The sequence below is a fragment of the Methylomonas sp. LWB genome, from assembly GCF_001856095.1.
Classification (GTDB): domain Bacteria; phylum Pseudomonadota; class Gammaproteobacteria; order Methylococcales; family Methylomonadaceae; genus Methylomonas; species Methylomonas koyamae_A.
Genome location: NZ_MKMC01000100.1, coordinates 1 through 57,671, shown reverse-complemented (window position 1 = coordinate 57,671; position 57,671 = coordinate 1). Strand labels below are relative to the sequence as shown.

Below are 57,671 nucleotides of genomic sequence, written 5' to 3'. Positions count from 1 at the left end.
CCGTCGGCCTTGGCATTGGCTTCCTGGCGTTCGATACGGGTTTGTTGATGTTCCAGACGATTGGCTTCGCGGGTGGTCAGCGCGCCGGAGGCTTCGCCTTGTTCGATACGACGTTCTTGATCGATTTGGCGCTGATCGATGCGTGGCGTGCCGGCCACGCCCGGTTGGCAGAACCCGATCGCCGCCAACAGGGCGGTCGTGCTAACAATCTTGGCGATGTTGTTCATCGGTGGTTTTCCTCGTGAGTTGAGTGAGCTCGGCCTATCGGCCGGGCGCCGGCTTGCTTCAAGCCGGCGGGCCCATTTTAGTCGCTACCATTAAACCTTTCTTAACCCTGCCGGCTAACCGGGAAATCGATTCGGTTTCAACTGCGCACGCTAACTCCTTGAACTGAAAAGGCTGCGCGTTTTTCCTCGGGCGTAGCGTAAAAAGTTCTGCCGGCATCACAATATATTGTGCTAACATTTTTCAAATGGCACTACATGCAGTGGCGCAAGCCCGCACAGTGTCTTCGCGTTAATTCGTAATAAACATCAATATCTTACAAGCACAAACGTCGCCGAGTTCGCCGGTTCGGACACTATCGGTTCGCGGCGGCGCGTTTGTCGGCTTGTGAAACTCGCTCCGACGAGCGGGTTCGTCCAGTAACCATCAGACCAAAAGGGAATCCGCGCATGACCGCAAAACTTTCCGTTGTACCGTCCACCGATACCGATATTCCGCTGCAAAGCGCTTCCCTGGACATCTGGGACAGCAAATATCGTTTGAAGACCAAGGACGGCAAGGCCATCGACGCCAGTATCGACGACACATACAAGCGGGTTGCCCGCGCGTTGGCCGATGTCGAGAAAACCAAGGCCTTGCGCGAACAGCATTACAAGGAATTCCTGTGGGCCTTGCGCCAGGGCGCGATTCCGGCCGGGCGGATTGTGTCGAATGCCGGCGCGTTGGAGCACAAGCCCGCTACCTCGACCATCAATTGCACCGTGTCCGGCATCATCGAAGATTCGATGGACGACATTCTGCATAAGGTCCACGAGGCCGGTTTGACCCTGAAAGCCGGCTGCGGCATCGGCTACGAATTCTCGACCTTGCGGCCGCGCGACGCCTACGTGTCCGGTGCCGGCGCCTATACTTCCGGCCCGCTGTCGTTCATGGACATCTACGACAAGATGTGTTTCACGGTATCGTCGGCCGGTGGCCGGCGCGGCGCGCAAATGGCGACCTTCGACGTCGCCCATCCGGACGTGGTGGACTTCATCCGCGCCAAGCGCGAGGACGGCCGACTGCGCCAATTCAACCTGTCGTTATTGATTACCAGCGAATTCGTCGAAGCGGTCAAAAACAACGGCCCGTGGTCGCTGTCTTTCCCGATTACCGAGCGCGAACAGATCGCCGACCAGTTGGATTTGAACGATGGCGCCAAAGTGATCTGGCGCGATTTGCCCAATAAGAAAGGTTACGTGGTCAACGAGGCCGGTCTGGTGGCCTGCCGGATCAGCAAAGTCATGCCGGCCCGCCGCCTGTGGGACATCATCATGTCCTCGACCTACGATTACGCCGAACCCGGCTTCATCCTGATCGACAAGGTCAACGAGATGAACAACAACTGGTTCTGCGAGCACATCCGCGCCACCAACCCCTGCGGCGAACAACCGCTACCGCCTTACGGCTCCTGCCTGTTGGGCTCGATCAACCTGACCCGCTTCGTCGAACAACCGTTCACCGAGCAAGCCCGCTTCAATTGGGACGACTACCGCAAGACCGTGCGCATCTTTACCCGCATGCTGGACAACGTCGTCGAGATCAACGGCCTGCCGCTGCAAAAACAGCGCGACGAAATCACCGGCAAGCGCCGCCACGGCATGGGCTATCTCGGTCTGGGTTCGACGATCACGATGCTGGGCCTGAAATACGGCAACGCCGAGTCGCTGGACTTCACCGAGGAAGTCACCAAAGTCATGGCCGTGGAGGGCTGGAAAACCGGCCTGGAACTGGCGAAGGAAAAAGGCCCGGCGCCGATCATGGACCAGTTGTTCGAAGTGACCGGCGAAATGCTGCACAAACGCCCGGAAATGAAAGCCGACGGCTACAAGCTCGGCGACCAGGTGCCCGGCAAGGTGTTGCACGCCAAATACAGCCGCTACATGCAAAAGCTGGCGCAAGTCGAGCCGGAACTGGTGGCGCAACTGGCCGAAACCGGCTGCCGCTTTACCCATCACAGTTCGATCGCGCCGACCGGCACCATCTCGCTATCCCTGGCCAACAACGCCAGCAACGGCATCGAACCCAGCTTTGCCCATCATTATTCGCGCAACGTGATCCGCGAGGGCAAGAAGTCCAAGGAAAAAATCGACGTGTTCTCGTTCGAACTCCTGGCCTACCGCCACTTGGTCAACCCGGACGCGATGCCCTACAGCGACGATCCGAAACAGCAATTACCGGACTACTTTATCGCCGCCGACGACATCACGCCGAAACAGCACGTCGATATTCAAGCCGCCGCGCAACGCTGGATCGACTCGTCGATTTCCAAGACCGCCAACGTGCCGACCGACTACCCCTACGAAGACTTCAAGTCGATCTACGAATACGCCTACGAACAAGGCCTGAAAGGTTGCACCACCTTCCGCTTCAACCCGGAAGTATTCCAGGGCGTGTTGGTGAAAGAGTCCGACCTGGAAAACACCACCTACCAGTTCACATTGGAAGACGGTCATGTGGTGGAATTCAAAGGCAACGAGGAAGTGGAATACGACGGCGAAATCCACACCGCCGCCAATCTGTTCGATGCGTTGAAGGAAGGCTATTACGGCAAGTTTTGATAAAAAATGTAGGTTGGGTTAGCCCTGAGCAAAGCCGAAGGGCGTAACCCAACACGACGGCATTTAATGTTGGGTTACGCTACGCTAACCCAACCTACAGATTACGGAATACCCATGACCCTACACAAAATCAGCAAAAAAATCGTCGGCTACAAAGTGCTGACCAAAGAAAACCTGGAAGCGACGGCCCAGGCCGAAGCCGAAGCGGCAAAGCCTTCGCGGGAAGAAATGCACGAAAATCTGGCGCGCCCGGAGATGCTGCTGGGTTCCACCTATAAGATCAAAACCCCGCAGTCCGAGCACGCCTTGTACATCACCATCAACGACATCATCCTGAACGAAGGTACGGTGCATCAGGAACGCCGGCCTTACGAAATCTTCATCAACTCAAAAAATATGGAGCATTTTCAATGGGTGCTGGCGCTGACCCGCTTGATTTCGGCGGTGTTCCGTAAAGGCGGCGACGCCACCTTTTTGGTGGAAGAAATGAAGGCGGTATTCGACCCGCAGGGCGGCTATTTCAAAAAAGGTGGCGTGTTCATGCCGTCGCTGGTCGCCGAAATCGGCCACGCCATCGAATCGCACATGAAACACATCGGCATGATCAAGCCCGATAAACTCAGCGACCATCACCAGCAGTTGTTGGACGAGAAGCGCCGGGAATTCGAGGCTTTGCATGGTTCCAGCGAGGGGCAGGCGTTTCCGGAAAAGGCCGTGCTGTGTAATAAGTGTTCGACCAAGGCGATGGTGTTGATGGATGGGTGTATGACTTGTTTGAATTGTGGGGAGAGTAAGTGTGGGTGATTTGTAGGACACATGTTAATAGGTAAACAACCTGAAAGTTGTTTTTAGCTAAAGTCTATTAAATTTTAGAGATAAAATGTCTAATAATTTAACAAACGATCAAAAGAAGCAGTTATCTGAACTTGAGCCAAAATTACGAGAAGCATTAAAAGCTGTTGACTATAAAGAGGCTGAGAAAATAACGGCAGAAATACAGGCTTTGTTAAGACCGACTGGCCATGAAACTAGATTGATGCAAGCCAAAAATATTCTTTTTGAAACAGCTATGGAGGCCAGCAAACTTGAAACAGCAATTTTAGGATTTATAGGTGTTAGGAAAAAAGTTTCAAAAACATCAAGGCTTTATTTAGAGGCCACTGCCTTGTTAGCTATTTGTTATCTTAGAAAAGTCGATTTTTCTTCCGCCAAACCATTTATGGAGGAAGCTCTACTATGTGAAAAAAATATAAAATCTGATGATTCTAGGGCTAAATTTAAACTCGGTTTAGCCAAAAGGTTTGATGATGAAGCTTTATTGGCGAGTCTTGCTTTTCAAGAAAATAGTTCGCCGCTCACTGATATAGAAATGATTCAAGCAGATGCTGGAAATCTTGTTTATTCGAAAAATGAAGATGAATTATATTCTTTATTGGGTTCGTCAGTATCAGATTATGCATTGGGTTTTATTTCTAATGTCAGAGAAACTTCTTTAAGGTGCTTGACATATGAAGAGAGAAAAAAGCTCCCGCCTCCATCTAAAGAGAGAAGAGAAATTGGTAAATCTGTTTTTTCTGCTGTGAATAGAGTTATTTGGCGGTCATTATGTGACAAAAAAAGTGACGTTTATAAAATGTGGTTTACTAATGGATTTCAAGCTGTTCTTGATAAAAAATATTTGACTACAGCTATTGTGGCAGCATTAAATGAGTTCAAGGCTGGAGTTTATGCTATTGCTGTTTATGTGACCGCATTGGTTATAAAACTTGGGATTGAAGTTTTTTGTGAAATTTATAAACCACAATCATTGATGTCACTTAGAAGATAAGCAATTTCGGCATTCTCACGTTCCAACAAGGACCGTATATACTGTTATCGAAGTCAAGCGGGTAGATACCGTCTTAATCCTGCTCATGCAAGCGAAAAATCGGGATCAAAAGGTTTGCCGGATTTCAAGATGGCGAAAGCCAGGTGAATGAGGGCCGTAGGATGTGCTGAACAAAGTGAAGCGCATCGGTCGCGTAATCGGACGCATGATTTAATTGAAATACTTTTTATTTTAATGCCTCACTATCGCGAGGCTCAATTTAACGCCGGTTCGCGGACCGGCAACCGCGATACTTTTCTTTGCTTGTCCAAAGAAAAGTATCCAAAATAAACGACACCCCATGCCGCTTTGATCCTGCGCTCCTGCGGGTTTGTGCGGGGTTTTCGGAAGGGCTATCCATAGCCCTCCGAAAACGCGCGGCATCCCTGCCGCGCCCCTGTCTGGCAACTCCGCCCAAACCCTGCGGTGCTCGGCGCGGCATCAGGGGACAAAACCCGCTGTTGGAGAATAAAGTCGAATGAAATTAAGTTACGAACCGACGACCGATTCGCTATATATCCATTTGCAAGATCAACCGGCTATTGATTCCAGAGAGATTGTCGATGGCGTTGTATTAGACTTCGATGCGGCCGGTGCTTTGGTGGGTATTGACCTGCAACATGCTGGAAAAATAGTGGATATTAGCTCGCTGATAGCAATAAATATTCCCTACGGTCTTGAATAGCAGGGTAGGGTGGGCACGGTTTTTTTGCCCACGCGGAATTAAAACGGCGGGATATTGTTTCGCTATCGCTAAGATCAATTGAATGCCGGTTCGCCGACAGGCTGCCGCGATGCTTTATTTCGAATGGTAATCACGCTTGAGCTTGGTTACCCGATTTTGGAAGCGTCAGATTTCCGGTCAAATCAATGAAAGCTGGAGTTATCAAGGCGTGATTCCCAAACTGGCGTTTGGGAATCGCCGCTCTCTGAGTTTATTGCTCGGAGGTTTGCGTAAAGATGCCTGAATATTCCTTAACGCACTTCGAGAGAAATCGATCGTAAAAAGTTTGCTTCGTTAAGACAGGGTCGGCCTTGTCTAGCAGGCCGCCGGACTAGACAGGATACGCGGTGACGCCGCCGGACGTGAAGCCGTTGGCGTCCTGTACCAAAATTTCCCATCCGTGTGCGGCCGTTGTGCTCCGCCGAATGATTGCGCTACCGGCCAGTGCGGGCAATGCTCGGACCAACACCTGATTGCCGTCGGGGTAAACGGGTAAGTTATTCCACGCGGCCTTGGTGGGTTCGTGATAAAAATAAATGCCTTTGGGTCCGCGATCGACCGCGACGATGGTGCAGCCGCCCAAGCCCACCGTGAAGATATATTGAACGGTTCCCGGCACGCTGTTGGCCGGTATGTAACCGAATTTGCTGGCGTCGTTGGTGTCTTCGTTGATGAAGGGTATCCAACCCGCGATTATCGGCGCGCCCTTGCGCGACGTTTGCGCGTACGCACCTTGTGCGCCAAGTATTTTTAAATCGACGACGGCCGGATACTTGGCGATGGGTACTAAGTCGAACTCCAATGGAATCCGGCATTTTCGTTTACTATCGCTAAATTGACTAGCCAAATGTTTGGCATTAATGGTTTCGTTTAAGCTGTCTTTACCATCCATGGTTTTTCCGGCGTTATAACTGTAAATGAGTTTTTGGCCCATATAGGTTGCCGGGTTGAGACGAAATGCCGCGTTATTGCCTTTCATGGAACACCTCGGGTTTGATAGTGGAAAGTCGCTACTTTCGTAAAAACACTAGCTGACTTTAATTTTCGGTGGCGAAGCCAAAATATTCATCATAATCAGCTGTTAAAATAAAGCCGCCCCTCGTGTTTTCTCTCATTGCGGAGAGTCGAGGGGCGATCCGGGTATTATGGGTTAATTGGTTTTTTTCAGAAGCACTTCGTTCATTGCAATAATGTTGTTCACCAAACTTCTACCCGGGAAGTCCATCATGACAATACCCATCCGTTTGGTCAGTTTGAGATTGATATTCAAGTTTTTATACAACTGATTGATGGATTGGTAATTAAGCGCCAAATCCGCCAGGAATTTGCTGCTGAGTTGATTGGTGCCCAGGAAAGCGATGGAGCACAATTTACCCAGGCAGCCGACTCTAGGAAAATCCGGATAGGTGTTCGGGCTGGTTAGCGTGGTTAAACCGGTCAATAATTGCGCTGCATTGGTTTCATGCGAGCTGTGGCCGCTGGCGACAAAATAAGGGAATGAGCCGTTGCCGCCATCCAGGAAGTTAATATAAATTTTATTGGCATCGCCGGTTGAGGCGGCCATGAAATGCGCTTTGACTTGTTCCCATTTGCCGTACAAATCCCAGTTTGTTTTCAATTTGTAATTGTCCTGTACGGTACCTTGCTTGTAGATTTCGGAATAGTTAATACCAATGGGCGAACCGGAATAATTTTGTAACAATACCGCCTTACCCCGCATCTCGCCTAGCGTGGGATTAGTAGTACCTTGCAGATCCAAAAACAGGCCGGGGAACTTGCCGACGATGTAATTATAGGTATCGGAGAAACTGCGGGTATTATTCACGCCGACAACATCTTCAGTAACTCGCATAATCACGGTCTCGCTGGGATTAGTCGCCAAAAAGTCATCCACAGCGTTCAATACGTCCTGGTAGGTGGCATTTTGGGTAACCCCTGCGCGAGAAATAATTAAATTATCGTTTTTATGCCAGCAGCGTATATCCAGCACGCGGATTCCGGAGTTTAACTGATCGGCGACGCTCATTGATTGGGTTTGTATATCGTCGTCACCGTAACGAGCCATGGAATCGTGTGTCCCCGGCAGCGAAAGTTCGCTGAGTTTTAACGTATCCGGTAGCGTCTTCATCCACTGCTCGTTATTGTAAACGCCAATATAGGCATCGTGAGAATAGGCCGCCGTATCGATACCCGAAAATACGTTGCCGCTGAAGCAAGCTATACCGGCAAATGTTAAAGCAGCGAAAGTGGATTTTAGTTTCATGGTTGGATCCTCATATTGATGTTTTAAAAAAGATATTTAAGTGAAACGATCGATATATGAGGGGCAAACGCTGTGCCAGTTTGGCGAGATTATTTTAAATAACTGATTTACCTTGGAATAGTTAAGTTCACTGTTGAACAAAATCGATATTATTGCGGATTCTGGCTACGATATTCAGTAGTGATGACGAAATATCGTAGCTGGGGTAGGTCAGCGAGTGGAATTGAAGCGAATGATTCAGTTCACTCAAAAAGGCGTTGGGCAAAGTCCGGTCGTCATCGAATCGCAATGCCATCGATCGCGGTTAAAGCCTTGCCAGCCCCGCTGTTTCATTCTTCGAGGCGAAGCAGTGGTTTCATGATCGTGCGATCCATTGAGCGATTCGACTTACCGACATCACCGATGCTCCTGCTTCAGTGCGCGGTCGTGTAATAGGCAATGATTTTGTCGGCGACGGCCTTGGCGCCGGCGTCGCCGGTCAGCACCGCGTAGTAATAGAACGACAGCGCGATGTTCACGTAGGAAATGCCTTTTTCGACACCGAGAAATTTGTCGCCGCCGGGATAGACCCGGCTATTGCCGTCGGACAGGATTTCGCCGCTGGGCTTGACGCGGGTCTGTTCCCAAGCGATTCCCGAGCTTATCGCATCCCACAGCCTTTGCCTGATCACCACATCCGTCGGATCGGCATTCAGATACAGAATAAACAAACGAAACAAGCTTACGCCCTGATAGCTGCTGTCATAGCCATCCAGTTCCGGCAACACGCCGTTCGGCCATTGGGCGTTCAAGCCCAGTTCGGTAAACGCGATACCGACATCGATCGCGTCCTGGCGGTTCAGAGCGCGGCCCACCAAATAGAAGCCGGCGCCGTCGTAATACAGGTGATTGGAGAGCGGCGTATCGTAGTCGATCAACAAGTCCTGCTGAGTTAACAACCAATCGATAGAGCGGTCCGCCTGTTCCTTGATGATGCCTACCCGGCGACGCAGGTCGGCCGTGTCGGCGCTGGTTTGAAACCACGCGTTGCCGTCCAGCAAAATCAGCGAGCGGCCGAGCTCGCTGAAAAAGAAGGTCGTCGCGTCGGCGTAGTCTTGAGGATAAGGTATCAGGTTGGCCGGCAACGTCGGCGGAACCATGATCGGAAACGAACCGTCGGGATTTTGATGGCCGAAGGCGTATTCCAGCGCTTTGATGCCGGATTCCAGTACGGCGGCGTTACGCAGATACAAGCCGCGAACGATGGTCCAGGTGACGCCGTCCTGAAAGCGCACCGAAAAATAGCCCGGACGATTTCGCTGCAGCGCGCCTTGCGCATCCGGCACCGCCAGTCCGGCCAGACGATTGATCAGCGTCGCGTTGAAGGATTTGAGCAGCGACCATTCGCTCGCGGAGGGCATGGAGTAAATGCCCATCGGGATAGCCGGATTATTGAGCGCTTGTGTATCCGGCGCGGGATCGCTTGCCGCGACCGCGCAACTGAAAAGCGACGTTGCGGCAAACAGGATGCAAACCAACGGATTTTGGGGCATGTGGTCTCCTTGTCATCGAATGACTTTGGGTTGAATAAAGCGAGGAGCCTGGCCGATGAACGGCGAGTTCGGCTAGCGGTTAGAGTATAGCGGCTTACACCAGGATGGCCGAAAGTCGCCGAACAGTCGCGTTATGAAATGACCGGCGTTGAACCGGACTAAGCATTCGGCAAAGCCTATCCGGTCGGCCCCAGTCGGACGGATGTGTCGGTGTATTGAATCCGCTACTCGCCAGCACCCGCTTTTGAGGGCATCGTGAGCCCGAGCCTGATGTTGCAAAGTGTTTGAGCCTCGACCGGCTCGGTTAAACAATGGTCCGTAGCCGTCTACGATGTACTTCTATGGCGTGACTGGAAGCTCTGATGGCGTTACCTACGAATGCGGGTGTTATATTGTTGCATTCGCATTCGTTATAATATAACATTTTTGCCGACTCCCTTTTCCTGTTCCACCGATGAATAAAACTGCTTTTTTCTTGTTGATGCTGCCCGCGAGTTTGCTTCACGCGGAAACCCAAACCGACATCTCGCTGGACGAGGTTATTGTCACCGCGCCGTTGCCGGTGACAAAAGCCGAGGCCGGATCGCCGGTCACTGTGCTTAGCGACGACGAGTTGAGGATGAAAACCGGCCACAGCATAGGGGATACCTTGAAAAACGAACTGGGCATTTCCAGTCAGTCTTTCGGCCCCGGCGTCGGCACGCCGGTAATACGCGGCCAAGCCGGCCCGAGGGTCAGGGTGTTGAGCAACGGCATCGGTAGCAATGATGTATCCGCGATTAGTCCGGACCACGCCACCAGCGTCGAGCCGCTGTTGGCCGAGCGCATCGAAGTGTTGCGCGGCCCGGCAACGCTGTTGTACGGCAGCGGTGCGATGGGCGGCGTGGTCAATGTGATCGACAACCGGATTCCCGGCAAGGCCTTCGACAAAGCCTTGAACGCGGCGCTGGAGCAACGCTTCGATTCGACCAGCGACGAAACCAGCACCACGATGAAAGTCGAAGGCAGCAAGGATCACATTGCCTATCACTTGGACGGCTTTTATCGGCATCGCAATAATCTGGACATCGGCGGCAGCGGCATCGATACCGCCAAGGTGGCGATCACCGATCCTTCATTGGAAGTCGTGGACAACCCGAGCGGCTATTTGAACAACACCGGTGCCGAGGCGATCAGCGGTTCGGCCGGCTTGTCCTGGGTCGGCGACAACGGCTTCGCCGGCGCGTCGATCAACAACTTGAACAATAGCTACGGCATTGCCCCGGACGGCACCGGCACGGAAACGGTGCGCATCGCAATGCGCCAGAACAAATACGATTTCAAGAGCGAACTGACTAATCCGCTGCCGTTCGCGAAAACCTTGCGCACCCGGCTGGGCTACACCGATTACCAACACACCGAAATCGCCAACGGTGAACCCGGCGCTTTTTTCACGAATAAAAGCTACGAAGGCCGCGTCGAACTCAACCATCAAGACATTGGCCCGTTGCGCGGCGCGGTCGGCTTTCAAGCTCAGGTCAGCGATTTCGACGCCGTCGAGAAACTGACCGGCGCCAGCATCGTACCGCGCTCGGACACTTACAGCTACGGCGTGTTCGGCGTCGAAGCCTTCGATTTGGGCCCGGTCACCTACCAACTCGGCACCCGCGTCGAGCAAACCGACATACATCCTGACGGCTTCGCCCCATTAAGTTACACGCCGGTTAGCGCCTCGGTGTCGGCACTGTGGAAGCTGGACGGCCGCAACAGCCTGAATTTGGCAATCACCCGCTCGTCGCGGGCGCCCAATGTCCAGGAACTGCTGGCCAACGGTTATCACGATGCCACCCGCAGCTTCGAGCTGGGCAGCTTGAGCTTGAAGGAAGAAACCGCTTATAACCTGGACCTGGGCTACCGTTTTAAAAGCGACTGGCTGCGCGCCGAATTGGACTTGTTCCACAACTGGGCCGGCGATTACATTTACCAGCACCGCACCGGCGCCTTCGTCGACGAAGAGGGCAACCCTTGCGCCGTGGACTGTAAACCGGTGGTGCAAAGCAGCCAGCAGGACGCCATTTTCAAAGGCTACGAAGCCAAGCTGATTTTCCCGGTCGTCGAAAATCACCTGGGTTTGGTGGAACTGACCTTGTTCAGCGATTACACCCGGGGCGAATTCAAAACCGGCGGCGACGTGCCGCGCATGCCGCCGCTACGCTACGGCCTGCAACTGGATTACAACAAAGACCAACTATCCAGCTATCTGCGCCTGACCCGCGCCGACGATCAGACCCACGTCGGCGAGTTCGAGACTTCGACGGCCGGTTATTACTTGCTGAACGTCGGCGTCAATTACCAAATCAAAGCCGCCGGCGACGCCAAGCTGTTGGTGTTCGCCAAGGGCAACAACTTGCTCGATCAAAACATCCGCAACGCCACGTCGTATTTGCGCAATTTCGCGCCGGAGGCCGGTCGCGGCGCGGAAGTCGGATTTAGACTGAGCTATTAATACGCAAGGGCGCCGCGATTCGCTGGCGCCCTTTTTTTGGACTGCAATTGTTATAGTATAACATCGGCATGACTACACTAATTCCATCCAAGCTGCCCGTCACGGTCTTGTCCGGCTTTCTCGGCGCCGGTAAAACCACGCTACTTAACCATATTCTCGGTAACCGGGAAAACCGGCGAGTGGCGGTGATCGTCAACGACATGAGCGAGGTAAATATCGACGCCGCGCTGGTCAAGAACGAGGTGCAACTGAATCGCGGCCAGGAAAAGCTGGTCGAAATGAGCAACGGGTGTATTTGCTGCACCCTGCGAGAGGACTTGCTGATCGAGGTCGGCAAACTGGCCAAGGACGGCCGCTTTGATTATTTGGTGATCGAGTCCACCGGCATTGCCGAACCGCTGCCGATTGCCGAGACCTTCACCTTTCGCGACGACAGCGGCATCAGCCTGTCCGACATCGCCAAGCTGGATACGCTGGTGACCGTGGTCGATGCCGTGAATTTCCTGCGCCAATACCAGGAAGCCTTGAGTTTGAAGGAAGCCGGCGAAGCCTTGGGCGAAGACGACGAGCGCAATGTCGCCGACCTGCTGGTCGACCAGATCGAATTCGCCAACGTCATTTTGATTTCCAAGATCGACTTGATCGCCGGCGACGAAATCGCCAATCTGCGAGCGATTTTGCGCAGTCTGAATCCCGATGCCGAAATCGTGCCGATGGTTATGGGCCAAGTCGATCTCGGCCAGGTGCTGGACACCGGTCTGTTCGACTTCGAAAAAGCCGAGCAAGCGCCCGGTTGGCTGAAGGAGTTACGCGGCGAGCACGTTCCCGAGACCGAGGAGTACGGCATCTCCAGCTTCGTTTACCGCGCCCGCCGGCCGTTTCATACCGAACGCTTTTACCGCCACTTGCACGAAGGCGAATGGGACAACGGCACCTTGCTGCGTTCCAAGGGCTTTTTCTGGTTGGCTTCGCGCCCTGAATACGCCGGCAACTGGTCGCAAGCCGGCGGCATCATGCGCCACGGCTTGGCCGGGCGCTGGTGGGCCTCGGCACCCGAGGAGCAATGGCCGGCCGAGTATTTGGACGACATCCGCGAACAATGGGTCGAGCCCTACGGCGATTGCCGCCAGGAACTGGTCTTCATCGGTCAGAACGTGGATGCCGAAAAGGTCCGTCGCGAACTGGACGCTTGCCTGCTGACCGACGCCGAATTAGCGGCGGGGCCGGATGCGTGGCGCAAACTCCGGGACGATTTCCCACGGTGGTTTAGCGATGGCGGACACTGATGGCTTTCCGCCGTTGACCGGTGGCGAACTGCCGTCGATGCTCGGAGTCGTGCTGAGCTTGCGCGACCAAGCCTCGCGGCGAGACACCTTGATCTCCGCCTATCCGCCGATACTGGGTTGCACCGTCGCAGGGGTGCTGTTTCACGCGCCGTCCAGGCGTATCGCCGAATTTAGCGGCCACTCGCACCGCCAACACTTTTCGCTTCCACATCGGGGGTAGCGCCGCCATGAATACTTATTTAGCCACCATCGCCGCCAGTCTCGCGGTCAGCCTGTGCTCGCTATCCAGCGCGTTTGCATTGTGGCTGCCGGCGGCAAGTTTGAAGCGCATCGTGCCGTTCCTGGTGGCACTGGCGGTCGGGGTTTTACTGGGCGACGCCTTCATTCACTTGATTCCGGACGCGGTCGCCCGCCAAGGTTCGGTGAGTAAGGTGTGCATGACCGCTTTGATCGGTGTGTTCGGTTTCTTCGTGTTGGAAAAGCTGGTGCGTTGGCGCCACGATCATAACGTCGACACCCGGCCTGCCGGTAGCGAAATCCTGCCGTTGGCAAAAATGAATTTGATCGGCGACGCCATCCACAACTTCGTCGACGGCATTCTGATCGCCGGCAGTTTCCTGGCCGATCCGGCACTGGGCCTGACCACCACGCTGGCCATCGTCGCCCACGAAGTGCCTCAGGAACTCGGCGACGTCGGCGCATTGCTGCGCGGCGGTTATGCGCCTAGGCAGGCGGTGTTGTACAACTTTTATTGCTCGCTGAGCGTCGTGCCCGGCGCCTTGTTTACCTTGCTGCTCAGTCAGGTCGCCGCATCGTCCTTGGTCGTGTTGTTGCCGATCGCCGCCGGCGGTTTCATTTACATCGCTGCTTCAGATCTGATTCCGGTGCTGCACGAACGCTCGACCTTGCGCCATCTCGGCGGCCAAAGCGCGTCTTTCGCGCTCGGCATCGCTTTTATGCAAGGTATCGTCGTTTTCGAACAATCCCTGTTAGCCCACTAAGGAGTGACCCATGTTTGCCCGCGCACCTTTCGCTCAAACGGTCGGATCGCCACGGGTACCGCCCAACAGCTTTCAACCGCTGGAGCGACGCCCCGCGACCAAAACCGTGATGTCCGATCGATTTGCCGATCTGGCCCGAATCTACGAGGAGGACGTCAATCTGTGTTTGATCGACCGACCGTTACCGCTCGAGATCGAAGGCTTCGTCTACGCCGCGCTCAGCAACAAGACCAGAATCGAAATCAGCCAGGCTGTCGATCCCAGCCGTTACGACTTCGGGGCCATTTGGCCGCAAGTTGCCGCTCTGGACGGCTTCCAGGCTTGGCTGGACGACGTGGTCTGGTTGACCTCGGCGTTTTGCGAATTGTTCGGCCAGCGCGAAGCCGGCCTGCGCTTGCGGACTCTGGATAACGCGATGTGCCCGCGTTTTCACGTCGATAGGGTGCCGGCGCGGATGATTTGCAGTTATGGCGGCATCGGCACCGAATGGCTGCCGGAATACGCGGTCGATCGCGACAAACTGGGCATGGGTGGGTGCGGCGTACCGGATCAAGTATCCGGGTTGATCGCCGACGCCACCGCGATTCGGCAAATGCCGGCTTACGCGGTCGGTTTGATGAAGGGCGAGCACTGGGTAGGCAATGAAGGCCGCGGTTTGGTCCACCGTTCGCCAACCCCAACCGCGGTCCAGCCGCGGCGGCTGTTGTTGACCTTGGATATGTTGTGAGCCGCCGGGGCGTTGCCGCTCGCTTTCCGGCCTATCGTCGTCGAAGGTTGCGGCTCGAACGGCGCCAATCACCATCGACCAAGCGGAGCCAATCTCCGGTGGCTGAGCGGAGTCGAAGCCAGCCGTGTTTGGCTATACCCGGCTTTCGGCCATTGATTCGTTGGGAATCTCAAGCTTGGTACGCGGTGCTTACCCTACCATCTTATGTTGATTAAGCTCCACAACGGCGCCATTTACGACCCGGCGCAAAACCTGCACGGCGAGATCGGCGACCTGTTCATCCGCGACGGCATCATCGTCGCCGACCCCGGTCCGAACGCGCGTTTCGATGCGGTTTACGACGCCACCGGCCAGATCGTGATGGCCGGCGCCATCGACATCCACAGCCATATCGCCGGCGGCAACGTCAACACCGCAAGGCTATTGTTGCCGGAGCAGCACCGCAACCGGATGGCGCGGCGGCTCAATCATCCGTTTTCCACCGCCAAATGGTCCAGTACCGACATCGGCTATCGCTACGCCCGGATGGGCTACACCAGCGTGGTCGAACCGGCCATGCTGCCGGTCGGCGCGCTGGACGTGCATCTGCAAATGGCCGACATTCCGATCATCGATACCGCCGCGCTGGCGATACTGGGCAACGACGATCTGTTGTTGCGACTGATGCGCGCCAAGGCCGGGCAGAATCAAATCAACGACTACGTGGCCTGGACTTTAAATGCCACTAGGGCTTTGGGTTTGAAAGTCATCAATGCCGGCGGCGCCAACGCCTTCAAAAGCAACGTCCGCCAGTTCGATCTGGACGACATCGTGCCCGATTACGGCGTCAGTTCCCGACAAATTCTGCAAACCCTGCAACGCGCCGCCTGTGAATTGGGCGTACCGCATCCGGTACACGTGCACTGCAACAATCTGGGCACGCCCGGCAACGTCGAAACCGCCGTCGCCACGATGGAGGCCGCGCAAGGCCTGCCCATGCATCTGGCCCACGTTCAGTTTTACGCTTACGGAGCGGAAGGCGCCAAGGGCTTTTCGTCGGCGGCCGCGCGATTGCTGGAAGCCTTCAACCGCCATCCCAATATCACGATGGACGTGGGCCAAGTCCTGTTCGGCCAAACCGTGACGATCTCCGGCGACGTGATCGCCCAATATAGCCGCCACGCCGACGCCAGCCCGAGCAAATACGTGATGTGGGACGCCGAGAACGAAGGCTCGGGCGGCGTGGTGCCGTATCGTTACCGCGAAGTCAGTTTCGTCAACACTTTGCAATGGGCGATCGGCCTGGAATTGTTCTTACTGGCCGAGGCACCGGAACGTTTGTTCTTCACCACCGACCACCCCAACGGCGCGCCGTTCACCGCCTACCCGGAATTAATCCGCCTGTTGATGGACGCCGATTACCGGCGGGAATGCATGGCGCACCTGAACCAGGAGGCCCTGGCCCTGACTTTGTTGCCGAGTCTGAAACGCGAATTGACGCTGACCGAAATCGCGACGATGACCCGCTCCGCCGCCGCCAAGCTGCTCGGCTTCAACGACCGCGGCCACCTGACGCCCGGCGCTATCGCCGACATCGCCGTTTACGATCCGGGCCGGCGTGCCGGCGCTCGTCCCGACTATCGGGCGATGTTCGCCGATGCCGCATTGGTGTTCAAAAACGGTCGAGTGGTGGTCGAGAACGGCGTGGTGGTCGACCGCCCGGACGGCCAAGCCCAGACTTTCACGCCGGATTACGACGCCGGCATCGCCCGCACCGTCAAGCAGCATTTCGACCGCTTCTACAGCCTGAAACTCAATCAATACGCGGTCAACGACGGCGATTTCGGCGAGCGGCCACGTTTTCATTACCTGTAAACCAAAGCCATGACGCCCATCGAAGACATCCAAGCCCGCGCCGACAGTCGCCGTATCGCCATCGACAAAGTCGGCATCAAGGACATCCTGCATCCGGTGCGGGTTCAGGACAAAAGCGTCGGCGAACAACGCACCGTGGCTCGCTTCGCGATGTACGTGAATCTGCCCCACGACTTCAAGGGCACCCACATGTCGCGCTTCGTCGAAATCCTCAATAGCCACGACCGAGAGATCAGCATCGCCTCGTTTCCGGCCATGCTCCGCGAAATGCTGGACCGCCTGGAAGCCGAATCCGGCTATATCGACATGCGCTTTCCGTACTTCATCGAGAAAGCCGCGCCGGTCAGCGGCGTGCGCAGCCTGCTGGACTATCAGGTCGGCTTCATCGGCGAAATCGACGCCGCCGGCTGCCGCACCAAGGTGCAAGTCGTGGTGCCGGTCACCAGCTTGTGCCCGTGCTCCAAGGAAATTTCCGAGCGCGGCGCCCACAACCAGCGCTCCCACGTCACGGTCACGGTAGTCACCGAAGGCTTTATTTGGGTGGAAGATCTGATTGCATTGGTCGAAACCGAAGCCTCGTCGCCGATCTACGGCTTGCTGAAGCGCCCGGACGAAAAATACGTGACCGAATACGCCTACGACCACCCGAAATTCGTCGAGGACATGGTTCGAGACGTGGCGGCCCGCCTCGACGCCGAAGCGCGTATCAGCGCCTACACCGTGGAATCGGAAAACTTCGAATCGATACATAACCACTCGGCGTATGCGTTGATCGAGCGCGATAAGGCGACAACCGGCTGTCGCGACTAATCTCGGCTTGTCCGAAGATTCCTCTCTACCGTTCAGCCGGAGCTCGCGCCAGGCACGACATTCATCGCTAAACGGACGAAGGCTAAACTATTGACTTGTTTAACAGTTCCGGTTAAACGGCGCTCGGAGAGCCTTAGTTTAGCCTTGAGCGAAATCAGCTCATTCAGTGTTTCTTGTTTACTTCGAACCGGTCCGAATTCGCAAATCCCACACAAACAAAACCGTTGCGGCGAATACGCTAGATGTTATATTGTTGCATTGTGAGTTTGCTCACATTACTCCCGCCAAAAACGTTCGGCGGGTCTGTTTATTTGAGGAGATTAGAAATGCGTAATCCGTGGTTAAAACCTGCTTTGGTATTGGGCCTGGGCCTGAACCTGTCGGCGGCCGTAGCGGCCGAGCAACATGCCGGCGACATTCAACCCTGGCTGGCAAACGGCCAGATCGAACTGAATGCCGGTTTGTTCGAAGCCGACTTCGGCGACCTGTCCGGCGGCGCCTACCGCACCGACGATCCCGGCTACGACGCCGACACGGCACTCGGCGCTTTCGGAGCCGGCAATTGGTTGTGGTTTCAAGCCATCGGCTCGTTGAAATATTGGGACGGCTTCAGTTGGAATGCCAGCGTTCCGAACGGCGAACATGTCGAACTCGAAGACGCGCTCGGCAATACCACCAGTATTTCCGCGTCCGGCGCGTCCAACCCGGCCGGAGTGATCGGCGAATTCGACAGCGCCGGCGATTTGCACGAGCATTTAGACATGACCATCCGCACTGCCGACAACAGCCTGGGCGGTAGCGTCGGCGCCTACTGGATAACCTTGCAATTGTTCGAATCCGCCGCCAATTCGCAGTCCGCGCTGGCCGTTTCGTCCACCTTCGATGTTATCTTCAATCGCGGTCTGCAGATCGCCGCTTACGAAAACGCGGTCGCGGCGGTTAATCCGGCGCCGGTACCGCTGCCGGCCGCGGTTTGGTTGTTCGGCAGCGCCTTGATGGGCGGATTGTGGAGCGTGCGCCGCCGCTCCGCGTTGGATGCCTAAGCATCCCTCGCCGTATTGCTAGCATGGCGTTTCCAATCCGGGGGCGACGCAAGTCGCTCCCGGTGTGGAGCCCACCCAAAACCCAGTCCCGATGATTTTTCGCTCGATATCGCCTCCAATCGGATCGTCTCGCCGTCAGCCGAACATCCCCGCCGACAACGCCCCATGCGCAGCGCGCGGATTATCGCCGCTCGAACCGCCGGCAACCCGCCGCCGCGTGATTCGCTCCGAACTCGGCGCGTCGATTTTGTTGCTGCTGTCGCCGGGTCTCGTATCGGCACTCGCGGCGGAATCCAGCGCCGAATCCGAAGCGCTGGAAATGGAAGCCGTCGAAGTCGTCGAAAAGAAACTTCGTTCCGACTCGGCACCGCAACAAAGCCGAATCAGCGGCGACACCTTGCGGCTACAACAAGCCGATACCTTGGGCAAAACCCTGGAAAATCAGATGGGCTTGGCCAACGCCTCGTTCGGACCCGGCGTCGGCGTGCCGGTGATTCGCGGTCTGACCGGCTCGCGAGTGCGCATCATGCAGGACGGCATCGGCAGCCACGACGCCTCCTTTCTCAGTCCGGACCACGCCGTCGCGATCGAACCGCTGTTCGCCGAGCAGATCGACGTCGTGCGCGGCCCCGACACCATCCGCTACGGCGGCAACGCCATCGGCGGCATTGTCGACGTCAAGGATAACCGGATTCCGGAGCGCGTCCCCGACCGCCTGATCGAAGGCGCCGTCGAAACCCGCTTCGACACCAACGCCGACGGCACCCACTCCGGCTTCAAGCTGGACCTGGGCAAGGATGCGCTGGCGCTGCGCGTCGCGGGTTTTCATCGCAATCGCAACGACACCGAAATTCCCGGCGAAGCCATCGATACCGGCGCGGTCCGCGAACAGTTTGGCCTGAATAACATCGTCAACGCCAGAGGTACGATTCCGAACACCGACAGCGAGAGCGCAGGCGGCTCGCTGGGCTTGTCCTGGCTGGGCGAGTCGGCGATGGCCGGCATGGCGGTCAGCCGGACCGGTAACCGCTACGGCATTCCCAAGGGCACTCACGGCATCGATCCCAGCGATCTGGACGGTCTGGAATTGTTGCTGCCCGACATCGACCCCGCGCTACTCGGCGAGTTCGCCGACATTCTCGGCGCTGAGGCTCTAAACCCCAGCGTGCGCATCGACATGCGCCAGACCCGTTACGATTTCAAAAGCGAATGGTATCCGCCGTTGCCCGGCATCGAAAAACTGACCTTCCGCTATGGCGTCGTCGATTACGCCCATACCGAAATCGAAGGCGGGCTGCCGTTTACTACCTTCACCAACCAAGTCGGCGAAGGCCGTTTCGAAATCCACCACAAACTATTCAAGGCACTGACCGGCAGTTTCGGCGCCCAGTGGCAGGAGCGCGACTTTTCCGCGTTGGGCGTCGAAACCTTCGTGCCGCCGACCAGCGGCGATACGCTAGGTCTATTTACGCTGCAAAAACTGAAGCTGGCCGACTGGACCTTCGAGGCCGGTTTGCGTACCGAGCGCGTACGCATAGACCCAACCGTCGCCTTCCTGCAATTTCCGTCGCCGCCCGGCGTTCCCCCCAGTTTCGCCGACATCGCCCTACCGGACACGCTGACCTTCCGCGCCGACTCGGCCTCGTTGTCCGGCCGCTGGGATCTGAGCGACGACGCGGCCTTGGTTCTGGCGCTCAGCCGCGCCAAACGGGCGCCCGACATCCAGGAACTGTTCGCGATCGGCCCGCATTTGTCCACGCGCAACTTCGAAGTCGGCAACGTCCGACTCGGCAACGAAACCGTCAACCTCGCCGATTTGGGCTTGGACTGGCACTCCGAGCGGCTGGCCGCCAAACTCAACGGTTATTACAATTGGACCGAAAACTACATCTATCAAAAACGTAGCGCCGGTTATTACAGTCACCATCAGGCCCAGTTTTACGCGACTTGCGTCAGTCTGGTGGACTGCCTGCCGATCTATGCCTACGACCAACGCAACGCGCTGTTTTTCGGTTACGAAGCCGAGGCCCAAGCCACACTGGCCGACACCGCTTACGGCCAAGTCAAGCTGACGCTGTTTTCGGACTGGGTGCGGGGCCGGTTTGCCGACGGCGATCGCGCCGACGTGCCGCGCTTGCCGCCGTTGCGCTTCGGCGCCGAACTCGGTTTCGGCGACGTCACTTGGAATGCCGCGATCCGCTATACCCGCGCCGAAGCGCAAGACCGGCCCGGCAGCGGCGAATCGGCAACACCCGGTTATCACCTATTGGCCGCCAGCGCCGACTTTCATTGGAAAAGCCTGGAACCGGTGAATTTTTGGTTGTTCGCCAAGGCCAACAATCTGCTGAACGAAGAAATCCGTAGTTCGGTGTCGTTTTTACGCAATTTCGCGCCGGAGCCTGGACGCAGCGTCGTGATTGGCTTTCGGGCCACGTTTTAGAGCCTCGCGCCCGCGTGCCACGACATGCGCACCGATCTAAACCGATCGCCGATGAACGGCCCGCTACCGACTCGAGCACGCCGAATCCGCCCGGTGCCGCGACTTGCGACTGAATTCCCGACATAAGAGGTCCGCCATGTATTACACCAATTCGTCAAGCCAAACCGCCGCGCCGCGCCGCGCGCCGTCCATTCGATGGTCCGCGCCCGCGAAAGCGCTTGCCTGCTTGCTGACCATCGCCGCCGCCCCGGCCCAAGCCGTGCATCTGGACGTCGAGATTTGGGGCGAGGGCGACGCGATGCGGGCCGGCTTTTGCCGGACGCCCGGCGCGGTCGGCTGCGATCTGACCCAACTGATCGGCAGCCTGAATTTGCCCGCCAACACCTTGCCGGTCGAAGGCGCCAGCGGCCAAATGATTTTTCTGACCGATTTCCGCGACTTTTCCGGCGGTCCCTACAAAACCCCCAATCCCGGCTTTCAGGCCGTGGAAGGCGCGTTGGACGCCGGTGAACTGGTCAGTTATCAGGCGCTGGGCAGCCTGGAATACTGGAACCCCGCCAGCCGGGCTTGGGAAGCCGCCCCAAGCAACGTCAGGGTCAAACTGGCCGGCGCGATCGATCCCGATTTCGTGATTACCGATTACAACCAATGCGGCGGCCAATTGTTTTGCTTTGCCGACGGCTTTGACACTCAAACCGCGGTGACGCTGTTTACCGGCGTCGGCATAGCCGGCAAAGCGCAAATGGTGATCGACGCCACCAACGTTCGCGGCAGTCTGCACACTCATTTGAATTTCTTTCTGGAAAATGCTCAAGGCACGCTGGGCGGGCCGATCGGCGCCTATCTGCTGGAAATGCGGGTACTGTCCAATCGGCGCGGCCAGCCAGCCACACCGATTTACGTGCTGTTCAACGCCGGTTTGACGACCGCCGACTTTTCCGAAGCCCTATTGGCGAGAATCGACACACTACCGCCGCCGCCACCGCCCGTGGTGCCGCCGCTCGCCGACGCCGGCCCCGACCAAACCGGCGAGATCGATCAAGCGGTGACTTTAAACGGCGGTGCCAGCCACGACCCGGAACCGGGACCGGCCGCCTTGACCTATCAATGGCTGCAAACCGCGGGCGCGCCGGTGACCTTAAGCGACGCCGGCAGCGCCACGCCCAGTTTTACCGCAACCCAGGCCGGCGACTACCGCTTCCGGCTGACCGTCACCGACGGCGCCGCCGACGCCAGCGACGAAGTCGGAGTCTCGATCAGCGCCTCGCTGCCGGCGCCGGTATCGCCGGTCGCTAACGCCGGCAGCGACCGGATCGCCGGCCTGAATAGTTTGGTTACGTTGGATGGCAGCGCCAGCGACGATCCGGAACCCGGACCGGCCGCTCTAAGCTATCAATGGCTGCAAACCGCCGGCACGCCGGTGGCGCTAAGCAATGCCGACAGCCCCACACCCAGCTTCACGCCGCTCCAAGCCGGAACTTATGCATTTCGGCTGGCGGTAGACGACGGCCAACTCAGTGCCTACGACGAAGTCGGCATCACCGTTCCGGAACTCCCCAAGGCTGACGCCGGCGCCGATCGGCTAGTACGTCTCGGCGCCGGCGTGGCGCTGAGCGGCGCCGCCAGCAGTGACCCCGACCCCGGCCCCGAGGCCTTGAGCTTCCGCTGGCAACAATCGCAAGGCCCAAGCGTCGCGCTCAGCGGCGCCGATACCGCGACGCCAAACTTCACGCCCACGCAAGCCGGCAATTACTCGTTTAAATTGGCACTCGGCGACGGCGCGGGCACCGCCTACGACGAAGTCACCTTCTCGGTGCCGGCGCTCGGCGACGTGGATTTGGACGGCGACATCGATCGTATCGACGTCGCGTTGATCCTGGTCGCCGTCAAGAAGACACCACGCCCCGACACCGCCAACGACATTCGCGACCTTGACGGCAACGGCATCATCACCAAGGCCGATGCCAAGGCCGCAAAAAAGCACTGCACGCTCAGGCAGTGCCGGCCGACCCGGCGCTAAACCCTGCGGAGCGCCGATGACGCTTGAAAAATCCGGCGGACCTAGGCGCTAACAATGGATTTTTGGCCGGCTACCGGATGACGCGCCCGAACAGCTCACGACTCCGTTTTGATCCATCCACTGGAGATACAATGAACCGCAAACTCAATTACCCGGTCCCGGTCACGATCCTGACCGGTTTCCTCGGCGCCGGCAAAACCACGTTGCTCAACCGCATCCTCACCGAACATCACGGCCGGCGTATAGCGGTCATCGAAAACGAATTCGGCGAGGCCGGCATCGACAACGAGTTGCTGGTGCAAGCCGACGAACAGATCGTCACGATGAACAATGGCTGCATTTGCTGCACGGTGCGCGGCGACCTGGTACGCATTCTCGGCGAGTTGTCCGAGCGCCGGGAAAGCGGCGATCTGTATTTCGAGCGGGTCGTCATCGAAACCACCGGCCTGGCCGATCCGGCGCCGGTAGCGCAAACCTTTTTCATCGATCAGGATATCGCCGAAAACTACAAACTGGACGCCATCGTTACCGTTGTCGATGCCGCGCACGCCCATCAACAATTGGCGGAACACCACGAAGCCCAGGAACAAGTCGGTTTCGCCGACCGAATCTTGCTGTCCAAAACCGACTTGGTCGCAGCCGAAATCGCCGCCGACCTGGAAAGCCGGCTAAGGGCGATGAACCCCAGGGCGCCGATCAAGCGCGTACATTTCGGCGAAACCGAGTTGAGCGACATTCTGGACATCGACGGCTTCAAACTGGACGACATCCTGAAAATCGAGCCGGATTTCTTGGAAGACCTCAGCCACGAACACGACGGCGACATCACTTCCTTCGTGTTCGAAACCGACCGCGCGCTGGACGCCGCCCGGACTCTGGCCTTTCTCGACATCATGGTCCGCGACTACGGTAACGACCTGCTGCGCTACAAAGGCATATTGCATATCGCCGGCTGCGACAAGAAAGTCATCTATCAAGGTGTACACATGCTGTTGACCGAAAGCTTCGGCAATCCCTGGCCCGCCGGCGAAACCCGCGCCTCGCGGCTGGTGTTCATCGGCCGCAACCTGCCCAGGCGGGACATGCTGGAAGCGCTGGCGTCCTGCCAAGTCGCCTGAGCGGGCGAAACCGGGAGTGCAAACCTAGGTTTGTACTCCGAGGTTTGATTGCCTCGGCAAGCCGCGGGGTGGCGCCGCGCGCTTTTGCCAAGGTTCCCTCATTCCCAAGCGCAGCGTGGAAACGTCAAGCGACCGCGCTGCCGTAGGGATCAGGCCGTAAAACGGCCAAGTTCTAGGGTAGCACGCGACACGTGGGAACGTTTGCCCGATCAATTCGGCGTTGCGATTGGTGAGGTAAATGAACGGGATACTAAAGGAATTCGGCGGCTATGCTACAAACTCGGGTCGCTATCCGCTTCGGTTTTAGGGGCGTCATCCCCGATCATCACAGGCCTCCCATCCTGCCAAACCACCGCATAATGGCCCAAGCGCCGTTTGCGCTCCAACGTCTGCTCCGCCGTCTGGCGCAGGCATTCCAATATCGCGAAGGCGTCCGGTGTCGGCGCTAGTTTCTCAGGGTTTTGCATGACTGGCCTGGGTTAGTAGGTGGCTATAGTATTCCAAATGATGAATTCTTACAGGCTGATGCCCGCTTTGCTCGAACACCAACTCGGGAATGCCGCTGATATTCATATAACACGAGGTGGAATCCACAATCGGCGCGAATTCGTAAAGCAAGTTATAAAGACTGCGCGGAAAGCGGCGAACGATGTCTTCGGATGGAATGTCATGACCGCCGTGGCGGACCCGCTCCGCAACGCGCAATCTGGACATTTCGGCGCTGGGCAAGGCCAGATAAATCAATTCGATTCGCCAGCCTTGTACCCGTAATCGGTGTATCAGTTTCAGATAACTCCGGCCCGCCAGCGTCGTTTCCAAAGCGAAATTTTCATGGGCACTAATACTCCGTTCGATTTCCTGTAAAAACAAGCGGCTGGCTTCCAGCAAGTGCTGTTCCGGTGCCAGTGGTGATAAGCCCGCGGCAATCAAATCGGCATTGATGAAACGCCGGCATCCCGCCAAGGCCGGTAAGAAGTTCAAGGCGAAGGTGGTTTTTCCTGCCCCATTCGGGCCGGCTATGATCCAGCAAGTGGGCATGGTGCTAAACACTATCGGTCAAACCGGGAGAACGGCAACATTCGCCTGCCGATGCCGCTGTTGATCCAGCATTGCTTGCAGGACATCGCGGCGGAGTTCCCATTGACTGGCGGGCACACCTTCGAAAATCCGATACAAAAACAGTTCAACCGCTCCACCGGTTAAATTTTGTGCTGCAATAACCTTTAACGCGGAATCGACTGCTTCGTCTTGATATTTGGCTAGTTTTATTATAGCTTCTGCTAATCGAATGGCTTCGTTTTTATCCCAATCAGCCTGTGACATTCGTAAAATCAAGGCAGAATATTGATATCTTTCATCAATAAAGTTGCCTGGAAAGGCTTTAATCTCAACACTAGCTTTATGTCCAACTAAGCAGGCGATGGATAATAATCTTGTCAAGCAGCCATTATTGGGGCTTGCAATCAGCAAAGGTTCCAGCTTGTCTACAAAGTTATTATCAGTTTTGTATTCGCGATAAAAAATGAACGAATCTTTTTCTAAAGCCTCTAGAACTGAATATAATCTCTCAAAAGACCAGGCTGTTTCTGGAAATGATCCAAGCACGTGCCAGGAAAAGTATTTACTGTTGTGATTATTAATTAACTCAAAAATATCATTAATATTAATGTCTTTCATTACTTCATTTTTACCTCCCATTACAGATAACGCGAACAATACATTGCCAGCCATATTAGTTTTTGCCTTAGATGGTTCCAAAGACTTCCAAATATTATATAGCTGTTGCATCGTGAAAAAATTAGAGTTCTGATGCGTTATAGTTGCTCCATACAAGTCGAAAGGATAGCCAATTTTGGCAATTTGGCTGTCGAAAGGAAGGTTTCTTTCTGGAATAAACTTCAGGTCATCTTTGGTTATTCCGGCATTCTCCCAACGAACTTGCGCCAACAGCCAATCTTCTTTGTCGCCTAAATTTCCTTTTTTTATAGCTGCAATCAATTGTGCTTTTTCCTCAGTTGCATGAACAGCTAAAATACAAGCCGAAATAGGCCATGCAAACATGTTCTGCATTTTTCCAATTGACTTCTGCTCGTTTAATGTCCAGCCAAAAAACTCTTGAAGCAACTCCGCTAAGTGTGATTTTGAGCAGCTTAAGCCCAATGAAAATCTCCAGGCCTGTATTAGCCACTTCCATTGCTTATTGGCTTCTACTTTGTTTATTGATTCATCCAGGTCGCTGACTTTACTATCAATAATTGGGATAAAATACATCTCGAAACGACCATCATCAACCCCTTCAATACGAATTTTTGTTTCGTCAATTTTTTCTAATTTCTCATAAAAACCTATCCATTCCTTTGAGTGAAGGATCAAGCCACTACAATCTCTTGCCCAACCTTTTTCATTTCCGTAGTGTGTTTGTAGCGGCGAAGCATTCAAAATAGCCATTGAATACTTATCCGCCAACCAGTTACCCTTATTGACTCCCGATAAAGATTTAATAATTTGAATTGATTCTTCGGCATTGCTGGGCCAGTTGTTTCTCGCCAACTCATTGGCCCAAATTATATTTTGACAGTCCAAATGTAATAACACGCGCCACGCAGCTAAATGGCGCTCGAGTCCGCTAGTTGCCATCCGTTCTTCTATCGCAGATTTAAAACATTCTTCTAACGAAGCAACATATTGGTTTGCCAAACGGACTTGAGCCTCACAAGGAGGCAATTCCAATAAACGCAACGCGAGTTTGGCAAATAGCCTCAGTTGGCCGGGTGCCTTTGCTAATGCGCCGTCTTCGAGTATTTCCAATGCCAATCTCGATCCAGCGAGGGTGGCTTTTTCCAACTCACCGTCATCAACTCCATCCCCCTCGTTCAGCTCGCAACACAAGGTATACAAGGTATCGCGTAAATGTTGCCGCTCGTGAAAACACCGGCCGGCAGCAAATAGAAACACGTTACGCCAATGCGCCGCAGGCGCGATGGCGCGCAAGCGTTGGCTGACGTCTTGATCGCTACCGTTCATCAAGCATTGTGCCGCCATAAATTCCTGTAGTGAACGTATCTCGAAGCCCACTTTATCCGCCTGCGGGGCCACTAGAAACACCAAGCGATCGATCGAGGCGTTGACGATGTCCGCTTGCAAGCGTTCACCATCTACACTGGAATGGCCTTCGCTCGCCAGCCGCTGATTTATCAGCTCCGCGAATTCGGTCTGCGGTAACAAGGCATCGGTTCCGCCGGACTGTTCGGATATGGCTTGCAAGCGCAATCCCACGCGCTGGTGAATTGCATCAATATCGGCTTTATAGGAATTCAAAAGCTCGGCGGCCGGGATGTCGCGCTGTTGCTCGCGTTTGTAGATCACGTCATAGTAGTCGTTGAACAAGCGCCAACGTTCGCGCGGCGGTTGGCCAACATTTTCCACCAGCATGGCCATGATGGTGACTTGTAACGGGCTACGCATCAGCCGGGCGGTGGCTTCTTCCTCTCCGGCGCGCTGCAAGCGTTGCGTTAATGTGTCGATTTTGTCGGGGTCGCCGCCCCAGCGCTGTTCCAACAAGCGGTCGGCGTAATGCAGTGCCCGAGGCACATCCAACGGTAAAAACTCGAAGTGACGGTAATAAGCCGGAGAAAAATCGTTGTTATATCCTTGGGGCCGGGTGGTGGCGACTAATAGCAAGTCGGCATTACAAGCTCGGGCATCGATCAGAAAATTCTGCACCGCGTTAATGACCTGCTCGCGATTCGACGATACCGGCACTTCGTCCAACCCGTCCAGGACGATCAGCCACGGATAAGTCTTGAGCCAGCCGCGCAAATCGTCGGACGACAGGGTTCTTTCCGACAGTTGTGAAATACGCCGTATCAAATAGTCGAACAAAGACGCCGTTTTGCCGGCGGCCAAATCGGCGGCAAAACGGTTCAGCACGATCCGAACCGGAAACCTCGGCATACAGGGTAGTTCCAAACTTTCATGGGCAATTTGCTCGATGATCAGCCTGGATGCGGTTTTGGCTTCGGGGGAAATCAGGTGTTGTTCTTCTAGCCCCAACAGCGCAACCCGATATAGTTGGCATAAAAACTGACTGAGGGTCGTCTTGCCTTGGCCGGGGCCGCCTATGAATACCAAGCGGTCTCTACGAGGTCTTCCGTGACTTTGATAGCGCTGCGATTCGTTTAGCGTGGCTTTCGGGCTAAAGTTCTGCGCCCCATGTTCCAAGAGACTGGCTACGACATTGAATGGCTCACCTTCACCTTTAATCGGCAAATCGACAAAGACTTGCGCCAGTGGAATGCGATCTTTCGGCTGGTGCCCGGCTTGATTGAGATTGACATATTGATCAGCGCACAGCTCTTTTTGCAGGTAACCAGTCATGACCTCACGAAAATCGTGACGTTGCGGCTGCATCATCTTTATCAATTCCGCCAACACGTCGCCTGCGGTGATCCAGGCCGCGTAAGCCGTGCGCACATCGGCGCAGCTATCCAACATGACCCGCAATTGGTCGTAATCCCAAATGCGAAAGTCCTTAAGCCCTAACTCTACTTTATGGCTCTCCAGATAACGAGTTAACCTGTCCTTGCCGCCGACTTCGGCAACCGGTGTCAGTACCACGTTGGTGGCAAAAATGTAATATTCGGGTTTCTTAAGCTTGCTCTCAGCCGAGGTGAATTTTTTGAGTTCGTCTTTGAGTTCTTGTAACGCCCAATCGCCGTCCTTTCCACTACCTTCCGGGCGCTGCTTGAATTTTGCCTGAACAACGCCATAACCGTGCCAACACTCGGCGTTATTGGGAAAGGCTATCTTTCCTTCGAATGTGGCCTCGCGTCCGCCGTCCGGCCCGTCGCCGAAAATAACAATACCGGGGCCGACGACCGAATGCGCCAAGGATTGAATCAGTTGCTCGAAAGTGCGGGTAGAGAGGCGGGATAAGTCGTAGTCCATGATTCTAATAACTTTAGGAATTACGCACCCAGTTTAACAGCACGAAATCATTTTAACGTAAACGAACGGAACACAGTTTGGCACCCCTCCACTGAGATTTTGGCGAACGAGCCTGTATTCGACCGTAGAAACCTGAATTCGCTCTCTCATTTCCAGTCTTCATAGCCATGATTGATCTTCCCGGAAGAAATTTTCCATGGCGCTCAGTATCAATTCTAGGGGTATGCGCCCACTAAGTGGACTCTACGAGGAGTTACCACCAAGCTTAATGAAATAATCAAGATAAAAAAATTCCGCCTTTTGAATCGGCCAATTTCAGCCATTGCGAAGAGCCAGGCGCGGCTCGCGCCGTTTTAAACACGCCAACCGGCATTTTTGCGGTTCCCAGCGGCGAAATAAATGCGAATTACGCCGTCGGAAACGTTCACCACGACTCTGGGAACGCTCCCAGAACTTTTAGCAACGTTCCCAGCGCTCTCGTCAGCATTTTTAGCCATCTTAGGGACTTTCCCAAAAGTCCTGGGGAGGTTCCCGGCCGTTTTTGGGGACACCCCGGCGCCGAAAAAAATGTCCCCGAGCTCGCCAGGAAGGTTCCCGAAGTCGTTGTGAGTGTTTATGGCGCGATGATTGGCGTTTTAAATTCGGCTGTAAACCTCAATTCCGTGTCCGGAAACGCGCTTAATGGCGGCATGAGGCATGCGCTAAACGCAATGGCGGCCACAGTCGACGGCCGCAAACCAATGATTCGGAAAGAGTGGGTAAGTCCAAAAGCGATTCAGTTCGGCAATTCCGCGCAGATTGGCGAATCGACACGAATATCATGGCTGTGAAAAATTACCTCAAAAACCCCATTTAGCCTGATGTAGAATTCAATTCAAATATCGCTGGTATTAAATCGTTTTTCATTGGGTTTATCAGCCGTGAATGAAAGTCCCAAATCAACGGAGATTGCGGATATGGCGAATATAAAATACTTTCTGCCATTTTTGGTTGCCTCGACATTGGCGAACGGCTGTGCCAGTTTTGGAATATATGCTCCCAAGGATCTATCGACTATCAAACTGCCCGCCGCCACCCGTATCGATATTAAAGCAACACCCAGTATCGACCGAAGTTCGGTAAAACTGGACGTCGGCACGGTTCGAGAGATCGATATTACCCATCAAGTCCCTTATATTTCGGACAGCGAACGCACGGGTAGTTTGCAATTGCCGGCCGGCAAACACACCATAACCGCCGAAGCGGATATTCCCTGCTGGTATTGCTCTCCCAACCCGACGCATTTCGTCGACACAGCGAATATCTGCGTCTCCCCGGAAAGCTGGCCCGCCGGACAAAAAAATTACACGTTAATCAACGAAGCGAGCGGTGCGGTGATGGGAAAAACCGCCAACGATGGCTTGGAAATGACCGCCGACTCAGGTTCGCCCGCTAGTCGTTGGGATTTTATGACCGTATACGGTATTCAACAGATCGGTATGATCGCTAGTGTAGATAACCCCTGCTTATGCCTGCATGTGGGAGACGCTAATCAAATTAACCTGGCTATCTGCGATTCGACTGACCGCAACCAGCTTTGGGAAGCCATGCCTGTGCCAAACAACAATGCTTTTATCATTAGAAACGTCAATAATTTTTCTTGCCTGACCGAAGTACCCAATAATTCCTTGGGCTATTTTTCGTGCGATGCGAATCCAAACCAAAACCAGAATTGGAAACCCAGAAACAATAATCTAGGCCGAATAGAACAGCCGTTTTAAAAGACAATCGATTTAAAATCCAATCCGATGAGTAATGACCGTGCCGAATATCAAAAATTATCTAACTGTATTCAGCGTCATGCTGACCAGTCCCATCGCATCGGCGTCCACCAACGCCACGGTCAGTACGACTATTGCCCAAACCAACAAGTACAGCGTTCCCAATCCAGGAACCAACGCGACGAAGAATGTCATCGACAATCACTCTGGCTACACGCCGTCCTCGGCGGTTGCCAGTTATACCTTGTCGGCCGACGGCGAATCGGGTTACGCGCGCTCGACCGCCTCCGCTCATGCCTCGGCCGGCTACCTTGGGGTTTATGCCGCTAGCGATAGCATGTACAGTACCAAACACCAAGATGCTCAAGGCAATCTTAGTGGAGCCGGCGGCGGCAGCGCCGATACCCATGCCAGCGCAAATTGGTACGACTTGTTGACAATCAACGCGTCTGGCATGAACGGCCGTCTTGGCAGTTTCTCGGCGAGTATCGTCGTCTCGGGCAATGCGCTGGTCCACACCGACCCTGGCGTGATGCTTAAGAGCCCGGATGGCGGCCTGCTGTTGGCATCCAATGAAGGCCGGTCGTCGGTTTCATTGGCCGGCAGCGGACTGAATTGGCCCACTCAAACTTGGGACGACGCGTGCGGCGGCGGACAATTGGCATGCGCCAATACCTCTTATGGGTTCAGTCCGATTCCCAATGTCGATTACCATCGCGGCACCGCCTCAATCACAATACCCGTCACGATAAATTTTCGGTTCGGCATCGCCCAAACCATCGGTTACAGTCTATCGGTGTCTAGCCATGCGCTGTCGGACGTTCAGTACTTCAAAACCGCCGGCAGCGGTGGCGTCAATGCCGTGGCCGATCTATCGCACACCTTGTTGTGGGGTGGCATCGACGGCTTTTTCGACGATCAAGGAAATGCCATTTCCAACTTTAGCTTAAGCGCTTCCAGTGGTTTCGATTACAGCCAAGCCGCCATCGTCCCGCTACCGCTGTCGGCATGGCTGATGTTGTCGGCGCTGATGGGCTGGTTGGGCTTGCGGCGCAAACAGTCACGGGTCGCGGCCTGATTCGCGGTCTCCGCCAAATTTAAACCTCAGCGCTCGCTTGGATTCTCCTTCTAGCCTAAGACTCGGCCGAATGCTGCTGATTGGAGTACAAACCTAGGTTTGCACTCCGGCGCGCGATTGGCCGCAGGGACCGGTTGGACTTTGCGATGCGCCGGGCGACGGAGTAGCTTATATCGGGCGCGGATCCGATCGGAACGCCAACGATTCGGTATTAACCAACCAAACTCGGACTAGCGCCATGACTCCAAATCAGCCCAACAACGCCGATCGAACCGAAATAGCCGATCTATGCGCGGTCGCTCAATATGTCGAGCAGATTATCGCCGCGGAGCATCAATGGATATCGAATCGGCTGTCGTGGTTTTACATGTCCCAGACTTTTTGCTTGGCGACGCACGCGGTGCTGGTCACGGCCCAAAGCGCACACGCGCGGCGAGATTTCGAGTTCCTGCTCTGGGCGATGCCGCTGTTCGGACTGGTTTCGAGCGTTATCGTGTTCTTCTCGGCGAAAGCGGCCGAATCGGTCGTCCGTTCGTTGGCGGAAGAACGGGCCAAATTGACCGGGCGAATCAACGCGGTCGCGGGCGCTTCCATTCCGTTGATAGGCGCGAGCCGGCCCAACCGCCAAGCCGATTTGCACTGGACCCATTGGGCCGGCGCGTTGCCGTTGAACATTCTCCCGCCAAGCCTAGCGCTGATTTGGATCGTGCTGTTGATCTTTCGATTTTCCTGCAAAGCCCTGTGCGCCGGTTGAATGCCGGCAGTGCCTAGCCTATGCGAGCGACTGCCTCGCGGGCAGGGGGATTGCGCTGATTGTTCGAGTTATCGCGCTCTACTTCGCTAAAGCACTAATCGGTAAAACCTGGCGCTAAACCTTAAATGCTAGGGGCGTTCAAGCGCCGCAACCGCCCCGCGAGTCTCTCCGATGATCGTCATTGTCTCTGGCGAATACCTGCGCACCTTCGGGAATCGCCCAAAATACGGCATATCCCGCATCAAACGTGAAATGCCGCACTTTGTCTCCGCTAGACAGCAATCACGCCTAGATACTCGTCGAGACCCATCGGTCTAAATAGAAAAATTGCCTAATCAAATCAGTTGCTAACAAATGGCGAACTAAAAATTTCAGAATCTATTCCTAACGGCATGGTTAATGCCTATTGAATTATTAACCCGGCTATTAAATACCGTTCGCCGCGAGCCTGTCTCAGGCCACGCCTGCGGGGGCTGAGACGCGCTCAGCCCGAACGGAATACCCGTGATCAATAGGGCCGGGTTAATACGCTGATGGCAATACCCGTTAGCGATTCACGACTTTTCCTAAAAACGTCTTTACTCGAGCAAACATGATGACAATGCATACTTCACGTATCGGACCGTCGAGCAGGGTCCGGCAACTTTCTCTCTGCGGCTTGGCGGCAATAGCCGTGTCGGCCAACGCCGTGGCGCTGGAGGGCTCCATCGGCGGCACGGCCTATCTCAGTTACGATCAAGCAACCTGGGCGACGCTGAAACCGCTGGAAAGCTATAAAAACATGAACTATCAGGAGCTCTACGGCGGTCAGCGGATACCCACCGCCGACATAGCCGGGCGGCGTTGGGCTTATCCGCAGTTGTTTGTCGACAACAGCGTGCCCGCCAAATTGCAACCCTGGTGGTTGGCCACCAATGCCGCGATTGCCAACGGTACCGCGACTGCGGCGGCTCTTGCCGAATGGCGGGTGCTGGATCCCGCGCAGCAAGTTCCGGCGGCGCAACCGGCTGGCGGTTGGGCCATGGCGGTCGATTCGCTGGACGAGGGCCTGGACCCCGGCTGGGCTGACGGCTATCACCCGACCGATTTCGACCCGACCACCGGGGTCGGCAAGATTGCGCTCGGCGGCTCGCTACGCCTGCATAGCGATTTCAACTCGCCTTCCGGCGTGCTGTGGATGCGGGGCTTGACGTTGGAGCATCGCGGCGAAACCGAGAGTTGGTATATCGGCAACGATGCCGGTCCAGCAAGCGGAGCATTCTTCGAACTGATTGATCCGGTTATCGGCGTAAATCCGGATAACGGCTTGTTGAGTATCGACGCCGATTTAAAATTCGGCGACTCCCTGTACTCGCGAATATTTTTTAATTTAGACGGCGACACCCGCGTCATCGGCCATTTCTCCCTCAACCCCTCACTGACGACGCCGACCAGCCCGGTACCCGTGCCGGCCGCCGCGTGGCTGTTTTCCTCGGCCATGCTGGGTCTAATGGGCATTTCGCGTCGGCAACGCTTAAGTCCGAATGCGTGTTAAATCGCGCGGAACAAGCGCCTCATACCCCCAACATTACCCTCAGGAACCATCGTATGACATTTTTTAGTTTCAAGCCCTTACTGGCTCTCGGCCTGCTTGCGCTAAGCGTAGGCCCGCAAACCGCCGGCGCGACGGTCGTCGCCACCGCTACCGTTCATTGGAACCCGTTAGACGTGGAGATTATCGACTTGTCCGGCGGATTCGATACGCCGCAATTTAGTTGGATTTCGCAGTTTGGCAGTGTGAATAGCAGTGCTTACACGGATCTGGTGGAGGGCAACTCCGACAACCAAAGCGTCGAGGATTTCACGACCCAGCTAAGCTCCGCGAGTAACAGCACACACTCCGGCAGCCACGCCGAACGCGGTGATGGGATCGTGCAAGCCCAGGCCCAAAGCGATGCGCTCGGCAACAATTTCGCGGCGACCCAGGCCAACAACCAAGGTAGCTTCGAGATGCGCGGCAAAGGCGTTGCGCTGATCACGCTGGATTGGACATTGGCGGTCAGCGGCGCCGAGCTCACCGACCATTTGTCGGCATACGGCTATGCCAGCGTCAATCTGTCCGGCAATTATACCGACCAAAACGGCGCCAACGGCGGCGGTAGTAAGAGCGCATCCATCAGTCTCTCTCAGGGTTCTGATAGCCAAAGCGGCAGGTTTCGCTTTGCCGTAACCGGCGATGGCGTCAATGTGGTCATCGGCAATTTTGGCGTCATGGCCGATGTCAATACCAGCACGGTCAGTACGGTGCCGATTCCTTCGGCGTTCTGGCTGTTCGGCGGTACGGTCGTTGCCGCATGGGGCGGCCTGAAGCGCAAATCGCTATCGGCTTCATGTTAGCGCGCGTGCCCCGAAGGCCGGATCACCAACGCATCGACGTGCGATCCGGCGGCCTTGTCCAACCGACTCTTTTATCGTCGCCGGTCGGCGCTGACGATCCCATCGCGGATCGGCCGTTCGGCCGTTGCTTAACCCCATTCGTTATTCAAGGAATATCATTATGAAATGTTTATCTATCCCCGCCGTCGCGGCGCTATACGCATTGTGCGCGGTCGGGAGCCTGCCTAGCGCCAATGCATCGGTCGTCGCCAGTTCGACGATAGACTGGAGCAGTTTCAACATCCAACTTATCGACTTATCGAACGGCACTAACGCGCCGGCGTTTCGCTGGACCGCCCAAAGCGGCGTCGCCAACTCCTGGGCCTTCGTGTGGACCAATCCACCCAGCAACGATTATCCGAACCAAAGTGTTACGGCGGCGGATTTCGGCAGCGCATTGACTACCGACACGGCCACCACGCTTTCGCAAAGCCGCGCGACTCGCAATGCCGACTCGCTGGACAGCCATTCGCAAAGCGCGACCGATTACTATACCAATGGCTTTGCGACTGCCGGCAACAACGGCGACTTCGAATTGAGCGGTAACGGTCTGGCCATACTGACGCTGGACTGGCAACACTCGGTCAGCGGCGGCGGCGAAGGCGATATTTACAATTGGGCGAACGCGACGACCAGTATTTATGCCAACTATTATGGCAGCGACGGCGCGGGCGCCAACAAGTCGGTTCTGGTGTCCACCAACAGCTACGATGCGGTACCGCAAACGCGAAACGGCAGCTTTGTCTTCGTGATTTCCGGCGACGGCGAGCATTTGGTGAGCGGATCTTTCGGGGCCACCGCGTCAGCCCGGACGATGATCAGCCGTCCCGAAGACTCCGGGCCGATTAACCCGGTCCCCGTGCCGGCTTCGGCTTGGCTGTTCGGCACGATGCTGCTGGGCTGGTTGACCGGCCGGCGACGGTTGGCGGCTGGATAGCTGCGCGGTAAGGTGTTCAAGTAAAGCCGGGGCCGGAGTACATTGCCGCCCCGGCTAGCGACGCATTCCCGTTTCGCCGGCTTGCCGAAACGGGAAAGTCATTCCGACTAACACACTGAATCGCCTAAACCCCGCCGCCGTTTGGCCCGGTACATCGCCCGGTCGGCTTGTTTCAACAACTCGGTGCCGTTCAGGCCGTCCCGGCGATACAGCGCCGCGCCTATGCTGGCTTTGACCGAGATTTCCCGCCCGGCCAATTGATACGGCGCCGCCAGGCAAGTGTGAATTTTCTCGATCACCGCATTGACGCCGGCTTCGCCGTCGATGTCGGTCAGCAGCAACAAAAACTCGTCGCCGCCGTAGCGGCAGGCGGTGTCGCCGCAACGGATATCGGCCGACAAACGCCGGCCGACTTCCCGCAACAAACGGTCGCCGGCATCGTGACCAAAGTTATCGTTGATGGTCTTGAAATCGTCGAGATCAATGAATAACACGGCGACCGGTTTTTGCTGGCGATCGGCCTGCGCCAAGGCTTGTTGCAAGCGGTCCAGCAGCAGGCTGCGATTAGCCAAACCGGTCAATTCGTCATGGTGGGCTAGATGCAAGGCTTGCTCGCAACTTTCGGCGATTTGCTGCAATTGCCGGCTTAAATTCGCTTCGGTTTTGGTCAATTCGGCAATGGTCAGCCGCGCGGCGGCCAATTCCTGCTGGCTGATGGCTAGCGCCCGTTTCAGTTCGGCGACTTCGGCGTTGACTTGATGCAAATGCAAACAATCGCCATGCAATGCGCAATTTCGTTCGCCGCCGGCCTGCTCCGCATTGACCACCGACTCGGTACCGGCGCGGTCGTTCCAAGCGATCGGGATGTCGGGGGCGAACACCTGTGTTGCTTCCGGGCGAGTCTGGCGCTCGGCAAACAGATTCGACCGCAAAATCGCGGCCGATTGACGGCTGGACATGGGGACGGCACTGGTCCCTACGGAGTCGATATTCATAGATAAAATCCTGATTAAGCCAAAGTTACAGGAAGCCGCTCGGCGGCTGACGGCATACTTCAGTCAAATTGCGTGCCAATTGGGAAGTCAACCGCTTAGAACCTCACAAAGGATTGATATCAATCAAATTTGCGCGAATAGACGCCTGGCGCTCAAGCCCAAGCGCGGCAAATGCCGGGGAGTTTGGAGACGATATTTCGTCTGGCTTACGAAATATCGTTTTATGTCGTACTCGCTTCCAAGTGGGTTGCCGGTTCGCAAGCGCTCGCTTCAGGCCGCTCGACATTGCCTCCGAGCCAACCTTAACGATGCCGGTCGGCACTGATTTATGGCATCGCGCCGAAGAGCCGGATCGGGGGAAAAATGCCCCGCGATTGGTCTGTCCAACGGGAAGTGCTTGACGATTTTGCGTCCAGCTCCGCTCAGAATCTTGGCGATCCCAGTACGTTTGTACTAGTACGAAATCCCCGTTGCCGGCTGGCGGAACTTCGCCGAGAATATCGGCGCAACCCTTGGGCCGTTGGAGCGCGAATAGCACCCACGCGAGCCCCAAAACATAGCCGGCATGCTCCAGGAGAGATGACAATGAAGAATTACGGCGTATTAAAAGCCAAGGCCATCGACTACCAACGAGATAGCGACGATGATCCGCACTCGGAACTGCTGGTCGGCGTTGGCGGCGTTAAATACCGCATCGCGATCAATGTGCGTTCCAGCCGAGGTCCGGTCGCGCAACGCTTGGTCGAATACCTGATGGTGCATGACTTCAAACATCCGGTGTTGGACCGGGCCCGCGAACTGCCCGAAGGCTGGAGCAATCTGGCGGACGGCGTCGCCGACGGCGCGGCGATCGATTACATCCGCGGCAATCTGTTTCGCGGCCAAGACATGAAGCCCATCCCCCATCTGGCGCCCGGCCCCAACAACGATTTGTTCGAATTCGTCGAAGACTTGGCGCAGCGGGCAATCGCCGATCCGGGCGCGGTGGTTTACGCCTTCGGCGAAAAATGGGGGCCCGAGTCCGGAAAACCGGACCAGTATTTCCATTTCGAACCCGGCAACGGCGTACATTTGATCCACATGAATCAGGGTGGCGCCGGCGAGAGCAACGGCACTTTCCACGATGGTGGCTTGATCTTTGATTTCTCAGGCTCCGGCGGCGCGGTCGGGCTGTTCATCAAATTTCAAAACCAGGTTTGGCATACCGACGACCAGACCGCCGATCCGATCGGCGACGCGCCGTCGGTGCCCGAAGTACCGATTCCCGATACCGGCAGCGTCGATCCCTGGCCGGTGGTCGCGCCGGATTCGCCCTATCATTTGGCCCGTATCGTCGCGGCGATGGTCAATCCGCCCGGCGCCGATCCCGGCCAGGAATTCGTGACGCTGTTGAACGCCTCCGGCCACACACTGGATCTGGCCGGCTGGAAAATTCTGGATCAGCAAGACAAGGCCGAAGCGATTGCCGGCAAAATCGAGCCCGGCCGCGCCTTGACAGTGATGCTGAGCGGCAAGGGCGCGCAATTGTCCAACAAAGGCGGTACCATCACGTTGCTGGACCAGCGCGGTCTAAAGGTGGACGGCGTGGCTTATACTCGCGATGCCGCGAGGACCGAAGGCCAGCCGATCGTGTTCGGCGGCTAAATTCGTCATTGAAGCGTCAACAGGCTGTCGTAAAAGTCAAAACAGAACCCTATCCTCGCGGGACAGGGCAGGGGGAGGGGGTAAAAACAATGCGTTACCTTGCATTTCCCCGCACCCCGACCTCTCTTTCTCTAGGAGAGGGGCATTCCGACACCCTTTCAATTGGGGGGACGTAAAGCGCATGATCGACATTTTAATCGGCTTATGTTTGGTATTCGCGATGTTCGCCGGCTTGGTGAGCAGCGTCAACGAAGTGGTCGCCCAATTGCTGGAAATGCGCGGCAAGGTGTTGTTCGAGGGTGTCGCGTTGTTGATGGGCGAACTGGAAGGCAGCGGCCGCTGGCGGCGCTGGCTGGGACAAGTGGATCGCAAAATCCACGAGGTGCTGAACGATACCGCCGATTTGGCGGCGGTGCCCGGCTTGCCGGCATTGACCCAAAAGCTGTTCGCCCATCCCTTGATCGATACCTTGTCGCAGCCCGGCTCCAAACCGTCCTACATCGAGCCGGCCTGCTTCGCCGAGGTCTTCGTGCAATTTTTGGCCAAGGGCGAGCGCACCCCGGAACGGATTGCCGCCAGCCTGGCCGAACTGAGTCCGCATCTGCAAACCTTGTTCGGGCCGATGCTGGAAACCGCCGGCGGCGATCTCGTGGCTTTCAAGACCAAGGTCGAGCAACATTTTTCGCTGGTGATGGACCGAGTCGGCGGTTGGTACAAACGCCGCAGTCAGGCGGTGATGTTCGCGGTCGGCTTTTTATTGGCCGCCGCCCTGAATGTCGATACTCTGCACATCGCCCACTATTTGCGCTCGAATCCGGCCATGGTCTCGGCGTTGGTCGAAACGGCCCAGCGGGCGGACAATGCGGCCGGGCCGCTGAATCCGGACGGCGCCGACAGCGAAGCGCAAGTCAAACTGCGGCAAAGTATCGAAGCCTTGCGCCGCGACCTCGATCATTTTCGGCAACTGTCGTTACCGATCGGTTGGAACGTCAAATACGACAGCCAGGGCACACCTTGCGCGATCCAACGCTTGGACGACCAAAAAGCTCCCTGGCTAGGCTGGCTAATCACAGCGATGACCGGGACCTTGGGCGCGCCATTTTGGTTCGACGCGATCTCCAAACTGTTTGCGATTCGCGGCTCCGGCCGCAAACCGCCCGCCGCCGACGCGGATAAATAAGCGCTTCCTTCTCCGTTAACTTCAGCCAAATCCAGGACAACTTGCGATGACCGAACAATTTCCTCGACTCATGAAAAATCCTCGCGCCGCCAATCCCGTAGTCGGCGGCATCGCGGCCGGCATCGGCGCCGGCGCGAAAATCGGCTTGTTGGCGTTAGTGTTATTGGCGGCCGGCTGCGAATGTCAGCAAAAGCCGATTTTTCTGCCGGCGGCGATGGCCGGCAAGGTCGAGTTAGTCGAGGACTGCGCCGAAAGCTGCGATAACGACGTTCTCGCCAGCGCGGTTGCCGAACCGGAAAAAGGCGGGATAGCGTCGGGCAAACTGCTCCGCATCACCGACGACGTCGAAGTTTACCGGATGTGGAATGGCCCTGACGGCGGCTTGAACGCCTACGGCGGCAGTAACCGGCTCGGCCCTTGGTGGACCGCGGAACGCCCGTCCGGCACGGACCAGGACTACCGCGCCAAGAATGCGATCTGCCCCGCTTGGAATGAACTCAAATGGGTCGCCAAATGTACCCTGAAGAAAGGCACCCTGATCGCTATCGGCCCCACCCAGTCGGCGCGCTGCCCGAGCGGCGAATTCTATCCGGCCAACAACACTCAACAAATCTACGTGGATAATTATTCGCCCAAGCACGTCAGTTGCGGTAAGTACTTGGAAAGCGATTATCCGGTGGACGGCAAGGATCTGTCGGTCAAAATTCCCTACGTCGAGCCTAAACCCAAGGATTGTTCGGCTAATGCGGAAACCAAGCCGCCCGTCTCCGAACCTCCCGCGCCCGCGCCGGCCAAGAAGGCCAAACGCAAATAAACCTAAAAAATCAGTTCGAACGCGTAAATCCGTTCTCGTCGGGCTTTCCAAAGACTGTGCGGAAGTTAAACCTCCCGCATTTGGCGAGCATTTCCAATCCTGCCCACCCATCGACTGGGCTCGGGGCGAACGGGGTTTGGAATGCTCAACTGATTTTTCTAGGATAAACCGCTAACCCGGCAGGTGAGAAAGTCCCGATTTTTATCGAACGCCCGCCCGTGTCCCGTCTAGCCTATCCCGCTCCCAGAAAGGTCGTTCGGGTTGTCCGAGCTACCGCCATGCCTTTCCTATCGTCCGCAAATCGCGAGAACCGGGCTGGCGTGGGGGGCGGCGGCTTGTATAATCCCGCCTTCCTCGACGAGGATTAGCAAACCATAATAAACAACAGGAGTGTGTATGAGAATCGAGACCCAGGCCGTCCATGCCGGTTACACGCCGGACCCCACCACCAAGGCGGTCGCCGTGCCAATTTACCAAACCGTCGCCTATGCCTTCGATAGCGCCCAGCACGGCGCGGATTTGTTCGACCTGAAAGTGCAAGGTAATATCTACACCCGCATCATGAATCCGACCCAAGACGTGTTGGAACAGCGGGTGGCGGCGATGGAGGGCGGCTTGGCGGCGCTGGCGCTGGCTTCCGGCCAGGCGGCCACCACTTATGCCATCCAAACCATCGCCGAAGCCGGCGATAACATCGTCTCGGCCTCGACTTTGTACGGCGGTACCTACAATTTGTTTGCCCATACTTTTCCGCAACTGGGCATAGAAGTGCGCTTTGCCGATCCGCGTCAGCCGGGCAGTTTCGCGCCGTTGATCGATAGCCGCACCAAGGCTATTTTTTGCGAATCCATCGGCAACCCGCTGGGTAATGTCACCGATTTCGCGGCCTTGGCCGAGGTCGCCCACGCCCACGGCATTCCGCTGATCGTCGACAACACCGTGCCGTCGCCGTATTTGTGCCGGCCGATCGAGCACGGCGCCGACATCGTCGTGCACTCCTTGACCAAATACATGGGCGGCCACGGCAACTCGGTGGCCGGCATCATCGTCGATTCCGGCCAATTTCCGTGGGCTGAACACAAGGCCCGCTTCAAGCGTCTGAACGAGCCGGATGTCAGCTATCACGGCGTGGTCTACACCGAAGCGCTAGGCGCCGCAGCCTACATCGGTCGAGCCAGGGTCGTGCCCTTGCGCAACATGGGCGCGTCGATCGCGCCGATGAATGCGTTCCTGGTATTGCAAGGCATCGAAACGCTGCCGTTGCGGATGGACCGCATCTGCGAGAATGCCTGGGAAATCGCCAAACTGCTGCAAGACCATCCGAAAGTGGCTTGGGTCAATTACGCCGGCCTGCCGGAACATCCCGACCACGCCTTGGTGCAAAAATACATGGGCGGCAGGGCCTCGGGCATTTTGAGTTTCGGTTTGAAACAAGGCGGCCGCGAGGCAGGCGCGCGGGTACTGGACGCCTTCAAATTGTTCACCCGGCTGGTGAACATCGGCGACGCCAAATCGCTGGCCACTCACCCGGCGTCGACCACCCATCGCCAGTTGAATCCGGAAGAACTGGCCAAGGCCGGAGTCAGCGAGGAGATGCTGCGGTTGTCGATCGGTATCGAGCACATCGACGATCTGGTCGAAGATTTGGAGCAAGCGTTGGATGCGGTTTGAGGGCGGTTGCTATCTAGTTACCGTGGGGTAGCTCTTAGCGTTAGCCGGAGTACAAACCTAGGTTTGTACTCCACCGATTCCTCTTTGACTTTCGTCTTCCGCGATCATGCCAGCCAATATGCCTCAACCCATCCCGGTCCTGATCCTCACCGGCTTTCTCGGTAGCGGCAAAACCACCTTGCTGAACCGGCTGCTGGCGGACGGCATCAAAACGGCGGTGATCATCAACGAATTCGGCGGTACGCCGGTTGATCAGGATTTGTTGGAAAACCAAAGCATCCCAATGACGGTACTGTCCGGCGGCTGTTTGTGCTGCCAGATCAAGGGTGCGTTGGCGCCAACTTTGAAAAATTTGCGCATGGCCTGGGACGGTGCGACGGTCAAGCCTTTCGCGCGAGTCATCATCGAAACCAGCGGCATCGCCAGCCCCGAGCCGATTCTGGACACCTTGTTGCGCGAACCGTGGCTGAGCAAACGCTACCGGCTCCGGCAGGTGATCGCGACCTTGGCGATTCCATCGGCCGTCGAGCATTTGCAACGCCATGCCGAAGCCAAAGCCCAGGCGGTCTGGGCCGACACCTTGCTGCTGACCCATGCCGATCTGGCCGAGCCGGCGCAGCTCCGTAGTCTCGAAGCGTACCTGCAAACCCTGGCACCGGCCACGCCGATCCTGACCAGGACATTGGCACAACTTGATACCGGCGACTTGCTGAATGCGCCGTTGCCTCTGTTTCGGCGCCTGCCCGCAAACGCCGATCCGATCGAACATGCATTCCAAAGCGTATCGTTGTACTTCGAACAAACGCCCGACTGGCCGCGATTGCAAAGCGCATTACAGCGACTCATCGTCCAACTCGGTCCGGCGCTGCCGAGAATCAAGGGCGTCGTTTATCCGCCCGATTTCAATGGGCCGATCGCGATCCAGGCCGCTTCCGGTCGGCTTTACCCGGCAACGCCGCTACCGCCCCGCGCCAACGACGATAGACGCGGCCGTTTGATTTTCATTGGCGCCGGTCCGGCGGATGCGCTGGCCGAGACGCTCGGCGCGCTGTTCGCCGATTGCGACCCGCCACCGACGCTTCGGCGGCATTCCAACTGAGCGAGCGGCACCCAGCGTGCTACAATCGCAGCCTTTCCCACAAGCAATTCAAGGAATTTATCATGTCCTATCGCAAACTGGCGGCGCTGGCGCTGTTGACTCTTTCTTTCGGTGCCGGCGCGGCGGAACAGCCATTGACCCAAGCCGAGTTGCTCGGCACCTGGCAGATCGATAAGGAATCCTTGAACGCCGACGGCAGCGGCGCCCGCGGCCTGAACACCACCTGGACGTTCAAAAACGACGGCACCCTGGAAGGCATTACCCAGGACTCCGACTCTCATGCCCGAATCGACCAGTTGAAGGCGATACTGAATTATTCGGTGGAAAACGGCAAACTCAACAAACAAGCCGCACCGGGCCGCTCTAAAATGGAAACCTGTATCGCCGTCGAGAAGGACGGTGCGAAAATGGTCTTGAAATGTCAGTCCATCTACTTTTTCATGACCAAGAAATAAGTACCGCACGGCGCTCGATCCCGCTTCAACGCATGGAACGGGATCGTAACAACCATTCCGGGCACGGCCTAACGCCGTTAACCTATACCGTTCGCCAATCGGCTCGGCTTGGACAATCTCTCGGCGGCGACGCCAAGAGGTCGCGTCAATATGCCGGCAAAATTACTGTAAAACCGCGAATGAACATCAACGATGGTGCGTTCGTCGCGAGGCTACCGAGCGATTTGTCAAAGTGCGGTTATTCACCGATTACCCGGCGGAACGTTTCACGCGACCGCGCGACAAACCAACGAATCCGAAAACCGCCGAACCGAACAACCATGCAGCCGCCGGTAGCGGTATCGGCGATGCGTTGACGGTGAAACCTTTCAGATAAACATCAAACGTGGTGTAGGCGGTGTGCATGTTCGACATCGCCAGTTGAAATTCCCCGGGAATTTCCACTGCGGAGGAAACCGGAGCGTTGTTGATCCTGGGGGTCCGTCCTGTGACGTCGCCGGCACTGTCCTGGATGTATAACTGAGAATAAACCGTGGTGTAATCCAGGAAACCCGACCAAGATACCGAATCGACGCCAAAACTGTCGACTAACTTCCCGGTATAAAGATCCGTCAGTTCCAATCCCCTGTTTGGACCACCAAAGCCGTTCCATACCCCTCCCATGCTAAACGATATTGCCCAGCCGCCCGGTATGATTTGCGTCACCGACGTGCCGCCACCTAGCGGCGCAAACCAAATATCGTTGCTGGATACGACCGGCGTTCCGCTCGATACGTCGATGTAGACGTTTGTCGCTGACGCCGGCAACGGCGAAAGCAGCGATAAGCAGAATCCCGCTTTTACAATGGTCAACGAAGTCTTTTTTTCCATTTTCTGTCCTTGGTGTTGAAGCTAACTCAGGAACATCGAAATGTTAATGTCTTCCCGGCAATTCGACGGCAATTCAGCCCGAATACCGGCAGCGATCAACACGATTTGGCATAAAGCCAACGACAGACTAGCGCGTCCGATACGCGACGTCAGTACGTTGGAGCGCTTAGACACGGAAACACTAAGGGGCTTGCTGGTGATCGCGACAACACCTCGCCGAACGGCGTGGCGGATGATTACCGCCTTCAGGCGCGGCTTAAGGTCGCCAAAAAACGGTCCAATTGATTGGCGAATGCTTGAATATCTCGCGGATGCAAGGGCGCTGGACCGCCGGTGTCGATACCGCTGGCGCGCAGACTGTCCATCATCGAGCGGATTTGCAATCTTTCGCCGATGTTTTCGTTGGAATAGCGCTCGCCGCGCGGATCGATGGCGTGACCGCCCTTGGCGACGACTTCGGCAGCCAACGGAATATCGGCGGTTATCACCAGATCGCCAGGTTCCAGCCGTTTGATGATTTCGTTATCCGCCACGTCGAAGCCGCTGCGGACGCGCAGCATTTTGATGTAGCGCGACGGTGGAACCGGTATCGGTTGGTTGGCCACCAAGGTCGTCCCTAATCGGCAACGCTCGGCCGCTCTAAATAAGATATCCTTGACCGGCTTCGGACAGGCGTCCGCGTCAACCCAAATATGCATAGTGGCTTTAGTATTAATGGATGGCTAAACGATAAAATCCAGTCCGAGCGTGGACTTTCGCGCCAACGTGGATTCAAATCCGACGAGGCTTGGGCGAGAGGATAGCGCTCGCATTGACCTAACAGTGTCCAGGAATCGAATCCCCTCACGGTAAGCCGACCGGGGCGCTGGTCGTTTGAAACGCGCCTTGCCGGTAAAGCTGATCGTAAAGATGGTCGGCTATCCGCTCGAATAGGGTCTGCTCGTTGTGCGCGGCAAACGGCAATGCCAGCCACAAAAACAATTCCATGTACACCTTATTCGCTTCTTCGACCTTTGCGGCGTATGACTTACCGGATTTCGCATCGATCAACGTAAAGCGAATATCGTAATGTTGGGTAACCGTATAAGGGATTATAAACAACGTCAGTCCGCTGACGATTTGCATAGCGATACTAGACTCGCCGTGCTGGCTGCCGGACAAGGTCAATTGATAATCGGCTCTGCCGGTAAATTCGCTTGGCCCCACCGCTTCGTGATCGCGGATATACGCTTTGTCCAGCCAGGCATTCAGCACGTTCTGGTTGATCAACACGCCAGCTAGATGATCAGTCACCAGACCACCGCCATCCATCGTAAACGCGAAGTCGCCGACCGTATGTTCTATCATCGGCCTCATCGCGTTAGCCTGTGGCGTGATCGGCCCCAGTTTGCTGCCTTCGGTGACATAGGCGCATCCGGTCAAGCCGGCAATAAACAGGGCCGCGTAAAATCGGCCAAGCAAGGTCAGGAACGGAATTTTCATGTGGAATTTTTCGTAGCCGGCGGCGTTTCGAAATGGCCGTCAATTGGACAGGCGGTTAAGCGGTCGCAGTATAGGAGCAAGAGGTTGCCGCGTCCAACATTGAACGGTTTAGGGTTGCCTTGTCGTGGCTAACGAATCGGAATAAAAGCGGGATTTCGAATCCGGAACCCCTCCCGCCAGAGCGGGAAACGGGATTCGAGGCAACGGACGATAGAAATACGGGGTTTACATCAACACCGCGTGAGCCTAAAGAACCGAGCCCACGCTTTTCAAACGGGTGCGTTAGAAGGAATCAAGCACCCATGACCAATGTAAAATTATTGGTCACCACCCAACTGTAAAAGGCATCGGCCCAAACCAAGGTGGCCGTACCCCAACGCCCTTTGATCGAGTGACGGTCGAAGAAGATAAAAGCAATCACCAGAAGTATCGCCACTTTCAGCGATGTAATGGCCAGTCCCAAACCCACCAAGCCGGCGAAGTAATTTAAAATGGGATTGACCTCGTCGACATCGGTAAAGCTCAAGCCGAGATAAGTAATCACGCCATCGGCGATGTGCAATAAGCCAAACAAAACCAGCATCGCCGCGTTTAATTTATGTCGCGTCGGTATTCGCCAGATACTCAACGCCCTAAAAAAATCCAGCCCATTCACTTTAACCGTTGCGCGGCCCTTTCGAATTTTCATGTGATACTCCTTACGCGAATTGGCGCCCAACCCGATGATGAAAGACATGGACTTTCACCGCCAGCGCCTTGAGTTGTGTAACTGAAACCATAACGGCCCGATAGCATCACTTAGGTTAGATTGCTGAAAATTGAAGCCGCGCCGAACATCGATGTAGAAATTACGAATTGGCCCGACAGAAAACCGAGCATACCGATAATAAACAATAAACCGGTAGTAATTTCTTTGTAGAGGCTGTTTGAAGCATTCATATTTACATCCCGGACTGAATTCAGTCGCAGAGTTAGTGAAGACGGCTTCACTATAACTCTCAGGTATTAATTTACAATACCATGCTGAATACATTGTTTATTTCCAATTGAGAAATAAAGTTTCGGCAATCCCTACCGCCTTTCAGTCCGTCTCACATAAGAGATGGCTAATATGATAGGGCTTTTTGGGGCCGCGCGGCGAGTTATTCCGCGAAACCGGGGCTTGGTCGCGGTTTAATATGGCAAGGCATTGATTTTGCTGAAAAGCCGTTCGCCACACTGACGTCAATAACCGCGCGTCGGGACGCCGTCAGGGGTGGCTGGCCCGCAGCGATTGGCCACATCAACCGGGCTCCGGCTTCGCTCGATGGCGTGGACGCCTACCCCAATCAGGAACGACCAGAACCTTTCCGAATTCAGGCACGCTGGGAAACATTTGAAAACCCATCGGCGCGATAGCCGATGGGACGAGGTTCGAGAAGAGTTAACGAACGGGTAAACCCATCCGCGATTAAGCCGCAACCGAGTTCGAGCGGGGAGAGCGTCGATTTCCCCATCCGACCAAGCCAAGCAACACCGACCCCATCAACCAAGCGGCGCCGGGCAATGGAACGGCGGCGACTTTAAAGTTCAACGAAAACGTGTCCATGGTTCTGCTTTCACGCAACCAAACCGTGTAGCTGCCCACCCCTAAGGTGGCGGGCAATTGGGTGCCGGTAAAGGCCCCGGTAGCGATCAGACTTGGAAACACATCTTCCCCGACATTCGTGGGAATAACGCCGTTGATCGGGGTTGTTCCGACCGGAGCGCCCAGCAGCGCGTAGCCATCGACAGCGGACGGGTCGACAACGCTGGGCGTGATCGTCGTACCTTGCTTCAAGCCGAAAAACGCCACGCCGGTAGCGGTGGGGTTGCCGCCAATCTGGCTAAACGTGAAAGCCTGTAATTGAATAGAAGTCAGTCGATAGCCAGCTCCGATGTCGAACCTAAAAAAACGCGAATCCGCGCCGGCGCTAGGGTCCAATTTCACGTCGACCACGTTGTCGCCCGCGGAAAAACTGAGCGGAGTAGGATTGGAACCGTCGGTCGACAAATCCAACACCGCGGCACCGACCGCGTTCGATAAACTCGCCAACAGCAACACACCTGCTCTTAAAACATTCTGGTTCATAAAAACTCCCGGTTGATAGGTTTTCCTAGAGGTTTCGCCGAACAACGCAAACGGACCTGGGGCACATTTTTTCGACTCAGGAACACTACTAGAAATTATTCGGGAGATCAAGCGTGGTTCCGACGCCTGTTTGGAGGCGGGCTTGATGCCGCACGCTTGTCGATGAAGTCGGGAAACGAAGCATCCAAAAACCGGTAATCTGGCGTATGGGTCCGGCGATGACCTTGGCTTGGATTGCCTTATTGCTTGCCGACGCCGGAGAGTTCGCGAATATCGGTCTGCAGATCGAGCATGCTTTTCTGGCTCACTTGAATCCAGCCGCGGCGCGGACGGTCCAAATCGACGATGATAAATACCAAAATTACGATCAGTCCGACCAAAATGTGGGTAACGAACGAAGGACGATGTCCGGCGAGCCCGGTGGCATAGCCGACTACCGCTCCGGTCATGATGAACGTGATGTAGAGCAGGATCAGCACGAACTCAGGTACATGCCGCGCAAGTTCGGCGTCGCGTTTACCGTAATTGTCGATCAATTCGTTCAAGGTTTGCACGAACAAGCCGCTGGTCACCGGCCTTGGGTCGAGTTCCACCGCACGCCGCGCATAGTCCCACAACGCCGAGTGCAGCCTGCCGGTTTCGGCGGCCATCTCGCTTAGGGTTTGATGAGCGGTCAGATCGATTTCCCCGGCCTTCACCCGCAGATCGACATACTCGTGCAACAACTTACCGACTTCGTCCCGCACGCCGGCCGGCAGCATCCGCGAACGCAAGTAGGTCGTGCCTATCGCATTAGCTTCGTCGACCACCGCCTCGCTGCGGCTATCGTAACGCTGTAACGACAACGAAAATGTAAATCCCAGCAACAGCGCTAATATCCCCAGCAACGACGCCGAGGTTGCATTGACGTGTTGCTTGAAATCCTCGCCGGTGACATGTTCGGAGCGAGAGCCCAGTCGATAACCGCTTTCTATGGCCAAAAGCATGGAAACCAATAGCACCCCGGCTATCAGTACGCTGTCAATGTCGTACATAAATTCGGTCATCGCGAAATGGTGGGTAGAGATTAATGGATACCAACGTTAACAAAAGCTGTGAAAGAGTCCTTCGGTCGCCTCGAAAGCCGCTGGGTCGGAGCATCGTCAGGTAACGAACGCCCGATATTTTAGTTCGACGGCGGAACGGACGTTCGATCCCAGTGCGACTAAAGCCGTCATTCCCGTCACCGACCGAGCCGGAAAAACGCGCGAATCCCAATCAACGTTGGCCAAGGTCGGAATTATCGCCAATAAACACCCAATATGCCGACGACAGGATCGCCGGCGTCCAGCGTCGGGCACTGCACGCCCAAGCCGACCCGCCAATTCCGGTACAGCGGATACGACAATCGGAAAGTCGTACCGCCCAAGGCGTTGAATCCGGACCAATAATCGGCGTCAAACCTCAGTTCTCCCGATACCGGCAATTCGACATTCAGATGCAAACCCGCGCTATCGTGATTGGCGAGCGCCGCGTTGGCGTAATAAAGGCCGGTGTCGATATCGACATCCCAACCCGGTAGATGGCGTTGATATTCCAGATAGGCAAGATTCATGAAAGCGTTGCCGGACGCGGCAATGCCCAAGCCGTTCTGCATCCCCGCGATCACTTGTGCATTTTCAGCCGTCCAATGTTTTTCCAAATTCACCAAAATATCCGGCTGGAACGATGCCGCCGGGGAAGCCGTCGAGGCAAATTGCGCGTTCAACACACTGAGGCCCGCATCCCAACCCGGCGCCAGCCCGATATTCGCGGAAAGATTGGCGACAGCCGCATTATGGAAAATATTGGTTTCGTGTTCAATATCGACGGCATCGGGTTCGGTCGCATCAATATCCGGCAAATTGCGGGCAGCTTTTCTCCCCGAGGTCGCACCGCTATCCTTCGCCGCCGCGTTCGTGCCGAGCGCAAACGCCACGAACAACCAAACCGCGAATGGCCGCCTCAAGCGAGGGAAGTCCTGTTTGGTGACTGGTTTGACTTTCATCGCGCCAATATCGACCGATCAGTCAGGCTGAACTTTGAAAAAAGGAGAGTCGATCATCGGGACAGCATAGTCGATTTACGTGCGGCGCATGCGGTCGTAGAACAGCCGACGGCTGGCCTATCAGACGAGCTATCCCCGGCAGGCGGCGACCAAGCCGATCATACGTCCGCGTTCCACTAGCCGTTTAACATTCGCCGCCCGGCCTCGAGCAAAGCCATACCTTATTCGATCGGTGTAACTCGGCATATCGCCTAACAATTCGACGGCAGGCGGTAGAAACCCCGCCATAAAATCCGCCTCCGTTTGGAACGGTCGAATTCGCCCGCCATGAACGACATCGTTACCGGCGAGCAGAAATAGTAACTTCGGTATTTGTTGATTTGATTGAAAGTTGGAATTTGGTAACCCGTCAAATCCATTGAACGCTCCGCTGGATTTGAACCGGCATAAAACATCTTTCTGATTGCAGGGCTGTGCTTATTCTGCAAATTCTTTTTTCCATTGACACTTCTCGGTTGACAGGTAATCGTTCGAGAAACACGATTCGAGTCGTTCGCGGCAGAGCGCTTTGAGCTTTGACTCATAATCGGATGTGCGAAGATACTTGAATCGACCGTTCGGCTCTCGGGTGAAAATATCAAAAGGCCCCGTTCGATTTCCCCAAATGCTCAATTCCGATAAAGCGATGTCAAGTCGCGCGTCGCCATTGAAGTCGGCGACGCAACGAAACAAGGTGGTATCGTGCTTACCGTTGATGAAGTAATCGGAGCCACGGGGGTATAGATCCAACACAAACGCTTTCAATGGATCATCCGTTTCGATTGCCGTAGCCGCAATCGCCGAATTCAAGGCGGCAGCGATTGCAAACAGAACGTAGATGGCACGCATTTTATGGCCTGAGCTGCAAGCGATGTAGGGTACGCATCGCGTACCTTCTTGGGAGTTTGATTCATCGGAAACCTTGAATAGGGTATGCGGTGCATAACCTGCGCGGCTCATTTTCTAATTCCAGGATGATTTCTTTCGTATCTGTACGAAGACAAAAAATATGATCACGAATCCAATGCATGCCTACAACACCATCCATACACATGTCGTCGTATTCATCATCGATAATTTCTTCGGAGTAGGAGCGGATACCGGTAAAAATTACTTTGGTGTGCGGCTTTAAGCTATTTGGGTTCGGTACACATTCAAGGACCAGTGTTCTGTTACCAATATCGTAGACCAAGCTGCTGATATATGGTGAACAACTTGCTAGATACCTATTTGTAAGATCTTCCATGCCGAACTGTCTCTAAAGCGCATAACGTAAAGCTCAGCCGACGAAAACCGCATCACGGTTTTTGGTCGGGTGAAGCGCCTGGTTAGGTTTTTTCGATAACATTCCACTCGATGTCATCATGGAACGAATCGATGATAAGAGTTACTTTAGCTTCATTCATTCGTTTCTCGATTTCTGGACCTTTCGTCTTGAAAGTATTGAAAGGCTGATATTTCTTGTTGGCTGGAAAAATGGCTTGCCAATTACCAAGATAAAGCCACTTTTCGAACTGTCCGTAATTGTATGGGGGACGAACTAATGTTATGAATTTGCCAGCTTTTCATGGGGAGTTCCCTCTCCCAATTCCTCTTCATAGAAGAACATCAGGGATACGTTCCGATCTGACAAGCACTTAATCAATGCCTGTTTTTCTGAATCCTTTGTTAATACCCTAGCCTTCACACACAAAAACCTTGTTATATTTTATATCGTTAGAAAGGGGTAAAAGTAATTCCTGAATCTTTCGATAAAAAGAGGTTGTATATTTTGGTTCCCCCAAGAGCGAGCCATTCGTCTTCAGTCCCTCCCTTCCATATTTTGTCACCTGGAATATCGAATCTCCATACCCAGCCTTCAGGATTACTTGCAAATGCTTTAGCAATCTTAAGGTTGTCAGTCATCCCGACATACGCACTATTGCCACAAGGTGGATTTGTAAGATCTGTTTTACTGCTAGATTGACTATGCTGCTTTCGGGCAAATTCGTCCGCCGAAGCTAGAGATTTCATAGAGAGATTAATTATTGACATGTCTGCATAGCTTTCGAGTAATACGGGTTTTTTATAGATAATTTTACCCACGTTTACCAATGATTCACTTGGCAAACTAGACGCAACTGAAGCTTGGTCATCCTCCTGTTGCCACTCTCGCATCAACTTGGAAATCAAATACCCCGCTTTAATCCCGTCAAGATCGAATTTTCCGGCGCAACCTCCGCGATACATCTGATACATTTTATTTCCACCTCGAACTCCAGTAGGCATGGCTATCCCCTTATAAGGTTATTAGTACTACTAAGATTTTTATAAAAACAGTTTATCAACGCTTTCTCAAAATTTCATAAACCGGAGAAAAAATATAACGCCATGCTCAGCGGCAGCAAAAAGCAGAGCGACGCTTTTTGATGTCCGTTGAAGCTATTTGTTAGCATTTCTTCGTTTCAGGCAGATTGCAAGCTTCTTTGCTTGGGAAGGGGGCAAATATTCTTTAAATTCGCTTAAATTATCCGCCGCCTCTGAATACCTCTTTGCCTTGAATGCCTTATCAGCCTTCTCAATAGCTCTTTTCATTGCCCACTCTCGTTCATCTTCCTCCCATGCCTTTGTATTTTCTTCTTTACATTTTTCTTCAAGATCTCTTAATAACTGAAATGGGCTCCAGTCATTATTGAGAAAACGTGTTCCAAATCTTTTCAAGCACAGTGCTTGAAACCGAATATCTCCTATTTGTCCGCGTCCATAGCCTTGCCGATTCGCCTCCCAAAATCCATCAGGCACCAAGTGATGGAAAGGCACGGAAATCCCTTTTTTATTTCTTATATCTATGCCTGCGGAAAAACCGTACGAATATCCAGCAACAACGATGCGCCAGCCATCTTTTTCGAAATTAACTTCATACAAATTAGAATATTCTTCTCTAGTCGGCCCAATTTCAATAAATCCAAATTCCTTCTGTAGGAATCCGAACTCATCCCTACAGGCCGCTTTGAATTCATCGAGTGTTGGCGCAGTGGCTTGTTCCATTTTGATGCTAACGTGAAGTTGAGGGGCGTGCCTCCGATAGGCGGAGCGTCCCTTCGAACGCAAGGTTAGCCATCGGACTTTCCCTCGCGTAATGTGCTATCTGCTGCTCTTCGTTTTATCCGCAGCGTAGTAAGTAAAAACTGAAGTGCCACTACCACAACTAAAAGCGCACCCATCAGCGGAAAGAGCTTGCCAACAATTAAAGTAACCGGTGAGCTAGACACTGTGTCGAAAAACTTACTTCCGATAAGGGATGTTGCAAGCGCGGTAGTTACACCAAGAAGAGTTGTTACAACAGCCATTACTCGCTCCCTACTTTCCTCAGTTCGAAGCGAAACTTCGCGTTTTCGTTCTCCGAGGCTGGCGATTGATTCCAAAATATCTTTCCCTTGTTCTCTACGCTCTGGCTGCAATAACCTTTCAATCTCAGCAAATTTTTCTGCCATTTCGGAATTCAATTCATCCAACCGAATTGGCTCGCGATGTTCCCGAATTTCCAGAATCAGCTGTTCAATTTTCTCTGAATACTCAGACTTTTGAGGAATATCCAGATGACGGCTATGTGGAAGACTTCGCCTCTCGATTGGCTGCCGCATTGTTAACTCCTCACTGTAAAATGGTATAAGAACCTTTGCTTGCCAGAAGGAAGCGTTGGTTGATGCCAACACAGCATAAAAAACCACCTGCCAAAACATTGCGATTGATGGAAAAATAAAGCGCGTCGGGCGGTTTCCCCCCACCGCTGCCGGGTGGGCGATTTTACGACCCTATTTGTCACCGATATTGTTTATTTCTTCGCGCGCTAAACCTGTAACCTTATTGCCACATAACGCTAAAATCACCGGCCCGCGTTAGCGGGTCAGGTGAGTTTTTTAGTTATGCTTTGCTAATCGGGTGAATAATGTTTTTGAATACATCACGACCTTTTGGTGTAAGTTCATATACTTTACCTCTGCGTCCTTTGGTTTCAACTGCGAATTTTTGTATAACTAGCCAATCCAAAGCTCTATTGATTACTTTAAGTGGTAGATTCGTGTCATTAACTATATCGCCAAAATATATAAAATCATTTTCTGCGGTTCCAATTGCCTTAATAACTAGGTCAGTATCAGGGTCAGTTCCATATGCTTCTATTTTGAACCCTCTGGATTGCTCTTGGTCTTCCTTATACCTTAATTCTTTCTTGTGTGATATGAAAGCCAATAAGAAAAACGCTACCGCTAAGATTGTACAAAGGATTCCAAAATAATTGAATTTAAGGCTAAACGCTGCGCCTCCAACAACAGAGCAAATACTAGCGATTATCGTATATTTTGTACTCATGAATTTTGGCTTGTTTTTTGCGCTGGTCTAATAGTATCTGTGCTCATATACTTTTTTATATCAATCGTTATTGTTCCTATGTTTGTGTGAAGCATAACGCCTGGTTAAATGTCTGACCACTCAACATTAGATACCCCGTCTATTGAGCCCACTAACCTGAACAACAGATTCTTGTAATGCTGCTCATTGTCTGTGCTTGGCTTTAAAAACAGTTTCTTGAAGAAGCCGACCTTGTTCTCAAACCAAACCTGCCATAGTGGCGGATTACTCTGCTCTTCGTTCTTGCCTAGATATATCTCGCCCTTGCCTGTACCCCGAGTTACGGGAATTACAAACATGAATTCGTCGTTTATAGGAACACCCGCCACCTCACCAGCTCTACATAATTCTTGATGAAGCCAGTTAGCGAAATCTTGATTCGACTCGAATTTGGCAGTTTTGAAATATAGATACTTGCTCATAAGCTCACAGGAAAACATTTAACGACTGGTTAAATGCCTTGATGACATTTCCAAACAATAATTTTGATTCAAGCAAAGAAACACGAATGACGCTGAAAATCATGGCTTAACCTGGAGGGAAAAACCTTGTCTGGTTGAACGCATGTTAACCTGCAAGGTTTTTCCCTCCAGGTAATAACATATTTTCATGATTTCTTCAGCCATTATTTGCTATTTCTTTACGATAAATTAATTGCTTTCCAAGCCTTTCGAGATTGGCCCCGCATTTAACGTGCAGCTAAGGGGCGCGCCGAAGGCGCGTCCCAGCGACCGGAGGGAGCGAACTTGAGCGCAGGGTTAGAGCTCTCACAGACTGTCTTTGGAAATAAGCATCAGGCATAGCAACCACCCCGGAACAAAGAAACCCAGATGAGCAAGTGCGGCGAGAAAGGCTAGCTTTCTATTGCCACGCGATTTGAAAACAAGCGCGCCGTGCCAAATAACTACCACTGGAAAAATGATGATAGCAGGCCAGATAGCCCAGTTGTCTCCATAAGCGCTGAAAGGGTAAACCCCTGCAGTCCAGACAACAAGAACGACCGAAAAAAGGGCTGGAGCGAATAGCTGTCGAAGCGGCACGGTAATCGTCAGAGTTTCATCAAGCATAAGCTCTAATCGGGATAGGAAGAAGCCTCGCCGCTCCTCCCTCCCACACCACCGGGCATACGGATCACGTACACGGCGGTTCGATGATTCATGCCTGCCGCTCCGCCAAGGCGGGCAGCCCCATTTGTGCAAATGCCCTCGCCGGCAAAGCCAGCGATAACGCAGGGGTCTTCGATAAACGCCACGGACCATGCGCACTTTTGCTGGTGTTCCAAGCTTCTCGCTCGGAGACACCGCGTTTGCGCAGTTCCCGATAGCCGGCTCGACCCCATTGTTTCCAGAGATAGCAGCGTAGCTTCCGTCGTATCCATTTGTCGATGTCGCGCAGAGGGCTCATCACTTCGGTAATGCCGAAGTAAGCTTTCCAACCAAGCAGGGCTTTTCTTAACTCTGCGATAATCTGTTCCAAACGGCGGCCTCGAGTACGACGGGTCAGTTCGCGAATACGGTCTTTGAGTTTGTCCATAGCCTGATCGGCCACTTTCAGATTGCTCCCGTTGCGACTGACGGTGAAACCCAAAAACTTTCGGTTATAGGGGCGATCCACCGCGCTTTTGAGCGGATTGACTGTGAGCTTCAGCCTGTCACTCAACCAGCGCGTTACGCTTGCCATGATTCGCTCCCCCGCTCGTTTGCTTTTGACGACAATGTTGCAGTCGTCGGTATAGCGGGCAAAACGGTGGCCGCGCCGGTCCAGTTCCCAGTCCAATTCATTCAGTACGATATTGGCTAACAACGGTGATAACGGTCCTCCCTGTGGAACCCCCATCGTGCTGGGCAGAAGGGTTTCCCCTATTTGGATGCCTGTCTTCAGGTAGCGATTGATCAAGCGGAGTAACGATGGATCATCGACTTGGCCTTTCAGCTTGGCCATGAGCCTATCATGGTTTACTCGATCAAAGAACGCTTGCAAATCCAGGTCGACCACCCAGCGATAGCCTTGGCGAATATCCGATTGCAGCTTGCGCACCGTTTGGTGCGCGGAGCGATTCGGACGAAAACCGAAACTATCTCGGTGAAACTGGGGTTCCCATTGTGGACTAAGTACTTGGGCGATAGCCTGTTGAATGAGTCGATCCAGCACGATCGGTATCCCCAACCCACGGTGACTGCCGTCGGGCTTGGGTATTTCCACGCGTCTTACCGGTTGAGGCCGATAGCGCCCCGTTTCCAGTTGTTCGCGCATGGTCGGCCAATGCTGTTTCAGGTACTGCGGTAATTCATCGACCGTCATACCGTCGATGCCGGGCGCGCCTTTGTTCCGGCGGACTTGCTTCAGCGCGCGTTGCAGGTTGGCGCGGTCCAGCACCGCCTGCAAGTTCGCCTTGGGTTGGATGGAGTCCAACTTGCTTTGCGCTCCAATCAGGCTTTCATCCTGCGGCATAGCCACAGCCCGCTCACGCAGGGAGTCTGATGCGATAACTTGATTCATTGCAAAGCGTTGTCCTCTTTCATCGTTCAGGCCTTCGGCAGCGGCCAGCCGCCTACTATGCCATTTGCTGATAATGCCATGGATGGCATGTATGCAGACAATGCAGGAGCAATTGTCTGTCTTCTCCAAACGGTTCAACAACCGTTGCCGGTCGTCCAGCTTCATTCCAAAAGCAGTTTGGAGACCTCCCGGGGTAAGACACGTTTCTTTCGCTGCGCGAACGCCGGATTTACAAAACACATCCCGATCGTAGATGGACGACTGCAGGGATGCAGGAGGTAGGGCGACGCAGGATGCCAAAGCCGAGGGCTTCGCGGTCACGTGCCCGCTCGCCCCGGATGTATCACGCCTCATATCCAGTTCTTGTTCATCGCCCCGCAGCTTTGGGTTCGGCTTCTTCCAGACCCTGCCTCGCGACAACGCCCTTGCCGTTTCCCTAGCCTTCGGCTCTACGAAAACCTGGCTGCCGGACTTTCACCGACATAGTAACGCGCCATGCCCGGCACACACGT

Annotated in this window: 51 protein-coding genes (1 of these 51 running past the window's edge); 27 read left to right on the top strand and 24 right to left on the bottom strand. The window is 54.8% G+C overall.

Annotation, left to right across the window (positions count from 1 at the left end; genetic code table 11):
* Nucleotides 1-227, bottom strand: partial view of a hypothetical protein gene (locus tag BJL95_RS22940; protein ID WP_064024978.1) — the 5' portion only. It extends 97 nt beyond the left edge of the window; the window shows 227 of its 324 coding nt (coding positions 1-227); it begins with the start codon at nucleotides 225-227; its stop codon lies off the left edge, out of view.
* A gap of 447 nt (nucleotides 228-674) precedes the next feature.
* Between BJL95_RS22940 and BJL95_RS22930 the strand changes: the two genes are divergently transcribed.
* The 4 genes from BJL95_RS22930 (at nucleotide 675) to BJL95_RS22915 (ending at nucleotide 5,377) form a co-directional block, all read left to right on the top strand.
* A complete protein-coding gene (locus BJL95_RS22930) occupies nucleotides 675-2,825 on the top strand; it encodes an adenosylcobalamin-dependent ribonucleoside-diphosphate reductase (RefSeq protein WP_071160889.1) in 2,151 nt (716 codons plus the stop codon).
* Nucleotides 2,826-2,939: 114 nt separating this feature from the next.
* Entirely contained in the window at nucleotides 2,940-3,629 is a 690-nt protein-coding gene (locus tag BJL95_RS22925) for an NrdJb (protein ID WP_071160888.1), read from the top strand.
* A 76-nt stretch (nucleotides 3,630-3,705) separates the two neighbouring features.
* Nucleotides 3,706-4,653, top strand: coding sequence for a hypothetical protein (locus BJL95_RS22920; protein ID WP_071160887.1), 948 nt, complete (start codon nucleotides 3,706-3,708; stop codon nucleotides 4,651-4,653).
* Between the two features lie 517 nt (nucleotides 4,654-5,170).
* Nucleotides 5,171-5,377 carry a DUF2283 domain-containing protein gene (locus tag BJL95_RS22915; RefSeq protein WP_071160886.1) on the top strand — a complete coding sequence of 69 codons (207 nt, stop codon included), beginning with the start codon at nucleotides 5,171-5,173 and terminating at the stop codon, nucleotides 5,375-5,377.
* A gap of 370 nt (nucleotides 5,378-5,747) precedes the next feature.
* Here the strand turns inward: BJL95_RS22915 and BJL95_RS22910 are convergent, their stop codons facing one another.
* The 3 genes from BJL95_RS22910 to BJL95_RS22900 all read right to left on the bottom strand — a co-directional run bounded on the left by BJL95_RS22910 (nucleotide 5,748) and on the right by BJL95_RS22900 (nucleotide 9,211).
* Complete coding sequence (locus BJL95_RS22910; RefSeq protein ID WP_064027920.1) at nucleotides 5,748-6,395, bottom strand: hypothetical protein; 648 nt, start codon at nucleotides 6,393-6,395, stop codon at nucleotides 5,748-5,750.
* A gap of 171 nt (nucleotides 6,396-6,566) precedes the next feature.
* Nucleotides 6,567-7,679 (bottom strand): phosphatidylinositol-specific phospholipase C, encoded by a 1,113-nt coding sequence (locus BJL95_RS22905; RefSeq protein WP_071160885.1) that lies wholly within the window; start codon nucleotides 7,677-7,679, stop codon nucleotides 6,567-6,569.
* A gap of 413 nt (nucleotides 7,680-8,092) precedes the next feature.
* On the bottom strand, nucleotides 8,093-9,211 hold the full coding sequence (locus tag BJL95_RS22900; protein WP_071160884.1) for a hypothetical protein: 1,119 nt from the start codon (nucleotides 9,209-9,211) through the stop codon (nucleotides 8,093-8,095).
* Nucleotides 9,212-9,665: 454 nt separating this feature from the next.
* Between BJL95_RS22900 and BJL95_RS22895 the strand changes: the two genes are divergently transcribed.
* The 11 genes from BJL95_RS22895 to BJL95_RS22845 all read left to right on the top strand — a co-directional run bounded on the left by BJL95_RS22895 (nucleotide 9,666) and on the right by BJL95_RS22845 (nucleotide 23,995).
* On the top strand, nucleotides 9,666-11,696 hold the full coding sequence (locus BJL95_RS22895) for a TonB-dependent receptor (protein WP_071160883.1): 2,031 nt from the start codon (nucleotides 9,666-9,668) through the stop codon (nucleotides 11,694-11,696).
* Nucleotides 11,697-11,764: 68 nt separating this feature from the next.
* Nucleotides 11,765-12,982, top strand: coding sequence for a zinc metallochaperone GTPase ZigA (gene zigA, locus BJL95_RS22890; protein ID WP_083386223.1), 1,218 nt, complete (start codon nucleotides 11,765-11,767; stop codon nucleotides 12,980-12,982).
* On the top strand, nucleotides 12,969-13,202 hold the full coding sequence (locus BJL95_RS22885) for a hypothetical protein (protein WP_071160882.1): 234 nt from the start codon (nucleotides 12,969-12,971) through the stop codon (nucleotides 13,200-13,202). Before zigA ends, BJL95_RS22885 begins: the two co-directional genes overlap by 14 nt.
* A 7-nt stretch (nucleotides 13,203-13,209) precedes the next feature.
* Complete coding sequence (locus BJL95_RS22880; RefSeq protein WP_071160881.1) at nucleotides 13,210-13,983, top strand: ZIP family metal transporter; 774 nt, start codon at nucleotides 13,210-13,212, stop codon at nucleotides 13,981-13,983.
* A gap of 10 nt (nucleotides 13,984-13,993) precedes the next feature.
* Nucleotides 13,994-14,710, top strand: coding sequence for a DUF1826 domain-containing protein (locus BJL95_RS22875; RefSeq protein WP_071160880.1), 717 nt, complete (start codon nucleotides 13,994-13,996; stop codon nucleotides 14,708-14,710).
* A 204-nt stretch (nucleotides 14,711-14,914) separates the two neighbouring features.
* Entirely contained in the window at nucleotides 14,915-16,564 is a 1,650-nt protein-coding gene (locus tag BJL95_RS22870) for a formylmethanofuran dehydrogenase subunit A (protein WP_071160879.1), read from the top strand.
* Nucleotides 16,565-16,573: 9 nt separating this feature from the next.
* The gene (gene folE2 / locus BJL95_RS22865) at nucleotides 16,574-17,374 is read left to right on the top strand and encodes a GTP cyclohydrolase FolE2 (protein WP_071160878.1); all 801 of its coding nucleotides are present in this window, start codon (nucleotides 16,574-16,576) and stop codon (nucleotides 17,372-17,374) included.
* Between the two features lie 326 nt (nucleotides 17,375-17,700).
* On the top strand, nucleotides 17,701-18,417 hold the full coding sequence (locus BJL95_RS22860) for a hypothetical protein (RefSeq protein WP_064027937.1): 717 nt from the start codon (nucleotides 17,701-17,703) through the stop codon (nucleotides 18,415-18,417).
* A gap of 217 nt (nucleotides 18,418-18,634) precedes the next feature.
* Nucleotides 18,635-20,857 (top strand): TonB-dependent receptor, encoded by a 2,223-nt coding sequence (locus BJL95_RS22855; RefSeq protein WP_071160877.1) that lies wholly within the window; start codon nucleotides 18,635-18,637, stop codon nucleotides 20,855-20,857.
* Between the two features lie 136 nt (nucleotides 20,858-20,993).
* Nucleotides 20,994-22,877 carry a PKD domain-containing protein gene (locus BJL95_RS22850; protein WP_071160876.1) on the top strand — a complete coding sequence of 628 codons (1,884 nt, stop codon included), beginning with the start codon at nucleotides 20,994-20,996 and terminating at the stop codon, nucleotides 22,875-22,877.
* A 131-nt stretch (nucleotides 22,878-23,008) separates the two neighbouring features.
* Entirely contained in the window at nucleotides 23,009-23,995 is a 987-nt protein-coding gene (locus BJL95_RS22845; RefSeq protein WP_071160875.1) for a GTP-binding protein, read from the top strand.
* 272 nt (nucleotides 23,996-24,267) lie between these two features.
* On the opposite strand, the gene BJL95_RS22840 is transcribed toward BJL95_RS22845, so the two are convergent.
* From BJL95_RS22840 to BJL95_RS22830, 3 genes are read right to left on the bottom strand one after another with little or no spacing between them, the layout of a single operon-like run.
* The gene (locus tag BJL95_RS22840) at nucleotides 24,268-24,462 is read right to left on the bottom strand and encodes a hypothetical protein (protein WP_064027946.1); all 195 of its coding nucleotides are present in this window, start codon (nucleotides 24,460-24,462) and stop codon (nucleotides 24,268-24,270) included.
* Nucleotides 24,449-25,033: a zeta toxin family protein gene (locus tag BJL95_RS22835; RefSeq protein ID WP_064027949.1), complete on the bottom strand. Its 585-nt coding sequence runs from the start codon at nucleotides 25,031-25,033 to the stop codon at nucleotides 24,449-24,451. The genes BJL95_RS22840 and BJL95_RS22835 overlap by 14 nt, the downstream gene beginning before the upstream one ends.
* Before the next feature lie 18 nt (nucleotides 25,034-25,051).
* Entirely contained in the window at nucleotides 25,052-28,942 is a 3,891-nt protein-coding gene (locus tag BJL95_RS22830) for an NACHT domain-containing NTPase (protein WP_064027951.1), read from the bottom strand.
* A 956-nt stretch (nucleotides 28,943-29,898) separates the two neighbouring features.
* Here BJL95_RS22830 and BJL95_RS22825 point away from each other — a divergent pair.
* From BJL95_RS22825 to BJL95_RS22800, 6 genes are all read left to right on the top strand, one after another.
* A complete protein-coding gene (locus tag BJL95_RS22825) occupies nucleotides 29,899-30,702 on the top strand; it encodes a hypothetical protein (RefSeq protein WP_071160874.1) in 804 nt (267 codons plus the stop codon).
* Between the two features lie 34 nt (nucleotides 30,703-30,736).
* Nucleotides 30,737-31,780, top strand: coding sequence for a hypothetical protein (locus BJL95_RS22820; protein WP_071160873.1), 1,044 nt, complete (start codon nucleotides 30,737-30,739; stop codon nucleotides 31,778-31,780).
* 238 nt (nucleotides 31,781-32,018) lie between these two features.
* The gene (locus BJL95_RS22815) at nucleotides 32,019-32,534 is read left to right on the top strand and encodes a hypothetical protein (RefSeq protein WP_071160872.1); all 516 of its coding nucleotides are present in this window, start codon (nucleotides 32,019-32,021) and stop codon (nucleotides 32,532-32,534) included.
* Between the two features lie 673 nt (nucleotides 32,535-33,207).
* On the top strand, nucleotides 33,208-34,068 hold the full coding sequence (locus BJL95_RS22810) for a hypothetical protein (RefSeq protein ID WP_071160871.1): 861 nt from the start codon (nucleotides 33,208-33,210) through the stop codon (nucleotides 34,066-34,068).
* 53 nt (nucleotides 34,069-34,121) lie between these two features.
* On the top strand, nucleotides 34,122-34,910 hold the full coding sequence (locus BJL95_RS22805; RefSeq protein WP_071160870.1) for a hypothetical protein: 789 nt from the start codon (nucleotides 34,122-34,124) through the stop codon (nucleotides 34,908-34,910).
* 160 nt (nucleotides 34,911-35,070) lie between these two features.
* Complete coding sequence (locus tag BJL95_RS22800; RefSeq protein ID WP_071160869.1) at nucleotides 35,071-35,886, top strand: hypothetical protein; 816 nt, start codon at nucleotides 35,071-35,073, stop codon at nucleotides 35,884-35,886.
* A 107-nt stretch (nucleotides 35,887-35,993) separates the two neighbouring features.
* On the opposite strand, the gene BJL95_RS22795 is transcribed toward BJL95_RS22800, so the two are convergent.
* Nucleotides 35,994-36,881 (bottom strand): diguanylate cyclase, encoded by an 888-nt coding sequence (locus BJL95_RS22795; protein ID WP_083386221.1) that lies wholly within the window; start codon nucleotides 36,879-36,881, stop codon nucleotides 35,994-35,996.
* A 585-nt stretch (nucleotides 36,882-37,466) separates the two neighbouring features.
* On the opposite strand from BJL95_RS22795, the gene BJL95_RS22790 reads away from it, so the two are divergent.
* The 6 genes from BJL95_RS22790 to BJL95_RS22765 all read left to right on the top strand — a co-directional run bounded on the left by BJL95_RS22790 (nucleotide 37,467) and on the right by BJL95_RS22765 (nucleotide 43,744).
* Nucleotides 37,467-38,525 (top strand): DUF2278 family protein, encoded by a 1,059-nt coding sequence (locus BJL95_RS22790; protein WP_175463784.1) that lies wholly within the window; start codon nucleotides 37,467-37,469, stop codon nucleotides 38,523-38,525.
* A 181-nt stretch (nucleotides 38,526-38,706) separates the two neighbouring features.
* Nucleotides 38,707-39,705 (top strand): hypothetical protein, encoded by a 999-nt coding sequence (locus BJL95_RS22785; protein ID WP_071160866.1) that lies wholly within the window; start codon nucleotides 38,707-38,709, stop codon nucleotides 39,703-39,705.
* A gap of 46 nt (nucleotides 39,706-39,751) precedes the next feature.
* Nucleotides 39,752-40,519: a hypothetical protein gene (locus BJL95_RS22780; protein WP_139306397.1), complete on the top strand. Its 768-nt coding sequence runs from the start codon at nucleotides 39,752-39,754 to the stop codon at nucleotides 40,517-40,519.
* Nucleotides 40,520-40,915: 396 nt separating this feature from the next.
* Complete coding sequence (locus BJL95_RS22775; RefSeq protein WP_071160864.1) at nucleotides 40,916-42,190, top strand: O-acetylhomoserine aminocarboxypropyltransferase/cysteine synthase family protein; 1,275 nt, start codon at nucleotides 40,916-40,918, stop codon at nucleotides 42,188-42,190.
* 118 nt (nucleotides 42,191-42,308) lie between these two features.
* On the top strand, nucleotides 42,309-43,289 hold the full coding sequence (locus BJL95_RS22770) for a GTP-binding protein (RefSeq protein WP_083386232.1): 981 nt from the start codon (nucleotides 42,309-42,311) through the stop codon (nucleotides 43,287-43,289).
* 62 nt (nucleotides 43,290-43,351) lie between these two features.
* Entirely contained in the window at nucleotides 43,352-43,744 is a 393-nt protein-coding gene (locus tag BJL95_RS22765) for a hypothetical protein (protein WP_071160862.1), read from the top strand.
* A gap of 249 nt (nucleotides 43,745-43,993) precedes the next feature.
* Here the strand turns inward: BJL95_RS22765 and BJL95_RS22760 are convergent, their stop codons facing one another.
* The 16 genes from BJL95_RS22760 to ltrA form a co-directional block, all read right to left on the bottom strand.
* On the bottom strand, nucleotides 43,994-44,614 hold the full coding sequence (locus BJL95_RS22760; protein WP_071160861.1) for a hypothetical protein: 621 nt from the start codon (nucleotides 44,612-44,614) through the stop codon (nucleotides 43,994-43,996).
* Between the two features lie 245 nt (nucleotides 44,615-44,859).
* Entirely contained in the window at nucleotides 44,860-45,312 is a 453-nt protein-coding gene (locus BJL95_RS22755) for a YaiI/YqxD family protein (protein WP_071160860.1), read from the bottom strand.
* Between the two features lie 145 nt (nucleotides 45,313-45,457).
* Nucleotides 45,458-46,096, bottom strand: coding sequence for a hypothetical protein (locus tag BJL95_RS22750; protein WP_071160859.1), 639 nt, complete (start codon nucleotides 46,094-46,096; stop codon nucleotides 45,458-45,460).
* Nucleotides 46,097-46,388: 292 nt separating this feature from the next.
* Nucleotides 46,389-46,784 (bottom strand): DUF5658 family protein, encoded by a 396-nt coding sequence (locus BJL95_RS22745; protein ID WP_139306396.1) that lies wholly within the window; start codon nucleotides 46,782-46,784, stop codon nucleotides 46,389-46,391.
* Nucleotides 46,785-47,546: 762 nt separating this feature from the next.
* Nucleotides 47,547-48,206: a hypothetical protein gene (locus BJL95_RS22740; protein ID WP_139306395.1), complete on the bottom strand. Its 660-nt coding sequence runs from the start codon at nucleotides 48,204-48,206 to the stop codon at nucleotides 47,547-47,549.
* Nucleotides 48,207-48,445: 239 nt separating this feature from the next.
* On the bottom strand, nucleotides 48,446-49,252 hold the full coding sequence (locus tag BJL95_RS22735; protein WP_082885494.1) for a DUF4239 domain-containing protein: 807 nt from the start codon (nucleotides 49,250-49,252) through the stop codon (nucleotides 48,446-48,448).
* Nucleotides 49,253-49,485: 233 nt separating this feature from the next.
* Nucleotides 49,486-50,232, bottom strand: coding sequence for a hypothetical protein (locus BJL95_RS22730; protein ID WP_071160857.1), 747 nt, complete (start codon nucleotides 50,230-50,232; stop codon nucleotides 49,486-49,488).
* A gap of 477 nt (nucleotides 50,233-50,709) precedes the next feature.
* A complete protein-coding gene (locus BJL95_RS22725; RefSeq protein ID WP_071160856.1) occupies nucleotides 50,710-51,120 on the bottom strand; it encodes a hypothetical protein in 411 nt (136 codons plus the stop codon).
* A gap of 61 nt (nucleotides 51,121-51,181) precedes the next feature.
* Complete coding sequence (locus BJL95_RS25390) at nucleotides 51,182-51,517, bottom strand: hypothetical protein (protein ID WP_175463783.1); 336 nt, start codon at nucleotides 51,515-51,517, stop codon at nucleotides 51,182-51,184.
* A 470-nt stretch (nucleotides 51,518-51,987) separates the two neighbouring features.
* A complete protein-coding gene (locus tag BJL95_RS22715; RefSeq protein ID WP_139306393.1) occupies nucleotides 51,988-52,539 on the bottom strand; it encodes a hypothetical protein in 552 nt (183 codons plus the stop codon).
* Between the two features lie 153 nt (nucleotides 52,540-52,692).
* Nucleotides 52,693-53,298: a hypothetical protein gene (locus BJL95_RS22710; RefSeq protein ID WP_139306392.1), complete on the bottom strand. Its 606-nt coding sequence runs from the start codon at nucleotides 53,296-53,298 to the stop codon at nucleotides 52,693-52,695.
* Nucleotides 53,299-53,363: 65 nt separating this feature from the next.
* The gene (locus tag BJL95_RS22705; protein ID WP_139306391.1) at nucleotides 53,364-53,894 is read right to left on the bottom strand and encodes a hypothetical protein; all 531 of its coding nucleotides are present in this window, start codon (nucleotides 53,892-53,894) and stop codon (nucleotides 53,364-53,366) included.
* Nucleotides 53,895-54,174: 280 nt separating this feature from the next.
* Nucleotides 54,175-54,621 (bottom strand): hypothetical protein, encoded by a 447-nt coding sequence (locus BJL95_RS22700; RefSeq protein ID WP_071160851.1) that lies wholly within the window; start codon nucleotides 54,619-54,621, stop codon nucleotides 54,175-54,177.
* A gap of 104 nt (nucleotides 54,622-54,725) precedes the next feature.
* The gene (locus tag BJL95_RS22695; protein WP_139306390.1) at nucleotides 54,726-55,082 is read right to left on the bottom strand and encodes a hypothetical protein; all 357 of its coding nucleotides are present in this window, start codon (nucleotides 55,080-55,082) and stop codon (nucleotides 54,726-54,728) included.
* A gap of 345 nt (nucleotides 55,083-55,427) precedes the next feature.
* On the bottom strand, nucleotides 55,428-55,727 hold the full coding sequence (locus tag BJL95_RS22690; RefSeq protein ID WP_071160849.1) for a hypothetical protein: 300 nt from the start codon (nucleotides 55,725-55,727) through the stop codon (nucleotides 55,428-55,430).
* A gap of 88 nt (nucleotides 55,728-55,815) precedes the next feature.
* Complete coding sequence (ltrA, locus tag BJL95_RS22685) at nucleotides 55,816-57,324, bottom strand: group II intron reverse transcriptase/maturase (protein WP_217631727.1); 1,509 nt, start codon at nucleotides 57,322-57,324, stop codon at nucleotides 55,816-55,818.
* Between the last annotated feature and the right edge of the window lie 347 nt (nucleotides 57,325-57,671).

Coding starts and splice junctions, on each gene's coding strand:
- BJL95_RS22900 (WP_071160884.1), bottom strand. CDS start 9,211: ATGCCCCAAAATCCGTTGGTTTGCATCCTGTTTGCCGCAACGTCGCTT.
- BJL95_RS22825 (WP_071160874.1), top strand. CDS start 29,899: ATGGCGAATATAAAATACTTTCTGCCATTTTTGGTTGCCTCGACATTG.
- BJL95_RS22845 (WP_071160875.1), top strand. CDS start 23,009: ATGAACCGCAAACTCAATTACCCGGTCCCGGTCACGATCCTGACCGGT.
- BJL95_RS22765 (WP_071160862.1), top strand. CDS start 43,352: ATGTCCTATCGCAAACTGGCGGCGCTGGCGCTGTTGACTCTTTCTTTC.
- BJL95_RS22815 (WP_071160872.1), top strand. CDS start 32,019: ATGACTCCAAATCAGCCCAACAACGCCGATCGAACCGAAATAGCCGAT.
- BJL95_RS22715 (WP_139306393.1), bottom strand. CDS start 52,539: ATGCCTACTGGAGTTCGAGGTGGAAATAAAATGTATCAGATGTATCGC.
- BJL95_RS22740 (WP_139306395.1), bottom strand. CDS start 48,206: ATGAACCAGAATGTTTTAAGAGCAGGTGTGTTGCTGTTGGCGAGTTTA.
- BJL95_RS22700 (WP_071160851.1), bottom strand. CDS start 54,621: ATGAGTACAAAATATACGATAATCGCTAGTATTTGCTCTGTTGTTGGA.
- BJL95_RS22885 (WP_071160882.1), top strand. CDS start 12,969: ATGGCGGACACTGATGGCTTTCCGCCGTTGACCGGTGGCGAACTGCCG.
- BJL95_RS22820 (WP_071160873.1), top strand. CDS start 30,737: ATGACCGTGCCGAATATCAAAAATTATCTAACTGTATTCAGCGTCATG.
- BJL95_RS22790 (WP_175463784.1), top strand. CDS start 37,467: ATGAAGAATTACGGCGTATTAAAAGCCAAGGCCATCGACTACCAACGA.
- BJL95_RS22870 (WP_071160879.1), top strand. CDS start 14,915: ATGTTGATTAAGCTCCACAACGGCGCCATTTACGACCCGGCGCAAAAC.
- BJL95_RS25390 (WP_175463783.1), bottom strand. CDS start 51,517: ATGGAAGATCTTACAAATAGGTATCTAGCAAGTTGTTCACCATATATC.
- BJL95_RS22710 (WP_139306392.1), bottom strand. CDS start 53,298: ATGGAACAAGCCACTGCGCCAACACTCGATGAATTCAAAGCGGCCTGT.
- BJL95_RS22880 (WP_071160881.1), top strand. CDS start 13,210: ATGAATACTTATTTAGCCACCATCGCCGCCAGTCTCGCGGTCAGCCTG.
- BJL95_RS22905 (WP_071160885.1), bottom strand. CDS start 7,679: ATGAAACTAAAATCCACTTTCGCTGCTTTAACATTTGCCGGTATAGCT.
- BJL95_RS22745 (WP_139306396.1), bottom strand. CDS start 46,784: ATGAAAATTCGAAAGGGCCGCGCAACGGTTAAAGTGAATGGGCTGGAT.
- BJL95_RS22735 (WP_082885494.1), bottom strand. CDS start 49,252: ATGACCGAATTTATGTACGACATTGACAGCGTACTGATAGCCGGGGTG.
- BJL95_RS22705 (WP_139306391.1), bottom strand. CDS start 53,894: ATGCGGCAGCCAATCGAGAGGCGAAGTCTTCCACATAGCCGTCATCTG.
- BJL95_RS22695 (WP_139306390.1), bottom strand. CDS start 55,082: ATGAGCAAGTATCTATATTTCAAAACTGCCAAATTCGAGTCGAATCAA.
- zigA (WP_083386223.1), top strand. CDS start 11,765: ATGACTACACTAATTCCATCCAAGCTGCCCGTCACGGTCTTGTCCGGC.
- BJL95_RS22725 (WP_071160856.1), bottom strand. CDS start 51,120: ATGCGTGCCATCTACGTTCTGTTTGCAATCGCTGCCGCCTTGAATTCG.
- BJL95_RS22755 (WP_071160860.1), bottom strand. CDS start 45,312: ATGCATATTTGGGTTGACGCGGACGCCTGTCCGAAGCCGGTCAAGGAT.
- BJL95_RS22770 (WP_083386232.1), top strand. CDS start 42,309: ATGCCTCAACCCATCCCGGTCCTGATCCTCACCGGCTTTCTCGGTAGC.
- BJL95_RS22895 (WP_071160883.1), top strand. CDS start 9,666: ATGAATAAAACTGCTTTTTTCTTGTTGATGCTGCCCGCGAGTTTGCTT.
- BJL95_RS22730 (WP_071160857.1), bottom strand. CDS start 50,232: ATGAAAGTCAAACCAGTCACCAAACAGGACTTCCCTCGCTTGAGGCGG.
- BJL95_RS22785 (WP_071160866.1), top strand. CDS start 38,707: ATGATCGACATTTTAATCGGCTTATGTTTGGTATTCGCGATGTTCGCC.
- BJL95_RS22775 (WP_071160864.1), top strand. CDS start 40,916: ATGAGAATCGAGACCCAGGCCGTCCATGCCGGTTACACGCCGGACCCC.
- BJL95_RS22860 (WP_064027937.1), top strand. CDS start 17,701: ATGCGTAATCCGTGGTTAAAACCTGCTTTGGTATTGGGCCTGGGCCTG.
- BJL95_RS22910 (WP_064027920.1), bottom strand. CDS start 6,395: ATGAAAGGCAATAACGCGGCATTTCGTCTCAACCCGGCAACCTATATG.
- BJL95_RS22780 (WP_139306397.1), top strand. CDS start 39,752: ATGACCGAACAATTTCCTCGACTCATGAAAAATCCTCGCGCCGCCAAT.
- BJL95_RS22925 (WP_071160888.1), top strand. CDS start 2,940: ATGACCCTACACAAAATCAGCAAAAAAATCGTCGGCTACAAAGTGCTG.
- BJL95_RS22805 (WP_071160870.1), top strand. CDS start 34,122: ATGACATTTTTTAGTTTCAAGCCCTTACTGGCTCTCGGCCTGCTTGCG.
- BJL95_RS22840 (WP_064027946.1), bottom strand. CDS start 24,462: ATGCAAAACCCTGAGAAACTAGCGCCGACACCGGACGCCTTCGCGATA.
- folE2 (WP_071160878.1), top strand. CDS start 16,574: ATGACGCCCATCGAAGACATCCAAGCCCGCGCCGACAGTCGCCGTATC.
- BJL95_RS22760 (WP_071160861.1), bottom strand. CDS start 44,614: ATGGAAAAAAAGACTTCGTTGACCATTGTAAAAGCGGGATTCTGCTTA.
- BJL95_RS22920 (WP_071160887.1), top strand. CDS start 3,706: ATGTCTAATAATTTAACAAACGATCAAAAGAAGCAGTTATCTGAACTT.
- BJL95_RS22835 (WP_064027949.1), bottom strand. CDS start 25,033: ATGCCCACTTGCTGGATCATAGCCGGCCCGAATGGGGCAGGAAAAACC.
- BJL95_RS22800 (WP_071160869.1), top strand. CDS start 35,071: ATGAAATGTTTATCTATCCCCGCCGTCGCGGCGCTATACGCATTGTGC.
- BJL95_RS22850 (WP_071160876.1), top strand. CDS start 20,994: ATGTATTACACCAATTCGTCAAGCCAAACCGCCGCGCCGCGCCGCGCG.
- BJL95_RS22795 (WP_083386221.1), bottom strand. CDS start 36,881: ATGAATATCGACTCCGTAGGGACCAGTGCCGTCCCCATGTCCAGCCGT.
- BJL95_RS22690 (WP_071160849.1), bottom strand. CDS start 55,727: ATGCTTGATGAAACTCTGACGATTACCGTGCCGCTTCGACAGCTATTC.
- BJL95_RS22930 (WP_071160889.1), top strand. CDS start 675: ATGACCGCAAAACTTTCCGTTGTACCGTCCACCGATACCGATATTCCG.
- BJL95_RS22750 (WP_071160859.1), bottom strand. CDS start 46,096: ATGAAAATTCCGTTCCTGACCTTGCTTGGCCGATTTTACGCGGCCCTG.
- ltrA (WP_217631727.1), bottom strand. CDS start 57,324: ATGAAGCTGGACGACCGGCAACGGTTGTTGAACCGTTTGGAGAAGACA.
- BJL95_RS22875 (WP_071160880.1), top strand. CDS start 13,994: ATGTTTGCCCGCGCACCTTTCGCTCAAACGGTCGGATCGCCACGGGTA.
- BJL95_RS22915 (WP_071160886.1), top strand. CDS start 5,171: ATGAAATTAAGTTACGAACCGACGACCGATTCGCTATATATCCATTTG.
- BJL95_RS22830 (WP_064027951.1), bottom strand. CDS start 28,942: ATGGACTACGACTTATCCCGCCTCTCTACCCGCACTTTCGAGCAACTG.